This is a genomic window from Pseudomonas sp. RL_5y_Pfl2_69 (assembly GCF_963970465.1).
Lineage (GTDB): Bacteria > Pseudomonadota > Gammaproteobacteria > Pseudomonadales > Pseudomonadaceae > Aquipseudomonas.
Genome location: NZ_CAXAOU010000002.1, coordinates 453,366 through 509,172 on the forward strand (window position 1 = coordinate 453,366; position 55,807 = coordinate 509,172).

Sequence of the window (55,807 nt, forward strand, 5' to 3'; positions counted from 1 at the left end):
CACGGCAACGCTGGCAAAAAAAATCAGTGATCAGGCGATCAAGGACCGGATAAATGTCCAAGCCCTGTTGGGGTTGCAGCCACCTGCTCCGCCGCGCAAACCGCCGATGGACCTGGACAGGTCGTTCATCGCTTATCCACTGACAATCAGTATGGGTGGCTCGGACCACTCTCTGTATTTGATGCGTGAAGCACAATATCTGTACCCCACATGGAGCTATCACAAGATTGTCGACTATCTGGACGCGTTGGGCGGTACTGAATCTTCTCGGCGTGCCCATGTGGCGGTGAGCCGGGCGCAGTTCGAGACCATGCAGGTTGAGCTGGATGGGTGGGCGCAAATCCAGCTGTACCCTAGCGGTACTTCTCATATGGCGATGGCAATGCCGGGCCACAGGCTCCAGGTGTGTGAGCGAATCGTGCAGGCCTGGCGCAGGGAAACCCAGATAGCCCGGGACAATGATGGCAATGTTATTGGGCCCATACTCGACTTTTATGGCCTTGATGTGGGTGACCTGCCAGCACTGACAGGCAACTTGAGTCATATCCGGGTACTGCGAATGGACTGCATGAATTTGCGCAGTGGTTCTGGAGAGTTTCTGAATGGTTTTCCGCATTTACACACCCTGAGCTTGTCAGGTAACCGTCTGGGCGATATTCCTTCAGCGATTGCAGGCATGACTCAGTTGAGGTCACTCGACCTGTCGGGCAATCGCCTTGTACTGACCTCCGACAATGTTCAGCGGCTTGCGTCTTGCTCAATGCTTGAAGTATTGAGCCTGGAAAACAATCCGCTAGGAATTGCACCCGATGTGAGTCAGATGTCCGGCTTGCGCACCTTGAACCTGCAAAACACAGGGATTACTCAGTGGCCCAACGGGTTATGGGCACTGACTCAGGTTCGATGGGCCAACCTTCGCAATAACCTGATTCGCGACATTCCAGATGCCGTTTTCAGCGCCCCCCCGACAACTACGGCCAACAGCGTTACCAGTGTTTCCGGCAACCCGATTTCTGCACAAAGCCGTGACCGGATCATCGCTTACTGGGTTCGGGGCGGCAGTGACTTTGGCTATGGACCATCGATTGCCCATGCCATTGATCATGCTCAGGCACTGGCGTCGGTAAACGATGTTGCGCCGTGGCTACCCTTGGGCCTGACCGGTGCGCAAAAGCAGGCCAGGACGCAGCAGTGGGCGTTGTTGCGAGGATCCGGGGAGGCAGCCAAGGATTTTTTTGAAACCCTGGCTTTATTCGCCACCAGTCAAAACTTGATGGTGCCTGCCGTGTGGGAGCAACTGACAAATCGGGTGTGGGTACTCGTTGATCAGATGCTGGCGAACACGCAACTGCGTGATGCGCTGCTGACCCGGGTCTTTCGTGAAGAGCGAAGCTGCGGTGATGGTGCCATGGTGCTGTTTGAGAACATGGAAGTCGAAGTGCTGATTCATGAAGCTCTGACTAATACAGGTCAGGCCCAGCGCGAAGCGGAGCTTTTCAAACTGGCCAAACGGCTATTCCGTTTAAGGCAGGTCGACCAGGTTTCAGATGCCGAAGTCCGCAGGCGGGTCGCGGCAGGCGGTAATCCTGATGCCGCTGAAGTCATCCTGTTTTATCGGGTGAAACTGGCAGATGACCTGGATTTACCGACCCGTGCGCGCTCTATGTTGTACGAGTCCACAGCAGGGGTTTCTGATCAACAAGTCATCGAGGCCAGAGGCAGTATTTTGGCTATGGACGGTAGCCCGGCGTTTATGCATTCGATCATGTACGAATCGTTTTGGCGCCGTTTTCTGGAAAGCACATACGCAGACCGTTTCGCTGCCATCGAAGCGGATTATCAGCGGGACTACAAGCAACTGGCCGAAGAGCCGGGGCTTTCAGATCAGGTGGAGTTGCAAAGAGGAGCAGCGCTTACAACCGACCGGGATCAGAGAGTCAATGTGCTGATCGAGGAACTGACGCTTAAGGCCTATCAGTCCAGTGAGTAATTGAGCTGCAGTCAGGCGACAGGGGGCGTGCCCCCTCTGATGGCCACCACTGTCAGCAACTGCCCTTCAAACAGGCAAAATTGTGCGTCCAGCTCACGGCCCTGTTGCCATTCGGGTGACAAGTCGGTGAGCAGGCGCAGGCGCACCAGGCCCTCTGGTGTCCAATTCAGCACCTCAGCGTGTTCAAAGTAGAAGCGCTTTTGCACCAGCGGGTACAACGCCTTGAACAGGCTTTCCTTGACTGAAAACGTCAGCGTGATCAGCAGCGCAATCTGCTCTGCTGGCACGCTGGCCATGCGTAAAAGCTCATCGGGGGTAAGGATTTCCTTGGCCAGGCGCTGGGCGCGCTCGGTAGTGAGCAGTTTTTCCAGATCGATGCCCAGCCCCTGCCATTCACTTTTCAGGGCCACCAGTGCCCCGGCACGGCCATTGCTGTGGGTGATGGCGCCACTGATATGGGCCGGCCAAATGGGCGCGCGGTCTTCACCCATGCCGGGCGTGGCGCAGGTGCCATCCAGTTGCAACAGGGCTGCGCGGGCGCAAAGACGCCCGGCCAGAAATTCAGCTTGGCGTTTGGCCACTGAGCGTTGAATACTCGCAGGCATCTCAATGGCACTGCGGGCAAAATCGTCGTCTTCAAGCTGTGCAGGGATAAAGTCGGTGCTGAGCCACACACTGGCGGGCAGTATGTGCGGCAACGGCCAGTCAGCGCGCAGCGGCGTGCAGCAGGCAGGCAAGGCGGGGAGTCGGTTCATGGCAGGCATTGTGCGGGGCTTGGTACGGCTGTGCAATTGTTCAGAGTATGTTCAGGGCGCACGACATACTGTGTGTAGTCAGGGACACACGTCCTTCGAGACGCGGATTTTGCTTGGGAGAGCGCGATGAAATTGTTGGTGGTTGAAGATGAGGCGTTACTGCGCCATCACTTGCAAACCCGACTGAGCGAAAACGGCCATGTGGTCGAGGCCGTTGCCAATGCCGAAGAGGCGTTGTATCAGAGCGAACAGTTCAATCATGACTTGGCCATGATTGATCTGGGCTTGCCGGGAATGAGCGGGCTGGAGCTGATTCGCCAGTTGCGGGCACGGGGCAAGACGTTCCCGATCCTGATTCTGACGGCTCGCGGCAACTGGCAGGACAAGGTCGAAGGCCTGGCTGCCGGCGCCGACGATTATGTGGTCAAGCCGTTTCAGTTCGAAGAGCTGGAAGCACGGCTCAATGCTTTGCTGCGTCGCTCCTGTGGCTTTACCCAGTCGACTATCGTGGCAGGTGCGCTGGTGCTGGACATCAACCGCAAGCAGGCACTGCTCGATGATGAGCCGCTGGCGCTGACGGCCTATGAGTACCGCATTCTGGAGTACCTGATGCGCCATCACCAGCAAGTGGTGGCCAAGGACCGCTTGATGGAACAGTTGTACCCGGATGACGAGGAGCGTGATCCGAATGTGATCGAGGTGCTGGTAGGGCGCCTTCGTCGCAAGCTTGAGGGGGCAAATGGCTTTAAACCGATCGATACCGTGCGTGGCCTGGGATACCTGTTCACTGAGCGCTGTCGATGATTCGTTCGCTACGCGTTCGATTGATGTTGGCGGCCACGTTGTTGGCCGTGTTGTTTATGCTGGCGCTGTTACCGGCCATGCAGGGGGCGTTCAGTCTGGCCCTCAAGGACGCCATAGAGCAGCGTTTGGCGTCTGATGTCACCACGCTGATTTCGGCTGCCAAGGTCGAAAAAAACCATCTCAAAATGCCCGTCCTGTTACCGGATGAGCAGTTTGACCTGCCGGACAGTCGCGTTCTCGGCTATGTCTATGACCGCGAGGGGCACCTGGTGTGGCGCTCGCGGGCAACGCAAGAAGAAACCATCAACTACAAACCGCGCTATGACGGGCGAGGCAACGAATTTGCGAGCATTCGCGAAGACAATGGCGAAGAGTTTTTTGTCTACGACGCCGAGGTGAAGTTGCTCGGCGGCAAGAGTGCAGCCTTCAGCTTTGTTGCCTTGCAGCCGATGCGTGAATACAACCTGACGTTGGCAGGCTTGAGCGAAAACCTTTATCTGGGGTTTGGCGCAGCATTGATTGTTCTGCTGGCATTGCTATGGATTGGTCTGACGTGGGGGTTACGCGCCTTGCGACGTTTGAGTCAGGAACTGGATGAAATTGAAACCGGGGAACGGGAAAGCCTCAGCGAGCAGCACCCTCGGGAGTTGCTGCGTCTGACCGGCTCGTTGAACCGTTTGCTGCAAAGCGAGCGCGAGCAGCGTACGCGTTATCGCGACTCGCTCGATGACCTGGCCCACAGCCTGAAAACCCCCTTGGCGGTGCTGCAGGGTGTGAGTGAAAGCATGGCCCAGCGCCCTGCTGAGCGCGAGCAGGCCTGGGTGCTGCAAAGCCAGATCGAGCGCATGAACCAGCAAATTGGCTATCAGTTGCAGCGTGCCAGTTTGCGCAAAAGCGGCCTGGTCCGCCATCAGGTCGAACTGCTGCCGGTGGTGCGCAGCCTGTGTGACACGCTGGGCAAGGTGTATCGGGATAAAGGGGTGAAGGTCAGTTTCGACATTCCGGAGCTGAGCCATGTACCGATCGAGCAGAACGCCTTGCTGGAGTTGCTGGGCAATCTGCTGGAAAACGCCTACCGGCTGTGTCTGAGCCAGGTACGGATCAGCCTGCACCGCAATGTTCACGGTATTGAGGTCTGCGTTGAAGACGATGGCCCGGGGGTGCCGCCCGATCAACGCGCGCGGATCCTGCAACGTGGCGAGCGCCTGGACCGTCAACATGCGGGGCAGGGCATTGGGCTGGCAGTAGTCAAGGACATCATAGAAAGCTATGACGCCACCCTGACGCTCGAAGACTCGTCACTGGGTGGGGCGGCCTTCCGGATTCATTTTCCGACCGAGTGAAACCCATGTGGGTGCGAACTTGCTCGCAATGGCATCTCCACGGTCATTCAGACAAACCGGGTAGCCTGCATCGCGAGCAAGCCCGCTCCCACGAGATTTCGGATACAGACAATCAGGCGGATATCCGCCACCTCCTGCGCTTCAAGACGCCCAATGGGCGGAATCCCGCCAAGTCCTTTCCTTGAAAATCAAACCGCAATTTCCTGCAGGGGCAGGTGCTATGGGCCTTTGAGGGGCTTTTGCCCAATGTGGCCCACGGCTTGCAATAAGTGCGAGAGGTCTGCCGGTAGAGCAGCTCCAACAACAAATCCCTCCAAGAAGGAGGGTTCGCGCTTTGGGTATCGCCAGTCTCAGACGGAATGATGACTGAGTGATGCACTTGAGGAACTTTGCAATGACGACTCGTCAGCCACTGTACAAATCCCTGTATGTGCAAGTGATCTTAGCGATCGCTATCGGCATCTTGCTGGGCCATTTCTACCCTGAAACCGGTGTTGCACTTAAACCGCTGGGTGATGGTTTTATCAAACTGATCAAAATGGTCATCGCGCCCATTATTTTCTGTACGGTGGTGAGCGGTATTGCCGGCATGCAAAGCATGAAGTCGGTCGGCAAGACCGGCGGCTATGCGTTGCTCTACTTTGAAGTGGTGTCGACCATTGCCCTGCTGATTGGCCTGATTGTGGTCAACGTGGTTCAGCCTGGCGCGGGCATGCACATTGACGTGTCGACCCTGGACGCCAGCAAAATTGCCGGTTACGTGTCGGCAGGCGCAGACCAGAGCATCGTAGGCTTTATCCTCAACGTGATCCCGTCGACCATTGTTGGCGCCTTCGCCAATGGCGACATCCTGCAAGTGCTGATGTTCTCGGTGATCTTCGGTTTCGCCCTGCATCGCCTGGGTGCCTACGGCAAGCCGGTACTGGACTTCATCGACCGCTTCGCCCACGTAATGTTCAACATCATCAACATGATCATGAAGCTGGCGCCAATCGGTGCGCTGGGTGCGATGGCCTTCACCATCGGCGCTTACGGCGTAGGCTCGCTGGTTCAGCTGGGTCAGTTGATGATCTGCTTCTACATCACCTGCGTGCTGTTCGTGCTGATCGTGCTGGGCGGTATTGCCCGCGCTCACGGTTTCAGCGTTCTGAAGCTGATCCGCTACATCCGTGAAGAGCTGCTGATCGTACTGGGTACGTCCTCGTCGGAATCGGCCCTGCCACGCATGCTGGTGAAAATGGAGCGTCTGGGCGCGCAGAAGTCCGTGGTAGGTCTGGTGATCCCGACCGGCTACTCGTTCAACCTCGACGGCACTTCGATCTACCTGACCATGGCGGCCGTGTTTATCGCTCAAGCGACAGACACTCATATGGACATCACGCACCAGATCACGCTGCTGCTGGTGCTGTTGCTGTCGTCCAAAGGTGCTGCAGGTGTGACCGGTAGTGGCTTTATCGTACTGGCGGCAACCCTGTCGGCTGTAGGTCACTTGCCGGTTGCTGGTCTGGCGCTGATCCTGGGCATCGACCGCTTCATGTCCGAAGCCCGTGCCTTGACCAACCTGATCGGTAACGCGGTGGCAACCCTGGTTGTGGCCAAGTGGGTGAAAGAGCTGGACACTGACAAGCTGCAGGCAGAGCTGAACTCTGGCGGTCGCCCGCTGGACGACACGCGTCCGCAAGACGACCTGGGTGTGGCTGAAGGCCCGGCCCCGGTGTTGCTCAAGTAAGCTTGAGTGAATAAAAAACCCATCTTCGGATGGGTTTTTTTATGCCTGCTTATTCGACCCGGGTTTGGCCGCTGAAGACCAGTGTCTGGCGGCAGCGTCTGCACAGGTAACCGCGCCCTTGGTTGACCAGGGCATGGCGCTGGGCCGAGAACGCAAAGTCGCTCTGCGGACAAGGGCAGCGGTAGATGTAGCGTGTGGCGCTGCGCCGCTTGATGGCGTAGGTATGGCAGCGATTGGGCGGCAATTCGTACACCCCGCGCATGATCAATTGCCATTCTTCGCCATGGGGGGCGATGCGGTCGCCAAACAGTTGGTGGGCGATCAAGTGGGCGACTTCGTGGGGGACAGTTTGCTTGAGGAAATCTTCGCTGTTTTCGCGGTACAACTGTGGGTTGAAGCGCAGCAGGTTTTCGTGCAGATGGGCGACACCGGCTTTTTGTCCGCGCAGCTTGAAGCTGACGACGGGGCGTTTAAAGGGGCGTTTGAAAAATACTTCGGCCTGTTGGAAACAGTCTTCGACGCGGGTATTGAGTGACTCGGGCATGCGGTTCGGTTCTCCAGAGCAGGCGATTATGCCGCAAGCGGTGGGGGTTCCGAAGTGTCGAGGTGCCGAGTGGTCATGCGACAAACGGTGTAGTCGCTGCCGCAGGCTGCGATGGGCTGCATAGCGACCCGTTCTTAAAGGTCCTGCGGCCCTTATCGCAGCCTGCGTGCGCCATCTAGTTGGTGTAGACCGGCCCTACGCCCAGCCCCCAGACAATCACGGTAAACGCCATGATCGCCACCAGTACCACCAGGCCGACCGCCAGTACCGAACTTGAAAACAGAAAGCCTTCGTCGGGGTCAATGTTCATGAAGGTCGGCAGGCCCACGTAGAGTAAATACACGGTGTAGCAAATGGCTGCAGTGCCCACCATCATGCCCAGCCACATGTGCGGATAAAGTGCCGCCAGCCCCCCGATAAACAACGGTGTCGCCGTGTAGGTGGCAAAGGCCACGCAGCGCGGCAGGCTGGGTTGTGCATCGTAAGTGCGGGCCATCCAGTGAACAAACGCGCCCATCACACCCACGCCCGCAAGCATTGCGACGTAGGACATCAGGGTCATCCACAACGCGCTGTCCAGGGTCAGCATCACCGGCGCGCGAGCACCGATAACCCAGCCCACCTGAGTGGTACCAATAAATGCGGAAATGGCCGGGATCGCAGCCAGAATCAATGTATGAGTGAGGTACATATGGCCGATGCTTTCTTCTGCATCGCCACGGATTTCGCGCCACTCTTTATCGGGGTGGGTGAAAAGGCCCACAACGTGATGGATCATGGCTTTCGCTCCTGTATGAGACGCATCGCCCCCAGCGGGACGCGTGCCGGTCGCGCAGCCAATACGTATCTAAGCGGTGGGAGTGCGGCCTTAAGCACCAGTATAGGGAACCTGTCGTCCCACAGAACCGGCCCTTTAGAGCATATTGTGCTGTCAGACTCAGGCTTATCGCATTGGAGTCTTTAGGCGGGCAAAGGGGTTCGTCGGCCGGGTTTTTTTGGGTAAAATCCCCGGTTTTGGTCTCGACTCGCGGAATCAAAGCGCTATGAGCACTCTTTCGGTCTTTCAAAACAAACTCCAGAAACGTCTGCGTCGATTGACCGGTGAGGCTGTAGCCGACTTCAACATGATTGAGCACGGTGACAAGGTGATGGTCTGTCTCTCTGGGGGCAAAGACAGTTACACGCTGCTCGATGTGCTGCTGCACCTGCAAAAAGTCGCGCCCATCCAGTTCCAGATCGTGGCCGTGAACATGGACCAAAAGCAGCCCGGTTTCCCCGAAGACGTGCTTCCGGCCTATCTCAAGTCCCTGGGCGTGGAGTACCACATTGTTGAAAAAGACACGTACTCGCTGGTCAAGGAACTGATCCCCGAAGGCAAGACCACCTGTTCGCTGTGCTCGCGCTTGCGCCGTGGCACTCTGTACACCTTTGCCGATCAAATTGGTGCGACCAAGATGGCCTTGGGGCATCATCGTGATGACATCGTTGAAACCTTTTTCCTGAACATGTTCTTCAACGGCACCCTGAAGGCGATGCCGCCCAAGCTGCGCTCCGATGACGGGCGTAACGTGGTGATCCGGCCCCTGGCGTACTGCAACGAGAAGGACATCCAGGCCTACTCCGACTGGCAGAAGTTCCCGATCATTCCTTGTAACCTGTGCGGTTCCCAGGAAAACCTGCAACGCCAGGTCGTCAAGGACATGCTCCAGGAGTGGGACCGCAAGACGCCGGGGCGCACCGAGAGTATCTTTCGCAGCTTGCAGAACGTGAACCTGTCGCAGTTGGCAGATCGCAATCTCTTTGATTTCGCGAGTCTGAAGATCGACGACACGGCCGCGTCGCGATTCGTTAACCTGCTAAACCTGTAATTTGCCGAGGAGAGGGCATGCGCGACTACAAATGGCTGCACGAATATTGTTTGAACCGTTTTGGTTCGTCAGCCGCACTGGAATCCCAATTGCCCGTTCCGAGAACCCCGGAACAATTGCGCCAGATCAGCGATGATCGCTACCTGTCGACCCTGGCCCTGCGGGTTTTTCGTGCCGGGCTCAAGCACAGTGTGGTGGATGCCAAATGGCCGGTGTTTGAAGAAGTGTTCTTTGGTTTTGACCCGGAAAAAGTGGTGCTGATGGGCGCCGAACATCTGGAGCGGTTGATGCAGGATGCGCGGATCATTCGCCATCTGGGCAAGCTTAAAAGTGTGCCGCTCAATGCGCAGATGGTGCTCGATATCGCACACGAACACGGCAGTTTTGGCGCGTTTATCGCCCAGTGGCCAGTGACCGATATTGTCGGGTTGTGGAAGTACCTGGCCAAGCATGGGCATCAGTTGGGCGGTTTGTCGGCTCCACGCTTCTTGCGCATGGTTGGCAAGGACACATTTGTGCCCAGCTATGACGTGGTGGCTGCGCTGAACGCGCAGAAGCTGGTGGACAAGGCGCCTACCAGCCTGCGGGACCTGGCGATTGTGCAAAATGCATTCAACCAGTGGAATGCCGAAAGTGGCCGGCCGATGTGCCAGCTGTCACAAATGCTGGCGTTTACGGTGAATCATTAAGCAGGGTTTGCGAACGGCATAAAACCTCTGGGAGCGAGGCTTGCCCGCGATGGCAGCGCCTCGATTTGCCTGACAAACCGAGTCGACTGCATCGAGAGCAAGCCCGCTCCCACACGTTCTTACGCGCCTTCACCACTCAGTCGCCGGTCCAGCTGGTAACGCCAACGCACAAACAGCATCGCGCTGATGAACACGGCCACACTGGCGGCAATTTCCAGCAGGCCGAACACCTGGCGATTCGGATCGAACGCCGCCAACGCCCCCTTGATCAGGTACAGGTTGACCACGTAGCAGGTGAACGAATGCCCGCGCGGGCTGCCTTTGAGCATGCCCGGTACCAGAAACATCAGTGGCACCAGCTCGATCAGCAGAATCACCCAGGGACGCGCGCCATGCAGGTCAGCGAAGATCAGGTAGTAAGCGCAGAGCAAGCCGATCAGGCCAAAGAAACACACCAGGCTCAAGACGCGCATCAGCCGCACTCGCGGCTCCAGCCACTCGATGGGCGGCAGCACTTTTGGCTTTTTAGCCACGGGTGGTCTCCAGTTTCAGGGCGATAGTGGCCAAGCGCTGACCCAGTGCCCGGCACAGGGTGATTTCGTGTTCATCCAGCCCGCGCTTGCCGTCGGCGCCCGCATGGTGACTCGGGCCATAGGGCGTGCCGCCAGCCGTGGTGTGCAGCAAGGACGACTCGCTGTAGGGCAGGCCGGTGACCAGCATGCCGTGGTGCATCAGCGGCAGGAGCATCGACAGCAGGGTGCTTTCCTGGCCACCGTGCAGGCTGGCGGTGGAGGTGAACACGCCCGCCGGCTTGCCGACCAGTGCGCCGGTCAGCCACAGGTTGCTGGTGCCATCCAGAAAGTATTTCAGCGGTGCAGCCATGTTGCCGAAACGGGTCGGGCTGCCCAAGGCCAGTCCCGAGCAGTTTTTCAGGTCGTCGAGGCTGGCGTACAGGGCGCCTTCTTCCGGAATGCCCGGTGCCACGGCTTCACACTCTGTGGAGATGGCGGGTACGGTGCGCAAGCGCGCTTCAAGGCCGCCTTGTTCGATGCCGCGGGCGATTTGCCGGGCCATTTCGCCGGTCGAACCATTGCGGCTGTAATACAGAACCAGAATATAAGGCGCGCTCACGGCAGGATCTCCAGGACTTTTTCAGGAGGGCGGCCAATGACGGCCTTGTCGCCCACGACCAGGACCGGCCGTTCGATCAGCTTGGGATGGGCAGCCATCGCGTCGATCAACTGTGCTTCGCTGAGGCTGGCATCTGCCAGGTTGAGGGCCTTGTACTCGTCTTCGCCGCTGCGCAACAGTTGGCGTGCGCCGATGTTCAGCTTGGCCAGCAGGTCGCGAATTTGGGAGGCGTCCAGTGGCGTGTCGAGGTAGCGCACCACGGTGGGCGTCAGGCCTCGGGCTTCGAGGAGTTCGAGCGCACCGCGGGATTTCGAGCAGCGCGGGTTGTGATAAAGCGTCAGATCGGTCATGTGCGGGTCGCATCTTGCGTAAGGTGGCGGCTATTCTACCCGCCTGACGGGCGCGCCTGAACCGTATGCGGTAAATGGCCGCTCGCTGATGGCTTTTAGTATGTATTTAGCGAGAAGGATCAACACATGTTAAAGCGACTCATGGCAGTAGCTGCCGTCACGGCCACGTTATTGTTGGCCGGCTGCGGAAATGATTATGGGGTCGATCAGCACGGACAGAAGATCGCGTCGGAGCGTCTGGACAAACAATGGAAGGTCATCAACTACTGGGCTGAATGGTGCGGACCCTGCCGGATCGAGATTCCTGAGCTCAACACCCTGGAAAAACAGCTGCAGGGGCAATCCGTGGGGGTGTTCGGGGTCAACTTCGATGGTTTGCAGGGCAAGGAGCTGAGCGAAGCGAGTACCGCGCTGGGTATTACGTTTACCGTGCTGGCTCAGGATCCGGCAGAAGTGTTCAATCTGCCCCGCAGCGAGGCATTGCCGGTGACGTACATCATCGATGACAAGGGCAAGGTGCGTGCGACATTGATGGGCGAGCAGACGGCGGCCGGTGTGCTGGCCAAGATCAAGGAACTCAAGGGGGCTTGAGTCAAGGCCATCGTGAGCAAGCCCGCTCCCACAGGCAGGGTACAAATGCTGTGGGAGCGGGCTTGCTCGCGATTCAGGCGCCGCAGTTTTTCAGCCTTCTTCAGGCCACAACCGCAACGGTTTGCCTTCAGCTGGCCAGAACCGCACCTGTTCAATCGGTGAGATGTCCCAGCTCTGTACGGTTTGCAGGGCCTCGAAGAATCGCTGCTCCTGCTCCATCAGTGCCGGGGCACAGGCTTTGCGGGTGCTGCCCACGCCACCAAAGGTCAGCGTGTTGCCGTCCAGGGTGTAAGGCGCGAACCAATGATTGCAACCGCCACTGCCATAGGCCCGGCCAGCATCGTCCAGGGTTACGGTCAGGTGGCTGTTGTCGATCAACGGTCGTTCGCCGATCCACTCCAGCACGTAGGTGTGGTTCTGCTGCAACTTGACCGGATCACCTGCGCAGCCGACCAGGCTTGCGCCCAGCAATGCCAGCAGGGCCAGGTGTTTCATGGCGCAGCCTTTTGGCATTGCGGGCACACGTGCTTGCTGCCTTCAGTGCTCCAGCCCAGCTCGGCAATACGCGCCGAGGCAGCAGGTTTTTGCGCCTTGGTGCCGAGTTTGGCGTCGACCGCGAACTCGAACTTCAACTCTTTGGCGCACGTGTCGCAGTTGACCTGCCATTCATGAATCGCCAATTCGCCGAAAACCGGCCCTTTGGTGACGGCAACCCACTGGCCGCGGGGGTTGATCAGATGACGGACCTTGTCGACGGACAGGCGCATGGACAGGCTCTTGCTGCCCTTGAGGGACACAATCAGCACGTCACCGGCTTGAATCGAGCCACCGTTGCCGGTGACTTGATACAGGCCTGGCGCCAGGGCGCGGCATTCAATCAGGGTGTGCTGCGGGTTAAGCAGGCTGTAGCGAAAATCGTGTTCGACCATGGGTCCTCCAAATAAGTCGCTATGCTAGCACGCAGGCATCAAAGCCCAAGATCAACCTTCAATCAGGTTGTGCGGCGCACCGTTTTTCCAGGCCGCGATATTGCTCAATGTCGTGGACGCGATCGCACTCAGGGCTTCACGGGTCAAAAACGCCTGATGGGCGGTGATGATCACATTGGGAAAGGTCAGCAGCCGCGCCAGCACGTCATCCTGAAGGGGCAGGTCGGAGCGGTCTTCGAAGAACAGCTGGGCCTCTTCTTCATAGACATCCAGCCCTAAATAGCCCAGTTGGCCATTTTTCAGCGCTTCGATCAGTGCCGGAGTATCGACCAGTGCGCCGCGCCCGGTGTTGATCAGCATGGCGCCGTGTTTGAGGGTCGCAAGGCTGGCGCTGTTGATCAGGTGCTTGTTGTCCGAGGTCAGCGGGCAGTGCAGGGAGATGATGTGCGAGCCGGCCAGCAGCTCGGGGAGGCTTACATACTGTGCGCCCAGGGCCAGCAGCTCGGTGTTTGGGTACGGGTCGAAGCACAGCAGCTTGCAGCCGAAACCGGCCATGATTTTGCCGAACGTGGCGCCGATCTGACCGGTGCCCACCACGCCGACGGTTTTTCCTACCAGATCAAAACCGGTCAGCCCGTGCAGGGTGAAGTCGCCTTCGCGGGTGCGGTTGTAGGCGCGGTGCAAACGCCGATTGAGCGCCAGAATCAAGGCCACGGCATGTTCGGCGACGGCATGGGGGGAGTACGCAGGCACGCGCACCACGCTCAAGCCCAGGCGTTTGGCGGCTGGCAGGTCCACATGGTTGTAACCGGCCGAACGCAGGGCAATAAGCCGCGTGCGGCCGGCGGCCAGTTGCTCCAGGACCGGGGCGCTCAGGTCGTCATTGATAAACGGGCAGACCACTTCGTAGTCATGGGCCAGCGCTGCAGTGTCCAGGGTCAGGCGCGCTGGCTGGAAGTGCAGCTCGTTGCCGTCAGGTTGTTCGGCTGCGGTGAAACTGTCGCGGTCGTAGGTCTGGCTGCTGAAAAGAATCGTGCGCATGGGTCTTCCTTGGTGGGTGAGCCTGAACTGTGTAGTCGCTGACGAGGTACGAGGCTGCGATAAGGACCGCAGGGCCTTCAAAAGCCGGGGCCGCTTCGCAGCCCATCGCAGCCTCGTACCTCGTCAGCGGCTACAGTTTTCTTGGCGTTATGCAGCACTGCGTGCTTCTTTGGCCAGGCGGATGATGGCCCGGTCCAGTTCGTCGAGCGCTGCGTCGGCGTTGGGGCTTGTTTGCTTGAGCAGGGTTTCGCTGCGCTGGCAGGCGGCACGCAATTGCGGAACGCCGCAGTAACGCGTGGCCCCGTGCAAACGGTGGACTCGTTCGATCAACCCGTTGTTGTCCTTGGCGTTGCGCGCCTGCTGGATGGCTTCGCGATCAGACTCCAGCGAGGCCAGCAGCATGGCCAGCATGTCGACGGCCAGGTCAGCCTTGCCCGCCGCCAGACGCAGGCCTTCCTCATGGTCGAGTACGGGTAATTGTGCGTTTTGCCGAACGGGTTCGTGATGGTTGTCACTGATTTGATTGCGCAAGGCCAGCCCCGTCCACTTCAACACCACCTGCGCCAATTGACGCTCGCTGATCGGCTTGGTGAGGTAGTCGTCCATCCCGCTCTGTAGCAGGGCGCGTTTTTCGTTGGCCATTGCGTGGGCTGTGAGCGCCACAATCGGCAGCGCAGTGCAGTGGCGCTCGCTTTCCCACTGGCGCAGCACTTCGGTGGTTTCGCGCCCGTCCATGCCGGGCATCTGTACATCCATCAGCACCAGATCAAAGTCTTCGGTCTTGACCGCTTCAATGGCGGCATAGCCGCTGTCCACGGCGGTCACTTTGGCGCCCATGCCCTCCAGCAGGGTTTGCACCAGCAGCAGATTGGCCGGGTTGTCATCGACACACAGCAGTCGCGGTGCGCGGCTGGCCAGCGGCTCTCCGGGTTCGGCACGGGTTTGCCGCGGGCTGATCAGGTCAGCCAGGGCCCGGCGCAATTTACGGGTACAGGCAGGTTTGGCCTGCAACTGGCCGTGGGGGTTGGCCACCACGGTATTGAACAGCCCCTGCTCGGTGGTCGGGCACAGTACCAAGACCTTGCAGCCCATGTGCTCAAGGTCCCAGATGTGCTGGTTGAGGCGCTCGGGTGGCGTGTCGTTGGCCGTGACCCCGAGGACTGCCAGATCTATGGCCTGAGAGGTCTGATGGGCGCCGGTCACGCAGTTGGTGAGATTCTCAAGGGTGGTACACGGCGTGACATCCAGCCCGCAGTCTTCCAGCTGATGGTGCAGGGCCTGGCGGGCCAGGTCGTGTTTTTCCAGAATCGCTACGCGACGGCCCAGCAAAGGGGCGCAGGGCAGGTCCTCGACGTCATCGCGGGCTTTGGGCAGTTTGACACTGATCCAGAACACCGAGCCTTCGCCGGGGGTGCTTTCTACACCGATTTCGCCGCCCATCTGTTCCACCAGCCGTTTTGAAATCACCAGCCCCAGTCCGGTGCCCCCGGGTTGGCGTGACAACGAGTTGTCCGCCTGGCTGAAGGCCTGGAACAGGGCCCGGATATCCTGGGACGTCAGGCCGATGCCGGTGTCCTGCACGCTGATGCGCAGTTGTACGCTGCCATCGGTTTCGTTTTCATCCTGGTCTTCCAGCATGGCGCGCACGGCAATGGTGCCTTCGCGGGTGAACTTGATGGCGTTGTTGACCAGGTTGGTGAGGATTTGCTTGAGTCGCAGCGGGTCCCCAACCAGTGACAGCGGTGTGTCGCGGTACACCAGGCTGACCAGCTCCAGCCCTTTGTCATGGGCCGAAGGCCCGAGGATGGTCAGGGTGTCTTGCAACAGATCGCGCAGATTGAACGGGATATTGTCGAGCACCAGCTTGCCGGCCTCGATTTTCGAAAAGTCGAGAATCTCGTTGATGATGCCGAGCAGGTTGTCGGCCGATTTTTCGATGGTGTTCAGGTAGTCGAACTGGCGTGGGGTCAGCTCGCTTTTCTGAAGCAAGTGGGTAAAGCCGAGAATGCCATTGAGCGGGGTGCGGATTTCGTGGCTCATGTTGGCCAGAAACTCTGACTTTATCCGGCTGGCTTCCAGGGCTTCCTTGCGGGCCAGGTCGAGTTCCAGGTTCTGGATCTCAATGGTTTCGAGGTTTTGGCGCACATCTTCAGTGGCTTGATCGACGCTGTGCTGCAGCTCTTCCTGGGCATTGTGCAGGGTTTCGGCCATGCGATTGATGCCCGAGGCCAGTTCGTCCAGTTCGTGGCTGCCCAATGGCGGCAATCGGGTTTCCAGATGCCCGTCCTTGAGCTGCGCCACGGCCTGTTTGATTTGGCCCAGAGGGGCATTGATCGTACGGCTCATGCGCAGCGCCAGCAGGGTGGTCAGCACCAGACCGGTAACAATCAGCAGCAAGCTGGCAAACAGGTTGCGGTAGCTGCGCAGCAGCATGCCGTTGTGGGAGAGCTCAAGCTCGACCCAGCCCAGCAGGCGGTGGGCCTCGTTGGGAATCACATCACCGGCCAGATTGCGATGGCGGCCAAACACCGGCAGTAAATAACGGGTGGCATCGTTGTCAGTTCGTTGTTGCAGCTGGGTGCTGCTGCCCAGGGGAGCCTGGTTGAGCATGATCGGCCCGGCGTGGGCGAGGGGTTCGTGGTTGGCGTTGAGGAACGCTACGGCCCGCACATCCTGTTGCTCAAGGGATTCGGTGGCGATCCGCGCCAGCAGCGCGGTGTCATGGCGGCCCATTGCGGGGGCCACCAGCGGGGCGAGTTGTTCGGCGATCATTTCTCCGCGCTGCAATAGCTGCGATTGCAGCTCGGACTGTTGCAGCCAGGTGAAGTAGCCACCCAGTACGGTTGCCATCAAGCTGACGGGCAACAGCGTAAGCAGCAATACGCGGCCTTTGATACCGAGGTTTTTAAGCACGCAACTCTCCAGCCCTGCATTTTTAAGAGTGACCCGTGCATCCCGCCCAGGCCAGAACGCAGTGTAGCCACATGGTGCCTGGCAAATCTTTGAAAATTTGCCATCAATTTCCGTTTATCGGCGCCGCTAAAGCCCATGCCGGTTGCCCGTAGTGGCTCAATCTTGAATAATCAATGATTGAGAATTACTTGCAGACGCTAATGAATCCCGTAGCTGTTAGCCCTTCACGCCTTCTGACCATTGAAGATGACCCCGTCCTGGGTGCCTACCTGCACGAGCAGTTAGTGCGCTGCGGGTTTGACGTGATCTGGTGTCAGAACGGCCAGGAGGGTTTGGCCCGTGCCCGGCAAGAGCACTTTGATGTTGTCTTGATGGATATCCTGTTACCCGGCATGAATGGTTTGCAGGTGCTCACGCAATTGCGCCAGACCCACGCCTTGCCGGTGATCCTGATGTCCGCACTGGGCGCCGAGGCTGACCGAATCAGCGGGTTCCAGCTGGGGGCCGATGATTACTTGCCCAAGCCATTCAGCATGGCCGAGCTGCGGGTGCGGATCCAGGCCATCCTGCGCCGCGTGGCCCTGGACCGCATGCCGGATGCCCGCCTGGCGCAGGACCCCGCACCTGCCGAGAGCGGATTGCTGTTCGACGAAGACACGTGTGACGTGCGTCATGGCGAACAATGGGCGGGGTTGACCCGCAGCGAGTTCCGTTTGCTCGATACCCTGCAGCGCAATGCCGACGAGGTATTGAGTAAGGCCTTTCTCTATCAGCAGGTGCTGCAACGGGGCTATGCGGCCCATGACAGAAGCCTGGACATGCATATCAGCCAGATCCGGCGAAAACTCAAAACGGTCGGCTACCACCAGCGCGAAGTGCGCACGGTGTGGGGCAAGGGTTATGTCTTGAGTGCCAGCGATGCCCTGTAAAGTGCCCGGCAAGAACTCTGTCTTCTGGAAGCTGGCCTGTTTGCTGGTGGTGTTCTGTTTACTGATGATCTGGCTCAGTTGGTCCTGGGGCCGCTACATGGACAAACGCACCGGATTTCTCTCCGAGCAGGCCCACGGGACGCTGGTGCGCTACGCCGGTGAGGCCGAGCGCGCCTGGGAGACCGGGCAGCAAACGGCTGTCGACCAATGGCTGCAAGCAATGGGCAGCAGGGAGCCCGGCTGGGTCGGGGTGATCGGGCAGGATTTACAATCACTGAGCAGCTATCCGCTGAACGATCGCGAGACTGAGCGCCTGACCTTTCTGCGTGGCCTGGACTGGCCCATTAGCCATATCAAGACGGCGCGACCGTGGATCAAGGTGCCATTTCCCAAGGATCCTGCTGCGGGCAGCCTGGTGATCGAACTGCCGCAACGTTTTATGCCGGGGCGCTCGCAGGTGATCTGGCGCATTGTCACCAATGGCGTAATTCCGGGTTTGCTGACCTTGCTGTTGTGCGTGGGCCTGTACCGCGTGCTGATCGTGCCGTTGAATCATTTGCGCGAGCAGGCCAACGCCTGGCGTGCCGATCAACTGGGTGCCCGCCTGTCGAGACAGACTACCGGCCGTCAGGACGAACTGGGTGAACTGGCCCGGGCCTTCGACCAAATGTCCGAGCGCCTGCAAAGCACGGTCTTGCAACAACAGCAATTGCTCCGTGACTTGTCCCATGAACTGCGCACTCCCTTGAGCCGCCTGCGGGTAGCGTGCGACAGCGAACAGGGGGTCGAGGCCTTGCGCGAACGCTTGAGCCGGGAAGTGGATGGCATGCAGCGGCTGGTCGAGGACACCCTGCAGCTGGCCTGGCTGGATGCCGAGCGCGGGCCGTTGCCGGTGGAAGACATCCAGGTACAGGCGTTGTGGGAGATGCTCACCGAAAACGCCCGCTTTGAAAGCGGCTGGCCGCAATCACGGTTGCCTTGCCTGGTGGATGAGCATTGCTGGGTGCGCGGGCACCTCAATAGCCTGGCCCAGGCGCTGGAGAACATTCTGCGTAATGCCATTCGCCACTCGCCGCCCGATGGCGTTGTCAGCCTGAGCGGGCACCGTGAAGGCGACGAATGGCATCTATGGCTCGACGACCAAGGTGGGGGTGTGGCGCCTGAAGAGCTTGAACGGATTTTCGCGCCTTTTACCCGGCTGGACGGTTCAAGGCCTGGCGACGGGGGCTTCGGTCTGGGCCTGAGCATTGCGCGCAATGCCCTGCGGTTACAGGGCGGCAGCTTGTGGGCCGAGAACCACGGGGGTGGATTGCGGGTGCATGTCCGCTTACCAGCCAAATAGACTGCGCAACCGGACGCAGCCTCGCGCTGCTCGTCAGCTGCTACGGGTTCGAGTGTGCCTCAAACCCTGGCTTATAGCCTTTAGCCATAAGCACCGCACTTTGCGTGATATGGGCTATCGGTGTTTGTCGGTATGATGTGCGGCCCCGCGGTCTGGATTGCGAATACGCCATGACATTGCAGTACCCAACTATCGCCGATTGCGTCGGCAACACTCCTCTGGTGCGCTTGCAGCGCCTGGCTGGAAACTCCACCAACACCTTGTTGCTCAAGCTCGAAGGGAATAACCCTGCAGGCTCGGTCAAGGACCGTCCGGCTCTGTCGATGATTGCCCGTGCCGAAGCGCGCGGCCAGATCCAGGCTGGCGATACCCTGATCGAAGCCACCTCGGGCAATACCGGTATTGCACTGGCGATGGCCGCTGCGATCAAGGGCTACAAGATGATCCTGATCATGCCCGACAACTCCAGCGCCGAACGCAAGGCGGCCATGACTGCCTATGGCGCCGAGCTGATTCTGGTCTCTCAGGAAGAGGGCATGGAAGGCGCCCGCGACCTGGCTGACAAGATGCAGGCCCAGGGCCTGGGCAAGGTGCTCGATCAGTTCGCCAACGGTGACAATCCCGAGGCTCATTACACCGGCACCGGTCCTGAGATTTGGCGCCAGACCAACGGTACGATCACTCACTTCATCAGTTCGATGGGCACCACCGGTACCATCATGGGTGTGTCGCGCTACCTCAAGGAGCAGAACCCGGGCGTGCAGATCGTCGGTTTGCAGCCGATGGAAGGCGCCGCCATTCCGGGTATCCGTCGCTGGCCGACCGAGTACCTGCCGAAAATTTATCAGGCTGACCGCGTTGACCGCATTGTCGACATGGCCCAGCGCGAAGCCGAAGACGTCACCCGTCGCCTGGCCCGTGAAGAAGGCATTTTCTGTGGAGTGTCCTCGGGCGGGGCGGTAGCTGCCATGTTGCGCTTGAATCAGGAAGTCGAAAACGCGGTGATGGTCGCGATCATTTGTGACCGCGGCGACCGTTACTTGTCGACCGGCATTTACGATGCGCCCAACTGATGGCTAAGCAAGAGAGAGGCCTGCGCTTCCAGCCTGCTGGCGGCACCAAGGCCCCGCAAGTGCCTACGGGCAAGAAACAGCGTTTGAACATCGAGCGTTTGGCCAACGACGGCCGGGGTATTGCCTTTATTGAAGGGCGTACCTGGTTTGTGTCGGGAGCCCTGGCCGGTGAAGAAATTGAAGCCCGGGTGCTGGGCGCTCACGGCAAAATCGTTGAAGCCCGTACCGAGCGTGTGTTCAAGGCCAGCGACATCCGCCGCGTGGAGCCCTGTGCCCACGCGGGCAAGTGTGGCGGTTGCAGCGTGCAGCATTTGCCCCATGAGGAGCAGCTTGCACTGAAACAGCGCATGTTGACCGAGCAACTGTCCCGTGTGGCCGGTGTCGAACCTGAAGAGTGGGCGGCGCCCCTCACAGGTCCAGAATTTGGCTATCGCCGCCGTGCACGCATCGCCGTGCGCTGGGATGCGCGGGCCAAGCGTCTAGACGTAGGTTTTCGGGCGGCCGGTAGTCAGGATATCGTCGCCATTGATCACTGTTTGGTCCTGGTACAGGCTTTGCAACCTATCATGACGGGGCTGCCCGCCATGTTGCGTCAGTTGAGCAATCCCAAGGCCCTTGGCCATGTCGAGTTGTTCAGCGGTTCGGCAATTGCGGTGTTGCTGCGTCACATGGCGCCGCTCAACGATGGGGACATGAAAATCCTGCAGGATTTCTGCCTCACCCATGACGCCCAGTTGTGGCTGCATGGTGAAGGTGAACCTCAACCGGTCGATTTGACCCGGACCCTGGGCTACCGTTTGGAACAGTGGGACCTGGAGCTGGCGTATCGTCCCGGTGATTTTGTCCAGGTCAATGCTGGCGTCAATGAAGCCATGGTGGCTCAAGCAATAAAGTGGCTTGCTCCACAAGCTGACGAACGGATTCTTGACTTGTTCTGTGGGCTGGGTAACTTCGCGTTACCACTGGCGCAAAAAGTCCGCGAAGTGGTGGCAGTTGAAGGTGTTGCGACCATGGTCGAACGCGCAGCGCAAAACGCGGTCAGTAATAACCTGCAAAATGCAGTGTTTTTTCAGGCTGACTTGTCGCAGCCGCTGGTGGATGCAGCCTGGGCCAAGGATGGGTTTTGTGCCGTGCTGCTCGACCCGCCCCGTGACGGCGCCTATGAAGTGGTACGCAAGCTGTCTGGCCTGGGAGCCAGGCGTTTGGTGTATGTGTCGTGTAACCCGGCCACGCTGGCACGGGATACAGTTGAATTGATGAAACAGGGTTACCGGTTAAAACGTGCCGCAATCCTCGACATGTTTCCGCAAACAGCGCATGTCGAGGCGATGGCGTTATTTGAAGCAGACTAGGACGGTCTGTCTATTTCGACGGGCCCGCAACCCGCGCAGTGATGCCCTGTAGCGCGCGGTTGGGATTAGGGCCTGTGATTTCGGCGCATTGAATCTGCGCTGTAGGGAAGGTAAGCAAGATGGTACAGGTCAGAGCACACCAGCCGATCAACACCGACGGCAGTCTCAACCTCGAGGCATGGCTCGATCATGCGGTGAGTGTCGATGTGGCGCTGGACCGTGAAGCCTTGAAAGAAGCGTGCGAGTTTGCGCGCGAGGCCGAGCAGCAAGCCAACGCGGCGAAAAACCTGTGGACCGAGGGTACGTCGAGCTTTCGCACAGGGTTGGAAATCGCCGAAATACTGGCCGATCTGAAACTGGATCAAGACTCTCTGGTTGCCGCGATTCTCTATCGCTGCGTGCGCGAAGGGCAGGTCTTGTTGCCTGCTGTCAGCCAGCGCTTCGGTCCGGTGGTGGCCAAGCTGATTGATGGCGTGCTGCGCATGGCGGCCATCAGCGCCAGCCTCAGCCCCCGCCAATCCATGGTTCTGGGTACCCAGGGCCAGGTCGAAAACCTGCGCAAGATGCTGGTCGCGATGGTTGATGACGTGCGCGTTGCACTGATCAAACTGGCCGAACGTACCTGCGCGATTCGTGCTGTCAAAAATGCCCCGGACGAGAAGCGCAACCGCGTCGCCCGTGAGGTATTCGATATTTATGCGCCATTGGCGCACCGCCTGGGTATCGGTCATATCAAGTGGGAGCTGGAGGACTTGTCCTTCCGCTACCTGGAGCCCGAGCAGTACAAACAGATTGCCACCTTGCTGCATGAACGCCGCCTCGATCGCGAGCGCTTTATCAGTGATGTGATGAACCAGCTGCGAACCGAGCTGGTGGCCACTGGCGTTGATGCCGATATCAGCGGCCGGGCCAAGCACATCTATTCCATCTGGCGAAAAATGCAGCGCAAGGGCCTGGCCTTCAGCCAGATCTATGACGTGCGTGCGGTACGGGTACTGGTCCCGGAAATGCGCGACTGCTATACCGCGCTGGGGATTGTCCACACCCTGTGGCGGCACATTCCCAAAGAGTTCGACGATTACATCGCCAACCCCAAGGAAAACGGCTACCGCTCGCTGCACACTGCCGTGATCGGGCCTGAAGGCAAGGTGCTGGAGGTGCAGATCCGCACCCACGCCATGCACGAAGAGGCCGAGCTGGGGGTGTGTGCGCACTGGCGTTACAAGGGCACCGACGTCAAGGCAGGTTCCAACCAGTACGAAGAGAAAATCTCGTGGCTGCGCCAGGTACTGGAATGGCACGAAGAACTGGGTGATATCGGTGGTCTGGCCGATCAGCTGCGGGTCGATATCGAGCCGGACCGGGTGTACATCTTTACGCCGGACGGTCATGCCATCGACCTGCCCAAGGGCGCAACACCGCTGGACTTTGCGTACCGGGTGCACACCGAAATCGGCCATAACTGCCGCGGTGCCAAGATCAACGGGCGCATCGTGCCGCTCAACTACAGCCTGCAAACCGGTGAACAGGTCGAGATCATCACCAGCAAGCACGGCACGCCGAGCCGCGACTGGCTGAACCCGAACCTGGGCTACATCACCACCTCGCGGGCGCGGGCGAAGATCGTTCACTGGTTCAAGTTGCAGGCGCGCGATCAGAACGTGGCTGCCGGCAAAACCATGCTCGAACGTGAGCTGGGTCGCCTGGGCCTGCCAGCGGTGGACTACGAGAAGCTCGCCGACAAAGCCAACATGAGAACCGCCGAGGACATGTATGCGGCGCTCGGGGCCGGTGACTTGCGCCTGGCGCAGCTGATCAATCTGGCGCAGCAGCAGGTCGAGCCGGAGCGCGGCAGCGAACAGATGGAGCTGATTCCGCGCAAGGCCACGGGCTACAAGCCGGGCAAGCGCGGGGACATCCAGATCGAAGGCGTCGGCAACCTGCTGACCCAGATGGCCGGGTGCTGCCAGCCGCTGCCGGGGGATGCGATTGTCGGTTACATCACCCAGGGTCGCGGGGTGAGCATTCACCGTCAGGACTGCGCCTCGGTACTGCAACTGGGCAGCCGTGAGCCGGAGCGGATGATTCAGGTCAACTGGGGACCGATCCCGGTCTCGACATATCCTGTCGACATCGAGATTCGTGCCTACGACCGTTCGGGCCTGCTGCGTGACGTCTCCCAGGTTCTGCTCAACGAGCGGATCAACGTGCTGGCGGTCAATACTCGCTCGAACAAGGAAAACAACACCGCGTTGATGACCTTGACCATCGAGATCCCGGGTCTGGACGCGCTGGGACGTTTATTGGGACGCATCTCGCAACTGCCGAACATCATCGAAACCCGTCGGATCGGGCGTAGCGAAGCAAGATAACCTGTAGTCGCTGACGAGGTACGAGGCTGCGATAAGGGCCGAAGGACCTTCGCTTTGTAAAGCGGGGTCTCTACGCAACCCATCGCAGCCTGCGGCAGCGACTACAGGTTTCGGCCAAAGGATTACAGATGTACAACCTCGACGACCTGCTACACCTCATGACCCGTCTGCGTGACCCGCAGTACGGCTGTCCGTGGGACATCAAGCAAACCTGGGCCACCATCGTGCCCTACACCCTTGAGGAAGCCTACGAAGTCGCAGATGCCATTGAGCAAGGCGACTTTGAGCACCTGCAAGGTGAACTCGGCGACTTGCTGTTCCAGGTGGTTTATTACAGCCAGCTGGCCCGTGAAGAAGGCCGGTTTGAATTTGCCGGGGTGATCGACAGCATCACCCGCAAGCTGATCCGCCGACATCCCCACGTGTTCCCCACGGGCGACCTGTATGCGCCGCTGGATATACCGCGCCTGAGCGAAGAGCAGGTCAAGTTGCGCTGGGATGAAATCAAGGCGCAGGAGCGCGCAGAAAAGTCCGCTGTTCCCCAGCAGCTCTCCTTGCTGGATGACGTGCCAGTGGCGCTGCCAGCCCTGTCCCGTGCCGCCAAATTGCAAAAGCGTGCCGCTCAGGTCGGCTTTGACTGGCCAGCGGCATTGCCGGTGCTGGACAAGGTCCGAGAAGAACTGGACGAGGTGCTGGAAGCGATGGCCGACAATGACTCGGCGGCCATCCATGATGAAATCGGAGACCTGCTGTTTTCGGTGGTCAACCTGGCCCGCCATCTTAAAGTGGACCCTGAAACCGCCTTGCGTGGGGCCAATGCAAAATTTGATCGACGTTTCCGGTTTATTGAGCAGGCATTGCGCGATACCCTGCGTCCCATTGAAAGTTGCACCCTTGAAGACCTGGACGCCCTGTGGGGCGAAGCCAAGCGTCAGGAAAAGAATTTGCCCAGCTGCGGCTGAGTTTGCCTAAGTGAGTAAGTAGATGAGCATTTCCCTACGCGACCAGTTGCTCAAAGCCGGACTGGTCAACGAGAAGCAGGCCAAGCAGGCCGGCAAAGAAAAGCAGAAGCAGCAGCGTCTGGCCCACAAGGGTCAGATCGAGCTGGACGACACTCAGCAGCGTCTGGCTGCCGAAGCCAAGGCCGAGAAGGTCAAGCGCGACCAGGAGCTGAACCGTCAGCAACAGGAGAAAGTCGAGCAAAAGGCCCGCGCCGCCCAGATCAAGCAATTGATCGAAGTGTCGCGTCTGCCCAAGTTGACGACTGAGGATTACTACAACTTTGTTGACGACAAAAAGGTCAAGCGCCTGTCGGTCAACACGTTGATGCGCAACAAGCTGGCCAATGGCTCCTTGGCGATCGTGCAGCATCAGGGCGGCTACGAAGTCATCCCGCGAGAGGCTGCGCTGAAGATCCAGGAGCGGGATCCGCGCCGGATTGTGCAGTTGAACATTCTGGTCGAGCCGAAAACCCCGGAAGAAGATGATCCGTACGCGGCCTATCAGATCCCTGATGACCTGATGTGGTAACACCCGTACAACCAGTGGGAGCGGGCTTGGTGTGATTCAACTGCAAGACCGCAGCGTCTGCATCGCGAGTAAGCCCGCTCCCACAGGGTTTTGCAGCAGGGCATACACGACAAACCCCGCTTCGGCGGGGTTTGTGTTTTTCAAGTCTGTAGTCTCTGTCGTTCAGGCCTGGCGTTTCTGCGCTTCCAGCTTTTCCAGCTCAGCCTTGTAGCTGTGAGCGTCGCTTTCGCGGTGGAACATGCCAACCAGTATGTCTTCTTGATGCACATCCCACAGGTGAACACCGTGGGCTACCAGCTGGTGGAACATACGTGAATCGTCGCGCTCAGTTACTTTGATAGTCATCTGCTTGCTCCAAATTCTGATGAGGTCCTGCGGCAAGGCGTCGCAGGACTTCTTTATAGAATCTGTTAGCTTCCTAAGTAAATAGCTGATTGTCGCGCTGTCATGTTGTTATAAATCGCAAATCCCTGGAGCCCTTGTAATACGGGGTGTTTACGGTTTTGCTCATAAGTTTTATGAATAAAGTTTCATGTTTGTATCGTTCAGCGGGCCAAAAAAAACCTCGCCGAAGCGAGGTTTTTTGACGCTTACGGTTTAGTTGCCCTTGACCGTTTTGCCATTCACCGTGCCGTCCAGCAGCATGATGTTGTATTCCTTGCCGTCTTTTTCGACCTGACGCAGTTTGACCAGCAGCGAATCCCAGTTCTTGGCGAACCACATTTCCGTGATGCGCTTGTTCTGCGTTGGATCGCGTACGCGCTCAACCTTGATTGCGTCTACCTTGCCAGCCTTGGTTTCGACCACTTCAGGGCCGATCACGCGAAAGTCATAGGTATCGACGTCGTTACCATCAACTACCTGGTAGCTCATGGATTTTTTACCGGCTTCTACATCACGTTGAAGCGCGAGCTGATAGGTGGACTTGTCGAGCATGCCAGTCAGCAACGGCACTTTGACTGCGTCGCCCTGGTCGGTACCGGTGACCATTTTGGTCGCCCAGTCGAAATCCAGATCAATCTTTTTCGCTTTGCCCAGGCCGCCACGTTCAAAGTGGTAGGTCAGCGGGATCAGCGTGTTTTTATCGATCTTGAGGGTGCTTTCCTCGTTCAGGCTGGCCACCAGCATCGACGCCTTGAAGTTCAAGGTCCAGATACCGTTGTCGCTCTTGGTCAGGCTGCGCTCGGCGGAACCGCTCATGGGCAGCTGTTTCCAGTCTGCGGTGTAGCTGGCCTTGAAAGGCTGGAGTTCGGCCGCCTGCACTGCTGGGATAGCCAGCAGGCTGAGGGCGAGAAGCAGGGCACGACGCATATATTCTCCTAGGTTCGTATCAAGTGGCCGCTGGCCGCGAGTAATTGACCGTCCAATAATGCGCCTTGCTCGTCAAGAGACAAGCGACCTTCGGCAAACCAGCGCACTGCAAGCGGATAAATCCGGTGTTCCTGGGCGTGGACCCGTTGCGCCAGAGCGTGCGCAGAGTCGTCGGACTCTACCGGTATCACTGCCTGTACGACCAGAGGGCCGCCGTCGAGTTCCTCGGTCACAAAGTGAACGCTACAGCCGTGTTCGCGATCTCCTGCTTCCAGCGCGCGCTGATGCGTGTGCAAACCTTTGTATTTAGGCAGCAGCGAAGGGTGGATGTTGAGCAGACGACCCTGATAGTGACGCACGAAATCTGCGCTGAGAATGCGCATGAAGCCGGCCAGTACCACCAGTTGCGGTTTGAATTCGTCGATGATCTTGATCAGTGCAGCATCGAAGGCCTCGCGGCCCTCGAATGCTTTGTGATCCAGTACGCGGGTATCGATACCCGCGTCTTTGGCGCGTTGCAAGCCGTAGGCATCTGCGCGGTTGGAGATGACCGCGCGGATATTTGCCGGGCTGTCCTTGACGTCATTGCTGTCGATCAAGGCCTGCAAGTTGCTGCCGGTGCCGGAAAGCAGCACCACTACATCACAGGTATCAGGCATTAGTGCGCCTTGAGGTTTTGCAGCTCAACTTGTGGAGCGCCTTCGGCGGCCGTTGCGATCTGGCCGATGACCCACGGTTGCTCGCCTGCTTCACGCAGTACGTTCAGCGCGGTTTCAACGTCAGCCTGAGCCACGCAGATCACCATGCCAACGCCGCAGTTCAGCACGCGGTGCATTTCGTTTTCGTCCACGTTGCCTTTTTCTTGCAACCAGTCGAATACAGCAGGGCGCTGCCAGCTGGCAACGTCAACAACTGCCTGGGCGCCTTTTGGCAGAACGCGCGGGATGTTGTCGAGCAGGCCACCACCGGTGATGTGGGCCATGGCTTTGACAACGCCGGTTTCCTTGATCAGCTTGAGCAACGGCTTGACGTAGATGCGGGTTGGCGCCATCAGCAGGTCGGTCAGCGGCTTGCCGTCGAGCTGGATGTTTTCGATGTCGGCACCGGACACTTCGATGATCTTGCGGATCAGCGAGTAGCCGTTGGAGTGCGGGCCCGAGGACGGCAGGGCGAGCAGGGCGTCGCCGGCAGCAACCTTGGAGCCGTCGATGATTTCAGATTTTTCGACAACACCCACGCAGAAGCCGGCCAGGTCGTAGTCTTCGCCTTCGTACATGCCAGGCATTTCAGCGGTTTCGCCGCCTACCAGCGAGCAGCCCGACAGTTCGCAGCCAGCGCCGATACCGGTAACCACTTGGGTCGCGGTTTCAACGTTGAGTTTGCCGGTGGCGTAGTAGTCGAGGAAGAACAGAGGCTCGGCGCCGCATACGATCAGGTCGTTGACGCACATGGCAACCAGGTCGATACCGATGCTGTCGTGCTTGTTCAGGTTCAGTGCCAGGCGCAGCTTGGTGCCAACGCCGTCAGTGCCGGAAACCAGAACAGGCTGCTTGTAGCCAGCCGGGATTTCGCAGAGGGCGCCAAAACCGCCGAGGCCGCCCATCACTTCCGGGCGTGCAGTGCGCTTGGCCACGCTCTTGATGCGTTCGACCAATGCTTCACCGGCGTCGATGTCTACACCGGCGTCTTTGTAGCTCAGGGATGGTTGCTTGCTCATAATCCAGGCCTTTAGGGGGGATTCGGGGGTATCGACCGAGTTCAGGGGGCAGGCTTGCAAGTGCTCATCGAGTGCGTCAGAGCATTTGCAGGGTGCCCGGCTGTTGCCGGTCTGCGAAGGCGCGCGATTTTATCAGGCTTGAAGGGCAGCGGCCATCCTCGGGCCGACAGGCAGGGTTATATCTGTCGAAAAAAACCTTTTTTAGTCGTACTTGGGTCTGTGCGCGGGCCTGTATAAGGTATAGCGAATTACTTTTGAGTTTTTATGACCGAATGAAAACTGCGGTACAGACGTGAATGATTTGGCTGTCGCCGTGTCAGAAGTCTGTTCGAGTGTTTTTATGGCGTCCTTTTAGGCTGCTTTTTGTGATCGGGAATCTTTCATGCGTCTGAGCCAATTTTTAGCCGTGGGCTGTTTGTCATTTTTTAGCCTGGCGAGTCATGCCGAAATCCTGACCGGCCTTTATCAAGTGCGTGAGCCGGTGGCCAGCCAGTCACCCGATGAACGTACCCAGGCCACGCAAAAGGCACTGGAAACCCTGGTGCTGCGTTTGACCGGGGACCCCAAGGCGATCCAAAACCCCGGGCTTGAGGCGATTCGCAAGGATCCCCAGCAGATCATCAGCCGGTACGGTTATGACGCTGGCCCCCCGGAAAGCCTGCAGGTGGATTTCGATCCGGTGAGCACTGACCGGGCGTTGCGCCAGGCCGGTTTGTCGATGTGGGGCAGTAATCGTCCCGCCTTGCTCGGCTGGTGGCTGAACGATTCGGTTGATGGTTCAAGCCTGGTGGGCGACGGTCAATCCGTGGCAGAGCCCCTGCGCCGTGCCGCGCAGCACCGCGGGTTGCCATTGCGTTTGCCGCTGGCAGACCTGAGCGAACAGTTGGTAGGCACGGCTGAAAACCTTGAGGGCAGCAATCCTGCTCCTTTGAAGGATGCTTCCGAGCGTTACGGCGCCGATGCCTTGCTGGCCGTACATGCCCGTGAAGAGGATGGGCAGTGGAGCGCCAAGTGGCGGTTGTGGGTTGGCGATCAGCAGGAGCAGGGCAGTGCTCAGGCACCGGATCAGGCGGCGCTGGCCGATGCCGTGATGCTTGCAGTGAGCCAGCGTCTGGCGCCGCGTTATACGGTCAAACCCGGGGTCTCGACGGAGCAGTTGCTTGAAGTGCAGGGCATGACGCTACCGCGCTATGCGCAATTGTGGCATTTGCTCGAACCTTTCGGCGCGCAACTAAAGAGCGTCGACGGTGATCGTAGTGTGTATCAGGTAAATGGCAGCGCCGAGCAGCTGCGCTCGCAACTCGGGTTGGCGCAACTGCAGGAAGTACCGGCAGAACAGGTACCCGCAGTGACAAGTGCAGGCCAGGCGCCCGGTGTTGCTTCAGCGCCAGCGGCTCAGCTTCGGTTTCGCTGGTAGGTTGTTGTCTTCTTTATATAGGGATGGGGTGGCTCATGGCTGATTCGCGACGGTGGGTGTGGTGGGGCGTAGGGCTGGGGTTCGCCCTGTTTGTGTATTTTCTGCATCCGATACTTACGCCTTTTCTGGTCGCAATCGTCCTGGCCTATATGTTCGACCCTGTGGTTGATCGGCTGGAAAGAGCCGGGCTTTCAAGAACCTGGGGCACGGTCGCGGTCTTTGGACTGCTCACTGTCATTATGATGACGCTGCTATTGGTGTTGGTGCCGTTGCTGGCCAAGCAACTGTTGAAGCTGTACCAGTTGGCGCCGCTGGTGCTCGACTGGTTGCAGCACACGGCCATGCCGTGGGTGCAGGCCAAGCTCGGCTTGAGTGACAGCTTCTGGAAGTTTGACAAGATCAAGGTGGCAATCACCGAGCACATGGGGCAGGCCACTGACATTGTCGGCATCGTCCTGTCCCAGGCAACGGCATCCAGCCTGGCCCTGATCGGCTTTCTGGCCAATCTGGTGCTGATTCCCGTAGTGGCGTTTTACCTGCTTCGAGACTGGAACATCATGATGGCCAAGATTCGCGGCTTGTTGCCGCGGGCCCGGGCCGATCAGATTGTGTCGCTGGCCAAGGAGTGTCACGACGTGCTCGGCGCGTTTGTGCGTGGCCAGTTGCTGGTGATGCTGGCGCTGGGGGTGATCTACTCGGCGGGCCTGATGTTTGTCGGCCTCGAGTTGGGGCTGTTGATCGGCCTGATGGCCGGGGTGGCGGCCATCGTGCCGTATATGGGCTTTATTGTCGGCATTGGTGCGGCGTTGATCGCCGGCCTGTTCCAGTTTGGCGGGGATCTGTACCCGATGCTCGGGATCGTGGCGGTGTTTATGGTCGGTCAGGCGCTCGAGGGTACGGTCCTTACACCCTTGCTGGTGGGTGACAAGATCGGTATGCATCCGGTGGCGGTGATCTTCGCGATTCTTGCGGGTGGCGAGCTGTTTGGCTTTACCGGTGTGTTGCTGGCACTGCCGGTGGCGGCGGTGATCATGGTGCTGGTGCGTCACTTGCAGGATATGTACAAGGACTCCCACGCCTATAAAGGCAGCGAAGACCCGGAGCTGTAACGGCCAGGTACTGTGAAGGGCGGGCTCACCGGGCAGGTGGTCCCGCCTTTTTCATGTGCGTTCGCAGCACCTTAATCGTCAGGAAAAGATCAAACAATCCAAGACCTTAACGCAAACCTTTGATTTTGCTCGTGGTCTGTTACATTGTGTGCCCGGTTACACGGGTATAAACTTTTAGAACTTTACACAGAGGCCACTAACAGTTCGCTTGAACTGTTCAGTCAGCATGAAACCGATTCAGCTGCCCCTAGGTGTGCGTCTGCGTGATGACGCAACCTTCATAAATTACTATCCAGGCGCCAATGCCGCTGCACTCGGCTATGTCGAGCGACTGTGCGAAGCCGACGCCGGCTGGACTGAAAGCCTGATCTATCTCTGGGGCAAGCAGGGCGTAGGCCGCACACACCTGCTACAGGCTGCCTGCCTGCGCTTTGAGCAGATGGGTGAGCCCGCGGTGTATTTGCCTCTGGCCGAGTTGCTGGATCGCGGCATTGAAATCCTCGATAACCTTGAGCAGTACGAGCTGGTTTGTCTGGATGATCTCCAAGCGGTGGCCGGACGTGCCGACTGGGAAGAGGCACTGTTTCATCTTTTCAATCGCCTGCGTGACAGTGGGCGTCGCCTGCTGATTGCAGCGTCTACCTCGCCCCGTGAATTGCCCATCAAGCTGGCTGACCTCAAGTCCCGACTGACCCTTGCGCTGGTTTTTCAGATGCGTCCCTTGTCTGATGAAGACAAGTTGCGTGCCTTGCAATTGCGCGCATCACGTCGCGGTCTGCACCTGACCGACGAAGTCGGGCATTTTATTCTCACGCGAGGCACTCGCAGCATGAGTGCGTTGTTTGATTTGCTCGAACGGCTCGATCAGGCCTCCCTGCAAGCGCAACGCAAGTTGACGATCCCTTTCTTGAAAGAAACCCTGGGCTGGTAGCTCACCCCTTTAAAACTGCGGTCTGCAGCCGTTTTCGGCAGTTTTCAGGCGCCAGAAACCCTGCGCGGCTCAAGAGCTTTGTGCGCAAAATCTATTGTCAGGGGTGTAAAGCCTTAGATGTCACGACAAAACCATCAAGTCACATTTTGATCGATTGAATTTGCAAATGAGGATCATAGAGGGCATAGTCGCGGCTACTTTTCTTACAAGCCACGGTCGTGCCCATGCTAAAGCGCTTCGCACCCCTCGTGCCTCTCGCACTCGTTACCCTGTTGTTTGGCTGCGCTGCCCACACGCCAGTGTCGCAGCAAGTTGTCGATCATCAGGTTCAAAAGTCATCCTCGGTATCGCAATCTTCCGCTCTTTATCAGGAAGAACTGGCCACCGAAAAAGAACTGGCTGAATTTTCCGCCAACAGCAAGCCTTACCAGTTGCCGGCTCTGGCTGACAGCATCCTCGAGCGCGGTATGTCCCTGATCGGTACGCGTTACCGTTTTGGCGGCACCTCTGAGGCAGGCTTCGATTGCAGCGGCTTCATTGGTTATCTCTTCAAGGAAGAAGCCGGCATGCAATTGCCGCGCTCAACCCGCGAAATGATCAACGTAAAAGCACCGTTGGTCGCACGAAACAACCTCAAGCCCGGTGATTTGCTGTTCTTCAGCACCAATGGTCGTGGCCGTGTAAGCCATGCCGGGATTTACCTGGGTGATGACCAGTTTATCCACTCCAGCAGCCGCCGCAGCGGTGGTGTGCGGATCGATAACCTGGGTGACAGCTACTGGAGCAAGACCTTTATTGAGGCCAAGCGCGCCCTGGCGATGGCTCCTGCGAGCGTAGTAGCCCGCAAGTAAAGTTAATGTCTTACTTGAAGTTTGGCTGCTAAGGGCTAGAATTCAGTCGCATTGTTAAATCCTTGAAGCCGCGAAGGTGTCCCCTCTCGCGGCTTCAGGTTTCGCGGCCAGAGTTGCCGTATCCAGAATCAGGAACATTCTGTTTATGTCGACCATGGCCCGCGTTGCCCTCTTGACCTTAGCAGCACTGCTCAGTGCCTGCGCCAGCCACCCGCCACCTGTTGCGGTGGTCAAAAAACCTGTCGTGTTTGCCAACCCTTATGAAGAAACCTCGCCGATTGCCGCCGACGTGCTTTTTCGTGCCTTGGGTCTGGTCGGCACGCCTTATCGCTGGGGTGGCAATACTCCGGATTCAGGTTTTGATTGCAGTGGTCTGATCAAGTACGTGTACAACGACGCAGCGGGCATTTCGTTGCCGCGTACGACCCGTGAAATGATCGTGATGCAGGCGCAGAATGTTGGCCAGGACAAGCTGCAAACCGGTGACTTGCTGTTTTTCGCCACCAACGGTGGTTCCCAGGTCAGCCATGCCGGGATCTACGTCGGTGAAGGCCGTTTTGTGCATGCACCGGCCACTGGCGGTACGGTCAAGCTGGACAGTCTCAATAAAGCCTATTGGCAAAAAGCCTATCTGAATGCCAAGCGCGTTTTGCCGACCGAGCAGCATCTGGCGCGTCTGCCGTAAACCCGAACCTGCACGCTGGGTGGGAGCGGGCTTGCTCACGATGGATGCAACGCGGTGTAACTACCACGCCGCGGTGATCCAGTCGCGGGCAAGCCCGCTCCCACTGTTTCATTTGCTGGTTGGCTTTGCCGACACCCGCCAAATCTTGTTGCCGACATCATCGGCCACCAATAAATCTCCCTGTTTATCGATCACCACGCCCACGGGTCTGCCCATGGCTTTCTCGTCAGCGTTGAGAAAACCGGTCAGTACATCAACCGGCATACCGGCGGGTTTTCCGTCGGCAAAGGGTACAAAAATCACTTTGTAGCCACTGTGCGGCTTGCGGTTCCAGGAACCGTGCTGGCCAATAAACGCGCCTTGGGTAAAGTCGGGCAGTTTGCTGCCTTCGGCAAAGCTCAGCCCCAGGGATGCAGTGTGCGGGCCGACGGCATAGTCCGGTGCAATGGCTTTGGCGACCAGTTCCGGATTTTGCGGGTTGACCCGTACATCCACGTGCTGGCCGTAATAGCTGTAGGGCCAGCCATAGAAGCCGCCATCCTGAACTGAAGTGATGTAGTCGGGCACCAGGTCGCTGCCGATTTCGTCGCGCTCGTTTACCGCTGTCCAGAGCTTGCCGGTTTTGGGTTCCCAGTCCATGCCATTGGGGTTGCGCAGGCCCGAGGCGAAAATACGGTGGTTGCCGGTGGCGCGATCAACCTCCCAGATCGCGGCGCGGCCTTCTTCCTTGTCCATGCCGTTCTCGCCCACGTTGCTGTTGGAACCGACGGTGACATACAGCTTAGTGCCGTCAGGGCTGGCGATGACGTTTTTGGTCCAGTGATGGTTCAGTGGGCCGCCAGGCAAGTCGAGCACCTTGACCGGATTGGCTTTGATGCTGTTTTCGCCCGCCTGATAGGGGACGCGCAACAGCTTGTCGGCGTCAGCGATATACAACTCTTCGCCTACCAGGGTCATGCCAAAAGGCGAGTTCAGATTGTCGAGAAAGACCGTGCGGGTTTCGGCCACGCCATCGTGGTCTGCATCGCGCAACAGGGTGATCCGGTTCGCACTTGGCACTGCGGCCCCGGCGCGGGCCATCACCTTGTCTGCGATCCAGCCTTTGATCCCCTTGCTGTCATCCGGTTTGGGCGGTGCGTTGGTTTCTGCGACCAGCACATCGCCGTTGGGCAAGACATAGAGCCAGCGCGGATGATCCAGGCCTTCGGCGAAGGCGGCGACCTCCAGGCCTTGGGCGGCAATGGGCGTGGCGCCATCAGCCCAACCGACCGCCGGGGCGATATTGACGGTGGGTATCAGGGTTTTGTTCGGTTCAGGTAATTTGGGCGAGGGGCCGGTGCCATCACTCACTTGCAGGGTCGACGACTCGCCGCAGGCAGCCAATCCTGCCGCAAGTACGATGACAATAGCGTGCTGGCGCTTGAGCATGTGAATCTCCATGAGGTTTTGGTCTTGTAAGTCATAGAGAAGCTTAGCCCTTCAAAGGTTCAGGTCGTAGCTTTGTATAGCCCTATTGGTGCCACCTTTAATTGACGCTCCACCCCCAACCCTCTAACCTTCGCGGCTTGTTTCAGGTGCTCGGCAACGTAACGTTGGTCGAGTGAAACAGGGAAGCCGGTGAGGGCGTGTTTGTCCTGCACAACCGCCATGATCCCGGCGCTGCCCCCGCAACGGTAAACGAGTCAATGCCACGCCAACTGCCACTGTGATTGCTCACGGGAAGGCGCGTGGACAAGGGCGCTCTGTACAGGGCCGTCCGCTTGTGAGCCCGGAGACCGGCCTGATCCATCCACCACTCTCGCGGCGGGCGATGCAGTGTGTTTTTTATGAGTTCCCCCCCGCCTCCCGTTTGCATCATTGAGCCCCAACGGAGAGCTGCCATGAACGAATCCCCCGAACGCGACGAACGTCATCAGGCGCGCATGCTGCGCAAAAAAGCCGTCATGGATGAGCGCATTGCCAGCTCGCCCAATGAGTGCGGGCTACTGCTGGTGTTGACCGGCAATGGCAAAGGCAAGAGCAGTTCCGCTTTTGGCATGCTGGCACGGGCCATGGGCCACGGCATGCAGTGCGGCGTGGTGCAATTCATCAAGGGTCGCAACAGCACCGGCGAGGAGATCTTCTTCCGCCGCTTCCCCGAGCAGGTGCGTTATCACGTGATGGGTGAAGGCTTTACCTGGGAAACCCAGGATCGCCAACGCGATATCGCGGCCGCCGAAGCCGCCTGGGAAGTATCCCGCGAGATGCTGCGTGACCCGTCCATCGGGCTGGTTGTACTGGATGAGCTGAACATCGCGCTCAAACACGGCTACCTCGACCTTGAGCAGGTGCTCGCCGACCTGCAAGCCCGTCCGCCAATGCAGCATGTGCTGGTCACCGGGCGTGGCGCCAAACCTGAACTGATAGACCTGGCCGACACCGTGACTGAAATGGGTGTGGTCAAACACGCATTCCAGGCCGGGATCAAAGCCCAGAAAGGCATCGAATTGTGAGTGTTCAAGCATGAGAGAGTCGCGTCATTGCCCGGCGGTGTTGATCGCCGCACCGGCCTCCGGTCAGGGCAAGACCACCGTTACCGCCGCCTTGGCCCGATTGCATCGCAATCAGGGGCGCAAGGTGCGGGTGTTTAAATGTGGACCGGATTTTCTGGACCCGATGATTCTGGAGCGCGCCAGCGGTGCGCCGGTTTATCAGGTGGATTTGTGGATGGTGGGCGCGGATGAAAGTCGCCGCCTGCTGTGGGAAGCCGCTGGTGAAGCGGACCTGATCCTGATCGAAGGCGTGATGGGGCTGTTCGACGGTACACCTTCCAGCGCAGACCTGGCGCGCCATTTTGGGGTACCGGTGCTGGGTGTGATTGATGGCACCGCAATGGCCCAGACCTTTGGTGCGCTGGCCCTGGGCCTGGCCCGCTATCAACCGGACCTCCCGTTTGCCGGGGTGCTGGCCAACCGGGTTGGCACAGTGCGTCATGCACAGTTGCTCGAAGGCAGCCTGACCGAAGGCCTGCGCTGGTACGGCGCGTTGTCTCGCGAGACCGGGATCGAGTTGCCGAGTCGACACTTGGGGCTGGTTCAGGCGAGTGAGTTGAACGACCTGGATGCGCGTCTCGACGCGGCAGCCAATGCCCTGGCCAGCACCTGTGAGGTAGCGCTGCCACCCGCCGTTGAATTTGCAGCGCCCGAGCCTGTGCTGGTCGAGCCATTGTTGGCCGGGGTTCGGATTGCCGTAGCCCGGGATGAAGCCTTTGCCTTCACCTATGGCGCGAGTCTGGATCTGCTGCGGGCGATGGGAGCCGAGCTGGTGTTTTTCTCGCCGATTCGCGATGTCCGCCTGCCAGAAGCTGACAGCCTTTATTTGCCGGGCGGTTATCCCGAGTTGCATCACCTTGAGCTGTCGCGCAATACACCGATGCTGGAGGCGATTCGCGCCCATCACGCAGCCGGTAAACCGTTGCTGGCCGAATGTGGCGGCATGCTTTATTTGCTCGACGCCTTGACCGATGTCGACGGTCAGCGTGCCGAGCTGGTGGGTTTGCTGACGGGGGAGGCGACGATGCAAAAGCGTCTGGCCGCGTTGGCATTGCAATCGGTGGACATGCCCGAGGGGCTGCTGCGTGGTCACACTTACCATCACTCGCTGACCAGCACAGAGCTTGAACCTGTTGCCCGTGGCCTGAGCCCCAATGGCGGGCGTGGTGCCGAAGCGGTGTATCGCGAAGGGCGGATGACCGCCTCTTACGTGCACTTCTACTTTCCGTCCAATCCTCAGGCGATTGCTGCGCTGTTTGCGCCGTGCGCTGTGACGGCGCCATGACCGATAACGCCTTTAGTCCTGAAGAACGCGCAGCGGTGTACCGCGCCATCGCCGAGCGCCGCGATATGCGGCACTTCAGCGGTGGCAGTGTGGCACCTGAACTGTTGTCGCGTTTGCTTGAGGCGGCGCATCAGGCCCCGAGTGTGGGGCTGATGCAGCCGTGGCGGTTTATCCGCATCACTGACCGGGAACTGCGAGGCAGGATTCAGGGCCTGGTCGAGGCCGAGCGGGTACGGACCGCCGAGGCGCTGGGCCAGCGCTCCGATGAATTCATGACGCTCAAGGTTGAAGGCATCCAGGACTGTGCCGAGGTGCTGGTGGCGGCGTTGATGGATGACCGTGAAAAGCATATTTTTGGTCGACGTACCCTGCCGGAAATGGACATGGCGTCGTTGTCGTGTGCCATTCAAAACCTGTGGCTGGCAGCACGTGTAGAAGGCTTGGGCATGGGGTGGGTGTCGTTGTTCGAGCCTGAGGCGCTGGCGAGCTTGCTGGGGTTGCCCCCGGGAGCCAAACCCCTGGCAGTGTTGTGCCTGGGCCCGGTCGAGGCTTTTTATCCCGCGCCCATGCTGGTGCTGGAAGGGTGGGCGCAAGCACGCCCACTGAGTGAACTGGTGTATGAGAATTATTGGGGAGTGAGTCCATGAGTGTGGCGTTGTTGTGCGTCGCCGGAGTGGCGCTGGATGCGCTGTTTGGCGAGCCCAGGCGCTGGCATCCGCTGGTTGCGTTTGGCCGAATGGCCGAGCGTATCGAACAGCGGTTCAATTCCGGCGGACGTGGCTGGCGCAGTCATGGTGTGACGGCCTGGGTGCTGGCAGTGTTGCCGCTGACGATCCTTGCAACGGCGCTTTCATGGCTGCCGTATATCGGCTGGCTGGTGGAAATTCTGGCGCTGTATTGTGCGCTGGGCATGCGCAGTCTCGGTGAGCACGTGCAGCCGGTTGCCGAGGCATTGCGTGCCAACGATCTGGAGGAGGCACGGACCCGGGTCGGCTATCTGGTCAGTCGCCAAACCAGCGAGCTTGACCCCACTGAAGTTGCCCGTGCGGCCACTGAATCTGTGCTGGAAAACGGCAGTGATGCTGTCTTTGCCACTATTTTCTGGTTTGTCGTGGCGGGAGCGCCGGGCGTGGTGCTCTATCGTTTGAGCAATACGCTGGACGCGATGTGGGGCTATCGCAACGAACGCTTTGAGCGCTTTGGCTGGGCTGCTGCCCGTATCGACGATGTTCTTAACTATATTCCTGCAAGGCTGGTTGCGTTGACTTACGCCGTATTGGGTAAAACCCGACTGGCCTTGAAGTGCTGGCGCAAGCAGGCACCTCAGTGGGACAGTCCCAATGCAGGCCCGGTCATGGCCGCAGGCGCAGGCGCCCTGGGTGTCGAACTGGGTGGGCCGGCGATTTATCACGGCGAACTGCATGAGCGTCCGCAATTGGGCGAAGGCGTGCCAGCGGATGCGGACTCGATTGGTCGTGGCTGGCAACTGGTGCAACGTGGCGTATGGCTGTGGCTATTGATTCTGTGTGCGTGGAGTGAGTTCTATGCTTGAGCACGGCGGGCGTTTACGCAAAGCGGCGTTGCACTACGGCATTGACGAGGCTGACTGGCTGGATTTGTCCACTGGCCTTGCGCCCTGGCCTTTTGATATCCCGCAGATACCCGAGCGTGCCTGGGCGCGTTTGCCTGAAACCGACGATGGTCTTGAGCAAGCTGCCTGCGCTTATTACGGCGCACTGAATGTGTTGCCGGTCCCGGGCTCGCAGTGCGCAATCCAGTTGCTGCCGCGCCTGCGCCGCAGTGGCAAGGTGGGTGTGCTGTCGCCGTGTTACGCCGAGCATGCGCATGCCTGGAGGCAAAGCGGGCACATCGTGCGGGAAATCATGGAGCAGGAAGTCGATTTCTACCTCGACACCCTGGATGTGCTGGTGGTGGTCAACCCCAACAACCCTACCGGGGTGAGGCACACGCCAGAGCGTCTGCTTGAATGGCATGCGCGGCTTGTGCAACGCGGTGGCTGGCTGGTGGTGGACGAAGCCTTCATGGACAACACACCAGAATTCGGCCTGGCCGGGCATACCCAGCGTACCGGGTTGATCGTGTTGCGTTCATTCGGCAAGTTTTTTGGTCTGGCCGGGGTGCGGCTGGGTTTTGTGCTGGCCGAGCAAAAATTGCTCAAGTTGCTGGCCGAACAAGTCGGGCCCTGGGCGGTGAGCGGACCGACACGCATTGTCGGCCAGGTCTGCCTGCTGGACACCGAAGGCCATGCTCGCCAGCGCGAGCGCAGTGAGCTCGCCAGCGGGCGGCTGGAGCGATTGCTGGGGCTGCATGATTTGCCGCCTCAGGGCGGCTGCGCGTTGTTCCAGTGGTTGATCACGCCCCACGCCGACCGCCTTTACGAATTCATGGCGCACCGCGGCATTTTGCTGCGCCTGTTTGCCCACAACAGCAGCGTGCGTTTTGGCCTGCCCGCCGATGAGGCTGACTGGCAGCGGCTCGAGCTGGCGCTGGCGGCGTACACCAAGGAAACCACATGAGTACGTTGATGGTGCAGGGCACCACTTCCGATGCTGGCAAAAGCACGCTGGTGACGGCCCTGTGTCGCTGGTTGACCCGCCAGGGTGTAGCGGTGGTGCCGTTCAAGCCACAGAACATGGCGCTCAACAGTGCGGTGACTGCCGAGGGTGGCGAGATTGGCCGCGCTCAGGCGGTGCAGGCCCAGGCCGCCGGATTGGCGCCGCACACGGACATGAATCCGGTGCTGCTCAAGCCCAATAGCGACACCGGCGCCCAAGTGATCATTCATGGTCGTGCCGTCACCAGCATGAATGCGGTGGCGTATCACGACTACAAGGCCATTGCCATGCAAGCGGTATTGGCCTCCCATCAGCGTTTGAGTGCCGCGTATCCGGTGGTGATGGTCGAGGGTGCGGGCTCGCCTGCCGAGATCAATCTGCGGGCCGGTGATATCGCCAACATGGGCTTTGCCGAAGCGGTTGACTGCCCGGTGGTGTTGATTGCCGATATCAATCGCGGCGGGGTGTTTGCCCATCTGGTCGGTACCCTGGAGTTGCTGTCCGAGACCGAGCAGGCACGGGTCAAGGGTTTCATCATCAACCGCTTTCGCGGTGATATCGCCTTGCTACAGCCTGGCCTCGACTGGCTGGAGCAGCGCACCGGCAAACCGGTGATCGGCGTGTTGCCCTATGTGATGGACCTGCATCTTGAGGCCGAGGACGGCATCGATCAGCGTCAGACCGACAAGGTCGAGCAAGTGCTCAAAGTGGTGGTGCCGGTACTGCCGCGTATCAGTAATCACACCGACTTCGACCCGCTGCGCCTGCATCCGCAAGTTGACCTGCAATTTGTAGGGCCGGGGCAACCGATTCCTCCTGCAGACTTGATCATCCTGCCGGGCTCCAAGAGTGTGCGCAGCGACCTGGCCTACTTGCGTGCCAATGGCTGGGAAGGGGCCATCAGCCGACATCTGCGTTACGGCGGAAAGCTGCTGGGGATTTGTGGCGGCTTGCAGATGCTCGGCGAGCAGGTTCACGACCCGCTGGGCCTTGAAGGCGCAGCGGGTTCCAGTGCCGGATTGGGCTTGCTGGCGTTTAGCACCGAGCTTACAGCCGAAAAACAGCTGCGCAATGTGCGCGGGCATCTGGTCCTGGAAAACGCGCCAGTCAGCGGCTACGAAATCCACGCGGGCGTAACCACGGGGGCGGCTCTGGAGCAGCCTGTGGTGCACCTGGATGACGGGCGCTGTGATGGCGCGCAAAGTGCGGACGGGCAAATTCTCGGCACCTACCTGCATGGTGTGTTCGAGTCGCCTGCGGCTTGCAGCGCGTTGCTGCGTTGGGCCGGTTTGCAGGATGTGCAAGAAGTGGACTACCACGCCCTTCGCGAACGGGATATCGAGCGGCTGGCGGATCTGGTGGAAAACCATCTGGATACCGCCTACCTGCGCGCGTTGTGCGGGATTTGAGATTCATGTCGTCTGATCCGGCCCCATCGCGGGCAAGTCCGGCTCCCATCAGGGTTGCACTCATTCTGTGGGAGCCGGGCTTGCCCGCGATGGCGTCAATGGCCGCTAGAGGTTTAACACCATGCTGCAACTGATTCTGGGCGGTGCCCGCTCGGGTAAAAGTCGTCTGGCTGAAAAGCTGGCGGCCGAGTCCGGCTGTGCCGTCACCTACATAGCCACCAGTCAGCCGCTGGACGGTGAGATGAACGAGCGCGTGCGCCATCATCGCGAGCGCCGTCCAGAACATTGGGCGCTTATCGAAGAGCCGATTGAACTGGCCCGCGTGCTGCGTGACAACGCTCGCGCCGATACTTGCCTGTTGGTGGACTGCCTGACCCTGTGGCTGACCAACCTGCTGATGCTTGAAGACCTGCAGCGCCTGAATGCCGAGCGCGATGCGCTGCTGGAATGCCTGGCTGATTTGCCGGGCGAAATTGTGTTTGTCAGCAACGAAACCGGAATGGGTGTCGTGCCGCTGGGCGAATTGACTCGCCGCTATGTCGATGAAGCCGGTTGGTTGCATCAAGCCCTGGCCGAGCGCTGTCAGCGAGTCGTGCTGACAGTGGCGGGCCTGCCCCTGACGTTGAAAGGAACTGCACTATGAGCACCCCTTGGTGGCTGAACCCCTGCAAGCCCGTTGACCGTGACATGCAAGCGGCCGCGGCCGAGCGTCAGCAGCAACTGACCAAACCCGCAGGCTCCCTGGGCCAGCTTGAGGCCCTGGCGGTGCAGCTGGCCGGTTTGCAAGGGCGGCTCAAACCCCGTGTCGATCAGTTGTGGATCGGGATTTTTGCAGGTGATCACGGGGTGGTCGCCGAAGGTGTGTCGGCTTATCCGCAAGCGGTCACCGGGCAAATGCTGCACAACTTTGTCAGTGGGGGGGCGGCGATCAGCGTGTTGGCCCGCCAATTGGGCGCGCAACTGGATGTGGTGGACCTGGGTACGGTGACGCCGATGCTGGATCTGGCGGGGGTACGGCACTTGCAGTTGGGTGCGGGGACAGCCAATTTTGCGACGGGCCCTGCGATGTCCGACGCTCAGGGTCTGAAAGCCCTGCAGGCCGGGCGCGACAGCGTGTTGCGGGCGCAGGCGGCGGGCAGCGAGGTGTTTATCGGCGGTGAAATGGGCATTGGCAACACGGCGTCTGCCAGTGCCGTGGCCAGTGCGCTGCTGGATTGCCCTGCCTCGCAATTGACCGGGCCAGGCACTGGTCTGGATGCCGCCGGTGTCAGCCACAAGGCGCAGGTGATTGACCGTGCACTGGCGTTGCATGCCGGTCACCTCGACGATCCGCTGCAGACACTGTTTCGCCTGGGTGGCTTTGAAATTGCCGCCTTGGTCGGCGCCTATGTGGCCTGCGCGCAGGAAGGCGTGGTGGCGGTGGTGGATGGCTTTATCTGCACCGTGGCGGCCATGGTCGCGGTGCGCATGAATCCTGACTGCCGCGAGTGGCTGATCTTCAGTCATCGCGGAGCTGAGCAGGGTCATCGCCATGTGTTGGAAAGCTTGCAGGCCGAGCCGTTGCTGGACCTGGGCCTGCGTCTGGGCGAGGGCAGCGGTGCTGCGTTGGCGGTGCCGTTGATGCGTCTGGCGTGTGATCTGCACGGGCAGATGGCGACCTTTGCCGAAGCCGCCGTGGCAGATCGTCCGGCATGACCGTGCAGCTCGATTTGCTGCGTCATGGCGAGACTGAGCTGGGTGGCGGTTTGCGCGGCAGCATCGACGATGCCTTGACGGCGATGGGCTGGGCGCAAATGCGTGATGCCGTGAAAGGCCAGGGGCCGTGGGATCGTATCGTCAGCTCACCGTTGCAACGTTGCGCATTGTTTGCCCGAGAACTGAGTGAGCAGCTCGATCTTCCGGTGTCTTTGGACAAGGATCTGCAGGAACTTCATTTTGGTGCGTGGGAAGGGCAGAGCGCGGCAGCGCTGATGGAGGTTGATGAGCAGGCCTTGGGCTTGTTCTGGGCCGACCCCTACGCCTTTACCCCACCCGACGGTGAGCCAGTGCTTGAGTTCTCGGCGCGGGTGCTGTCAGCCGTCAGCCGTTTGCAGCAGGACTTCGTAGGGCAGCGGGTGCTGGTGGTATGCCATGGCGGGGTGATGAAATTGCTGCTGGCTCAGGCCCGTGGCTTGCCTCGCGAGCAGTTGCTGCAAGTGCCGGTGATCCACGGCGCACTGTTCGGGCTGCAGGTCGACGCCGATGGGCAGCTCACCGAGGCCAACAGGTGATGCTGCCTTTCTGGATTGCATTGCAGTTTTTAAGCAGCTTGCCGATTCGCTTGCCGGGTATGCCGCAGCCTCAGGAGCTGGGGCGCTCCCTGCTGTTTTATCCGCTGGTGGGTTTATTGTTTGGCGGGCTGTTGTGGGGCCTGAGTGTGCTGCTGGCCGGTGCACCGCTGATGTTGCACGCGGCGTTGCTGCTGACGGTATGGGTGTTGCTCAGTGGCGGGCTGCATCTGGACGGCCTGGCTGACAGTGCAGATGCCTGGCTGGGGGGCTTTGGCGACCGCGAACGCACCCTGACCATCATGAAAGACCCCCGCAGCGGACCGATCGCGGTGGTGACGCTGGTATTGGTGTTGTTGCTCAAGTTCTGCGCGCTGCTCGCACTGATTGAGCAGCAAAACAGCGCGGTGCTTCTGGTCGCGCCGTTGATCGGGCGCAGCGCCTTGCTGGCCGTATTCCTGACGACCCCGTACGTGCGGGCCGGTGGATTGGGTCAGGCGCTGGCCGATCATTTGCCACGCAGGGCGGGATGGTGGGTGTTGGGGCTCAGTGCCCTGGGGTGTGTGGTGTTGGCCGGGTATGCCGGGTTATGGGCCCTGGTGCTGGCAACAGTGGGGTTTGTATGGCTGCGCCGGGTGGTGATGCGCCGTCTGGGGGGCATCACGGGCGATACCGCCGGTGCGCTGCTGGAGTTGCTGGAAGTGCTGGTGCTGGTGGGTCTGGCGTTGATCGTTGCCTGACCTGCTGCCAGATTCACCAAGGTTGATCGCTCCGAGATAAATCTTGATTCTGTTTTATTGCGGGTATATACATACAAAATGTTACCAACTCAGTGTTTATGCACCAATCTGCGACGTGCTGCGCGTGGCGTGAGCAGGCATTACGACGGCGCTCTCGACGGCTTCGGGATCAACGTCGCCCAGTATTCTTTGCTGTGTAATCTCAAGCGGCTCGATCAACCCAGCATTTCCAGCTTGGCAGAAGCCATGGGGCTGGATCGCAGTACGTTGGGGCGTAACGTGCGGGTGCTTGAGGGCGCTGGTCTGTTGAAACTGATGGAGGGGGCTGATCAGCGTAATCGTCTGGTTTGCCTGACTCCGGCAGGGGACGAGTGCCTGAAGGCTGCCTTGCCTGCCTGGGAGGATGCTCAGCAGCGCTTGATGGATCGTTTGGGTGAAGCCAAGCGCGCACAACTGTTACAGCTATTGGATGAGTTGGCAGGCACTGACTAGAGTTCAGTCGCTCGATTATAAAAGGGTATATACCCGCTCCCGGAGAACAACAATGACATCGGTGTGGCGCAACAGTGGATGGGTCCTTCTTGGCAGTGCGCTTATCCTGGCCCTGTCTTTGGGCGTAAGGCATGGGTTCGGGCTGTTTCTGCCTCCCATGAGCGCGCAATTTGGCTGGGGGCGTGAGGTGTTTGCCTTTGCTATTGCCTTGCAGAACCTGATCTGGGGCCTGGCTCAGCCTTTTACCGGGGCACTGGCAGACCGCTTTGGCGCGGCCAGGGTGGTGATGGTCGGTGGTGTGTTGTATGCGGTGGGGCTACTGCTGATGGGGCTGTCGGATTCGCCGCTGTCACTGTCATTGAGCGCGGGGCTGTTGATCGGGATCGGTCTGTCCGGTACTTCGTTCTCGGTAATCCTGGGTGTTGTCGGGCGCGCCTTGCCCGCAGAAAAACGCAGCATGGGCATGGGGATTGCCAGTGCGGCGGGGTCTTTTGGCCAGTTCGCGATGCTGCCAGGTACTTTGGGGCTGATTGGCTGGCTCGGTTGGTCGACCGCGCTGTTGGTGTTGGGTGTGCTGGTGGCGCTGATTGTGCCGTTGGTCAGCATGCTCAAGGATCGGCCGCTACCCAATCTGGGTGGGGAGCAAACCCTCAAGGAGGCATTGCGTGAGGCGTGTTCGCACTCGGGCTTCTGGCTATTGGCGTTCGGGTTTTTTGTCTGCGGCTTTCAGGTGGTCTTCATTGGCATCCACTTGCCGGCATATCTGGTGGATCAGCATCTCCCCGCGACAGTGGGTACGACGGTGCTGGCGCTGATTGGCCTGTTCAATATTTTTGGTACCTACACCGCCGGTTGGCTCGGCGGGCGCATGTCCAAGCCCCGTTTATTGACGGCTTTGTACCTGGCCCGGGCGGTGGTGATCGGGTTGTTCCTGTGGGCGCCAGTGACGCAGTTCAGTGCGTATCTGTTTGGCATGGTCATGGGCTTTTTGTGGCTGTCGACCGTGCCGCTGACCAATGGCACGGTGGCAACCATGTTTGGTGTGCGTAACTTGTCGATGCTGGGCGGGATCGTATTTCTGTTCCATCAGCTCGGAGCATTCCTGGGCGGCTGGATGGGAGGTGTGGTCTATGATCAGACAGGTAGTTACGATCTGATCTGGCAGGTCTCAATCTTGTTAAGTCTGTTGGCGGCGGCCTTGAACTGGCCGGTGCGCGAGCGCCCGGTTGCCCGTTTGCAGGCGCAGGGGAGTATGGGGTGAATTCGACCTGGATATGGCTCGGCGCAGCCAGTACTGGAGTGTTGTTGCTGGCCCTGATCTGGTGGGGCTGGCATCAAGGCGGATTGGCGTTAATGCAGTTGGGCATGGGCGCTTGCTAGTGTGGCCTCGGGTGAGTAAGTTCTGAGCCTGCCTCTTTTTCAAGGACACCGATGATGCTTAAGCGCTGGATTGCGATGCCTGTACTGCTGTTAGCCTGCGCCGGTACGGTTTGGGCGGCGGACTGTCCACCCTTGCTGGAAGGCACGCTGCCTAAATTGCGGGCCAAGGAGTCGATTGATCTGTGCCAGCGCTTTGCCGGTAAACCACTGTTGATCGTCAATACGGCGAGCTTTTGCGGCTTCGCGCCACAGTTCAAGGGGCTTGAGGCGCTGAACCAGCGCTACAAGGGCCAGGGGCTGGAGTTGATCGGTGTGCCGTCGGATGACTTCAAGCAGGAATCCAAAGATGGCGAAGAGACGGCCAAGGTGTGTTACGTCAATTACGGTGTGACTTTCACCATGATCGATCCGCAGCATGTGCGTGGGCCTGATGCGACACACTTGTTCAAGGTGCTGGCAGAACAGAGCAGCGCGCCAAAATGGAACTTCTATAAATACGTAGTTGATCGTCAGGGCAATGTGATTGCCAGCTTCTCCAGCCTGACCAAGCCCGATAGCCCTGAATTGATAGAGGCGATCGATAAGGCCATTGCTTCAAAGCCCTGAAACGCACCCATTAAAAATCCCCGCCTCGGTAACGAGAGCGGGGATTTTTTTGATTCAGCGGGCGAGGCGGTTGGCCTCGCAGTGAATCAGAACTTGTAGGTTGCGCCTACTGCAAAGCCGTTTGCGCTGTTTTCATATTTCGCGCTGTATTCGTTAAGTGCGTTCTTGTCGTGAACCTTGACCGACTCTTCCTTCAGGTAGGAGTAAGCCGCATCAATGGTCAGGTTCTCGTTGACGGCATAACCGGCACCCAGGCTGAAGATCGTCCGGTCACCGGTAGGAATACGTGGCGAGCGATTTTCGTTGTTGGTAGGCGACTGGTCCCACGTCAGGCCAGTACGAACTACCCACTGCTTGTTCAACTGGTAGGAAGTACCAATGGCGTATGCCCAGGTATCGTGCCAGTTCTGTTCTTCCTTGATGGTGCCGAACAGTTGCGAGCCGACTGCACCCGAAGCTCCAGGACTAACACCGTCGTTATTGATGGTGATGTCTTTCAGGCGGCTCCAGCGGGTCCAGGTCGAACCGGCGTAGACTTTCCAGGCATCAGACAGGTCTTGAGTGACGGACAGGTCGTAGGACTCAGGAGTGTCGATAGACAGTGACGCGTCATAACGATTGCTTTTCATCAAAGTAGAAGGGGTATTGGCCCCTGCCGTCACATTAGTGTGGCCTTCAAGCTTGTAGCTAACTTTGGAGTGATACGTAAGACCAATACGGGTGGTGTCTGTTGCTTGCACCAGAACACCGATGTTGAAACCCAAGGCAGTATCGGTACCTTTGACTTTTACATTGGTGTCGCCGAACGCGGGGTTAAGTACGGTCAGGTCGGACTCCAGCGTACCGCCAATGCGGTTGATGGTTGGACCGAAGCCCACCGAAACCCTGTCGTTAAATGCATAGCTGACGGTAGGTTGCAGGGTGACAACCTTGACTTCACTTTTCTTGCCGAAGGCACGACCCTGGAAGCCGCCTTCATAGTCGGTTACCAGGCCGAAGGGTGCGTAAACACCAAAGCCGACAGCCCACTGGTCATTCAACTTATTGGTATAGAAACCCATAGGAACGCCAGTGAACGGAACCATGTCACCTTTGTTGGTGCCAGGATATCTGCCGCTTGTATCCTTGATATCGGTCGAAGCGTCGATCACGGCGATACCGCCAGTCACTTGCTGGCCGCTCAGGCGGGACATACCGGCAGGGTTACCAAAAACGGTGCTTGCATCGTCGGCAGAAGATGAACGACCTGCGAAACCGGTCCCCATACCGCTTACGCTTTGTTCGTTAAGTGCGAAGCCACTAGCGAAAATCTGGCTGGAAGCCAAAGTGACAGCGAGGCCAAGTGTGGTCTTGAGCATTACTTTTTTCATTATTAGAACTCCTTATGATCACCGGACGAAAACTACCAACATTTTTGTTGAAGCGCTATAGGCTAAATCGCAGAAGATAGCGATGTTTTGTAGGACAATCCGACCGGTTTCAGGCTTTTTGCAGATTATTGCAAGTGATGGAAATCTCAAGCCACTTGGTTGAGAGGTGAAACGCAGGTACGCCAAGCATGGGCGAAATCTCGCAAACGTCCATGTGGTTCAAAGGCTTGGCGCCAAATTCTTGCCATGCCCAGCAGGTCATCGGCTGGGGGAATGGCTATTTTTTGCTGTTCGATCAGTAGCCAGGCAATGGCTGTGGCATACCGCAAATTAACCGTGAGCTCCAGGTGAGGGCTGCACAGGAATGCATGCTGACTGGCCAGTCCACGCACCAGGCTCGCCAGGTCCGGGTCGTGGGCCAGGTACTGATCCCACAAAGCGGCATGGCGAGGTTCGCGTATGCAGTAGAGCCCGTGACCATGACGATCATGCAGGGCCGAGCCTAAATTTGACTGGCTGGCTGCAATACCCAGCAACAAAGCTTCTGCATCCGGGTTGTCCTGCCTCAGATACAGAAGCGTTGGTCGAATCACGTAATGGCTCAATTCCCTGGCGGCGATACCCATAAAGTCCTCGAGGCCCGAAATGACCAGCGATACCCCATGGCTTGGCAGCTGTGAATCGAAAGGGTTCGCTGGAAGCGGAACGTACCGCTCAAGTTGAAGTGTAGTGTCATATCTTTGCTGTAACGGCCTGTTTTTAAAACATTTAAAGCTTCGGGTCGTTGGCTATATATCCGCAAGGACTTAAGCGATGCCGAATGTTTCTTAAATAGAAGGCAACAAAAAGCCCTGCGGATCAGGCAGGGCTTGTTGTGTAACGCTCAAGCTTTCAGGCGATAAGGGCCTGACGAGTACGCTCGATCACAGCTTGCAGGGGTTCTGCGCTGGAGTATTGGTCAGGGTACAGGCGCTCGCTGTGACGCGCGATGCCGTGTTCGTTGACCAGGGTGAAGCTGAAGCATCCTTTGCGAGCGGCCATAATCAGGCAGTTCATTGGAGCAAAGGCGTTGGTTAGGGTGCGAATGGCATCCTGAGTATGGATTTGAGTAGACATAGTTATTAGGTGTTCCTACAAATGACACGGATTCAGATCCGTGCTGCGTTAAAACGTTCCAGTGACGTCGAGCCATTCTTTGGCTGGACGAAGAACCTGACTGGAACAAAGCCGCCAGTTGGAGCGCATTAATTATGTGGCGCTTGGGCTGGCAGGTAGGTACTTAGGAGGGCAGGCAATCACAACTGGAGCTAAGGTTCCGTGCTCCGGGTGAAGATCCTGATCAATTTGCAGGTTGGTTCGGTCAGAGTAAAAGAACTTCGCGATACCCTGTGCGTTTGTGCAAAGGCCGTATCGTCGCAAGTTTTACCTGGAAACCATCTAGGGGGTCGATCCCGTTTTGTCAGCGCTGCTTTGCTTTACGCAAGGTGGCTGGGAGGATTTGTTCGGCCCGAATTGACTTTCAGCTTGGTACTAACGCTGCGGATACTAACGGCTTGAAATGTTAAACGCAAGTGTGCTAGAAAAAATACTTTCTGTAGCCTTGATTCAAGGTGGGATAAATCATCTGGCCGCAGCGTGATCAGGTAGCGTTTTTGTTTGGTAGTAGTACATTTCTGGGCGTTTTCCTGGGGGCGTAAAGCTTGGATATTTGCCCAAATATCTGCACAACATGGCTCTGTCGCGGTGCGCTGGCCTACAGGTTGTGCTCTTAAAAGGCCCGAATTCCTGCTCTGAATGTGAACTTGTGCACATTTGCAGTGCTGCGGGCAAAATCAGCGCAGATACCCGTGTGTTCGTCCTCCTAGCCTGTCTGGTAAATTTAAGTCAATGAAAAACATCGTTTTTTTTAATTGGTGAAAAAATCGACAGTTTGACCCGAGGCCCCGTAGGGTGGGCCTTTGCGGGGGTTAAACTTGGGTTGTCCACTGACTTATCCACAGGATCTGTGGATTGTCCCGAGCGCTTGCTCTAGATCAAGGGTGTAGACCTTTTTCGACTTTACCCAAAGAAAAAAAGGAGTAGAGTGGCGCGCCTTCTGTTCTGCCCACAGTGTCGTATGAAGTTCCGCACAGCTACTTCCTCTGTTACTCGCTCAAATACCTCCAATGATGCCCCCAAGCGCTTTTCTTTGCGTGTGGCTATCTGGTTGCTGGATAACCCGCGTCTGGGTGCCAACCCTAGCATCCAGCACGTTGCCGGACATTTGCTCAAACAACCTGCGCGCCAGGGTGTCGTGCTGGCGCAGAGCCGATTGGGGCAATTGATGTGCCGTGAATGCGGCAGCGCCCGTGATCAGCGTATCGGCCATGAATTGTTGCGTCAGGCCGCCCGTGCTGGCGATCGTCTGGCACAGCAGGAATTGAACAAGACCGAAGACTGAACTGTCTTCGGTGCCGTCTGTTGAGTACCCTTGCTCTTTTACCTCGCGTGGAGGGGTTATGGCCCTGGATCTGAGCAGTCTGTTGCTTGGCTTGGCAGTAGCAGGTGTGCCATTGCTGGCGCTTGTCTGGCAGTTGCAACGCCGCGCCAGCGGTCATCATGCTGAGCTTGCGTTGCTCGGTGAGCGCTTGAGTACGGCTCAGCTGGCACAGGAAGGCCTGAGTGCCCAACTGGATGCCTGTCGCGATGAGGTCAGTGATCTTGGGCAGGCCAATGCAGCCAAGCAGGCAGAGCTGGCCGCGCTGCGTCGAGAGGTCGAGTTGTTGCAAGTTGAGCGCGATAACGGGCGCGATGCAGCCCACGCCTGGAACCTGGAGCGCAATCAAAAAGAAGTCGAGCTGCGTCGCCTGGATGCCCATGCGTCTGCGCTGGCTGCCGAGTTGCGCGAGCAGCAAGACAGCCATCAGCAGCGACTCAATGACCTGCAGGGTTCACGCGATGAGCTGCGGGCTCAATTTGCCGAACTGGCGGGCAAGATCTTCGATGAGCGCGAGCAGCGTTTTGCGGAAACGAGTAATGAACGCCTTGGACAACTGCTCGATCCGCTGAAAGAGCGCATCCAGTCGTTTGAAAAGCGCGTTGAAGAGAGTTATCAGCAGGAGTCGCGAGAGCGTTTCTCCCTCGGCAAAGAGCTGGAGCGCTTGCAGCAACTGAATCTGCGATTGAGTGATGAGGCGACCAACCTGACTCGCGCCCTGAAAGGCCAGAAAACCCAGGGTAACTGGGGTGAGTTGATTCTGGAGCGGGTGCTGGAGCACGCAGGGCTTGAGAAAGGCCGTGAATATCAGACTCAGGTGAGCCTCAAAGGCCCCGACGGCGAGCGTTTCCAGCCAGATGTGCTGATCATGTTGCCGGGTGACAAACAGGTTGTAGTCGACTCCAAGGTCAGCCTGACGGCGTATCAACAATATGTAGCTGCAGATGACGACGTGATTGGGCAGGCAGCACTCAAGCAGCACGTGATGTCGCTGCGCAATCATGTAAAGGGGCTGGCCGGCAAAGACTACAAGCGCCTGGAAGGGCTCCACAGTCTGGATTTCGTCTTGTTGTTCGTACCGATCGAGGCGGCATTTTCGGCGGCGTTGCAAGCCGAGCCGAACCTATTCCAGGAAGCTTTTGATCGTCATATCGTGATCGTCAGCCCCACCACGCTGCTTGCCACCTTGCGAGTGATCGACAGCCTCTGGAAGCAGGAGCGTCAAGGCCAGAATGCCCGTGAAATTGCCGAGCGCGCCGGTTGGCTGTACGACAAATTCGTATTGTTTATTCAGGATCTGGATGAGGTAGGCAATCGCCTTCAGCAGTTGGACAAAGCCTACAGTTCAGCACGAAACAAGCTGACTGAAGGGCGAGGCAATCTCGTCAGTCGCAGCGAGCAGCTCAGGCTGCTGGGCGCACGGGCCAGTAAAAGCTTGCCTGCCGACTTGCTGGAGCGAGCCATGACCGACGCTGATGGCGTGGCGCATCCTGCGGAGTAAGGCAAGCGCCCTTTCTGTCAAAGCGGCACATGCCTGCTCAGCAATGCTCTCAGAACCGCAGGCTTTACCGGCTTGGGCAGGTATTCAAGGCCTGCTGCATGCACCTCGGCAATCATCTCAGGGCGGCCATCGGCACTGATCACCACGCCGGGCACTGGTTCGCCCAATTGTGCCCGCAGCCAGCCCATCAGTTCTGTACCGACCTCGCCGTCATCCAGGTGGTAGTCAACCAACACCAGTTGCGGGCGCACGCCCTCGTTAAGCAGTGCCGCGCACTCTTCGCGGTTGCGTGCCGTCCAGACACGGCAGCCCCATCGAGTAAGCAGGCTCTGCATGCCGATCAGGATGCTGTCTTCATTATCGATACACAGCACCTGGGCGCCTGTCAGAGGTTGGCCATTCTGCTCAACGACGACGGGCTGCGGTGAGGCCTGGCTCTTCGCCATCGGTACGCGGACGCTGAACACGCTGCCAAAACCGGGCCATGAGCGAACTTGCAGGGTGTGGCCGAGCACCTGGCACAAGCCGTCGGCAATCGCCAGGCCCAGGCCCAGGCCTTTTTCGGCACGGGTCTGGTGGCTGTCGAGGCGTTTGAACTCTTCAAAAATGACCTGCAGTTTGTCTTCCGGGATGCCCGGTCCTCGGTCCCACACCTCAAGGCACAGTTCGCCGCCGCGTCGCCGTACGCCCAGCAACACAGGACCTTTGGCGTAGCGAAAGGCGTTTGTCAGAAAGTTCTGCAAGATGCGGCGCAGTAATTTGATGTCGCTGTTGATCCGTACACGGCTGCCGCGAACTCTGAAGTTCAAGCCCTGTTCCTGTGCCTGGGCGGTGAACTCATTGCCCAGGGTTTCAAACAGATCGTTAATGGCGAAAGGCTTGATGTCGGGGGTGATCTTGCCGTTTTCCAGGCGCGAAATGTCCAGCAGGTCGCTGATCAGGTCTTCTGCGGAGCGCAATGAACTGTCCAGATGCTGCACCAGCTTCTGGGCATCCGCGCTCAAGCCATCTTCCTGATGAGAGAGGGCGGCCGAGAACAGTCGTGCGGCGTTCATCGGCTGCATCAGGTCATGGCTGACGGCAGCCAGGAACCGGGTTTTGGACTGGCTGGCAGTTTCGGCCACGCCTTTGGCTTCGGTCAGCGCCTGATTCAACTGCGACAGTTCAAATGTTCGCTCGGCCACCCTTTGCTCCAGGCCCTCATTGGCCTCGGTCAGGGCCTGTTCGGCTTCGCGGAACGCGGTGATGTCGGTAAAACTCATCACGAAACCGCCGCCCGGCATGGGGTTGCCGATCAGTTCAATCACACGGCCATTGGGAAACAGGCGTTCAGACGTGTGCGCCCGACCCTGACGCATCCAGTGCAGGCGACGGGCCACATGAACTTCCGCTTCGCCGGGGCCGCACAGGCCCCGTTCTGCATTGTGACGAATGATGTCTGCAATCGGGCGGCCTACGCTGATTAACCCGTCGGGGTAGTCGAACAGCTCAAGATAGCGGCGATTCCAGGCCACCAGTTTGAGTGACTGGTCGACCACGCTGATGCCCTGAGTAATGTTTTCAATCGCGCCCTGAAGCAGCGCTCGGTTGAACTGCAGCACTTCCGAAGCTTCATCGGCAATGCGTACCACGTCCTCCAGTTGCATTTCCCGGCCTTCAATGGCCGCTTTTACGACCGCGCGAGTAGATGACGCGCCAAGTACCCCGGCCAGCAGTCGTTCAGTGTGAGCGATCCACTCGCCGTTGGCGTTTTGGTTGGGGTTGAAGCCCTTGCCCTGACGGTACGCGAAGCGAATAAAGCTCTGGTGGGCGCGTTCTTCGCCGACAAAACGTGCCGCGAGGGCGAGCAAGTCGTTGACCTGTACCGAGAGCATGGAGCGGCCACTGGGGTGGCTGCTCAACTCCTGGCCGATAAAACGCCCGGCCTGCCAGTGCTCTGACACCCGGGTGCGCGACAGCACCGAGACCCAGGCGAACAGGGTGAAGTTGCCGGCCAGCGACAGCACCACGCCTTGGGTCAGCGGGGTGATGGACAGGCCCAGCGGGTTGCTGTGCAGCCACGCCAGCCCCGGGAAGTGGCTCAGGTGCCAGCCAAAGCTGTGGGCGATGATCGGCAGCACCAGGGTGTAAAACCAGATAAAGGTGCCTGTGGCCAGTCCGGCAAAAACGCCCCGGCGGTTGGCTTGCTTCCAGTACAGGGCGCCGAGCATGGCCGGGGCCAGTTGAGTGACGGCAGCGAAAGCGATCTGGCCAATGGTGGCAAGGCTGGCGGTCGAACCCAGCAAGCGGTAGCTGACATAGGCCAGCAGTAGAATCACCACAATCGATACGCGCCGGACCGAGAGCATCCAGTGGCGGAACACTTCGAACGGGCGCTCGGCGTTTTTGTGTCGCAGTAGCCACGGCAGGAGCATGTCGTTGGAGACCATGGTCGACAGCGCGACACTGGCAACGATCACCATGCCGGTAGCAGCCGATGCCCCGCCAATAAATGCCAGCAATGCCAGTGCCGGGTGAGCCTGGGCCAGCGGCAGGCTGATCACGAACGAGTCAGGCAATACTGAGCTGGGCAGCAACATTTGCCCGGCCAGGGCAATCGGCACCACGAACAGGCCTGCGAGAATCAGATAGGCCGGAAACACCCATTTGGCCAGTTGCAGGTCTTGGGGCTCGATGTTTTCAACCACCGTGACGTGGAACTGTCGGGGCAGGCAAATGATCGCCATCATGGCCACGCCGGTCTGGACCACCATCGAAGGCCAATTGATGGTTTCCTTCCAGTACTGCTCAAGTCGCGGCGCTAGCATGGCCTGGTTGAACAGGTCGTCAAAACCGTCATACAGGCCATAAGTCACAAAGGCGCCTACCGCGAGAAAGGCGAACAGTTTGACCAGCGACTCAAAGGCAATGGCCAGCACCATGCCCCGGTGGTGTTCTGTGGCGTCGAGGTTGCGCGTGCCAAACAAGATAGTGAACAGCGCCAGCACCAGCGTCACGATCAGTGCCGTGTCCTCGACCCGGGAGCCGGTGGCGTCGGCGCCAGCCCCGATCAGCAGGTTAACCCCGAGCACAATACCTTTGAGTTGCAGGGCGATATAAGGCAGCACTCCCACCAGGCAGATCAGTGCCACCACAATCGCCAGCGACTGGGATTTGCCGTAGCGGGCGGCGATAAAGTCGGCAATGGAAGTGATGTTCTCCTGCTTGCTGATCATCACCATCTTTTGCAGTACCCAGGGCGCGCATACCAGTAGCAGCACAGGTCCCAGGTAAATCGGCAAGAACGCCCAGAGCTGTTCGGCAGCCTGACCAACGGCGCCGAAGAAGGTCCAGCTGGTGCAGTACACGGCCAGCGACAGGCTATACACCCACGCGCGAACCCGCGGCGGCAGCGGTTTGCTGCGCCGGTCACCGTAAAAGGCAATGGCGAACATGATGGCCATATAGGCGAGGGCGACGGCGGCGATAAGCCCGCTGGACAACGACATGAACACTCCTGAACGTGTAAGACCCGAGCAATCCGGCTGCGGGAACCTAGTCTCGCATGATGTTCGGAGCGCGTCAGTGTCGACCATGGTCTGAGCGTGGTCAGGTGTCGCAGGAGGCAGTGTCTGACGTATGGCCGCTGTGAAGGTTTGATGGCAATTGGCCGCTAACCTAAAATGCCCAGCATCCAGGAAGCTCCCTGCGGTGTGCAGGGAGGGCCAATAAAAGGAAGTGCGTGTGAGAGCTGTTGGGCGTTCATTGAGTGATTTTGAGCCGCTATTCAAACTGGAGCAGGCGTTGTTGACCGCGTGCAGGAAAGGGGGGGTTGCTCAGGGACAGACGGAGTGCCCTGAAGAGGCGAGCGATGATAATAAAGTGCGTGCTGAATTTAT

At 58.9% G+C, this 55,807-nt stretch carries 55 protein-coding genes and 1 riboswitch (2 of these 56 only partly in view); of the genes, 36 read left to right on the plus strand and 19 right to left on the minus strand.

The genetic code is table 11. The features are described from left to right. Positions 1-1,990 carry the 3' portion of an NEL-type E3 ubiquitin ligase domain-containing protein gene (locus AACY07_RS05350; RefSeq protein ID WP_339473767.1) on the plus strand. It extends 4,628 nt beyond the left edge of the window, so 1,990 of the gene's 6,618 nt are visible here — the last part of the coding sequence; its start codon lies beyond the left edge, outside the window; it ends in the stop codon at positions 1,988-1,990. 11 nt (positions 1,991-2,001) lie between these two features. Here AACY07_RS05350 and AACY07_RS05355 read toward each other — a convergent pair whose 3' ends face one another. Then, positions 2,002-2,745, minus strand: a complete 744-nt coding sequence (locus AACY07_RS05355; protein WP_339473768.1) for a 4'-phosphopantetheinyl transferase family protein — start codon at positions 2,743-2,745, stop codon at positions 2,002-2,004. A gap of 126 nt (positions 2,746-2,871) precedes the next feature. On the opposite strand from AACY07_RS05355, the gene AACY07_RS05360 reads away from it, so the two are divergent. The 3 genes from AACY07_RS05360 to AACY07_RS05370 all read left to right on the plus strand — a co-directional run bounded on the left by AACY07_RS05360 (position 2,872) and on the right by AACY07_RS05370 (position 6,621). Further along, positions 2,872-3,549: a response regulator gene (locus AACY07_RS05360; RefSeq protein ID WP_019827760.1), complete on the plus strand. Its 678-nt coding sequence runs from the start codon at positions 2,872-2,874 to the stop codon at positions 3,547-3,549. Next, positions 3,546-4,892, plus strand: a complete 1,347-nt coding sequence (locus tag AACY07_RS05365; protein WP_339473770.1) for an ATP-binding protein — start codon at positions 3,546-3,548, stop codon at positions 4,890-4,892. Before AACY07_RS05360 ends, AACY07_RS05365 begins: the two co-directional genes overlap by 4 nt. A 394-nt stretch (positions 4,893-5,286) precedes the next feature. Further along, entirely contained in the window at positions 5,287-6,621 is a 1,335-nt protein-coding gene (locus tag AACY07_RS05370) for a dicarboxylate/amino acid:cation symporter (RefSeq protein WP_019827758.1), read from the plus strand. Positions 6,622-6,670: 49 nt separating this feature from the next. On the opposite strand, the gene AACY07_RS05375 is transcribed toward AACY07_RS05370, so the two are convergent. Beyond that, a complete protein-coding gene (locus AACY07_RS05375; protein WP_339473772.1) occupies positions 6,671-7,165 on the minus strand; it encodes a SprT family zinc-dependent metalloprotease in 495 nt (164 codons plus the stop codon). Between the two features lie 175 nt (positions 7,166-7,340). Further along, positions 7,341-7,943, minus strand: a complete 603-nt coding sequence (locus AACY07_RS05380; RefSeq protein ID WP_019827754.1) for a Yip1 family protein — start codon at positions 7,941-7,943, stop codon at positions 7,341-7,343. A 265-nt stretch (positions 7,944-8,208) separates the two neighbouring features. On the opposite strand from AACY07_RS05380, the gene ttcA reads away from it, so the two are divergent. Both ttcA and AACY07_RS05390 read left to right on the plus strand, forming a co-directional pair. Then, complete coding sequence (ttcA, locus tag AACY07_RS05385; RefSeq protein WP_133075766.1) at positions 8,209-9,033, plus strand: tRNA 2-thiocytidine(32) synthetase TtcA; 825 nt, start codon at positions 8,209-8,211, stop codon at positions 9,031-9,033. A 17-nt stretch (positions 9,034-9,050) separates the two neighbouring features. After that, positions 9,051-9,722: a DNA-3-methyladenine glycosylase I gene (locus AACY07_RS05390; RefSeq protein WP_339473775.1), complete on the plus strand. Its 672-nt coding sequence runs from the start codon at positions 9,051-9,053 to the stop codon at positions 9,720-9,722. A 119-nt stretch (positions 9,723-9,841) separates the two neighbouring features. Here the strand turns inward: AACY07_RS05390 and AACY07_RS05395 are convergent, their stop codons facing one another. Genes AACY07_RS05395 through arsC form a run of 3 tightly spaced genes read right to left on the minus strand, consistent with a single transcriptional unit; the run spans position 9,842 to position 11,203 of the window. After that, complete coding sequence (locus AACY07_RS05395; protein ID WP_326425603.1) at positions 9,842-10,255, minus strand: DUF2069 domain-containing protein; 414 nt, start codon at positions 10,253-10,255, stop codon at positions 9,842-9,844. Then, a complete protein-coding gene (gene wrbA, locus AACY07_RS05400) occupies positions 10,248-10,853 on the minus strand; it encodes an NAD(P)H:quinone oxidoreductase (protein ID WP_339473777.1) in 606 nt (201 codons plus the stop codon). The genes AACY07_RS05395 and wrbA overlap by 8 nt, the downstream gene beginning before the upstream one ends. Beyond that, positions 10,850-11,203 carry an arsenate reductase (glutaredoxin) gene (gene arsC, locus AACY07_RS05405; protein ID WP_326425607.1) on the minus strand — a complete coding sequence of 118 codons (354 nt, stop codon included), beginning with the start codon at positions 11,201-11,203 and terminating at the stop codon, positions 10,850-10,852. The genes wrbA and arsC overlap by 4 nt, the downstream gene beginning before the upstream one ends. 126 nt (positions 11,204-11,329) lie before the next feature. On the opposite strand from arsC, the gene AACY07_RS05410 reads away from it, so the two are divergent. Then, positions 11,330-11,794 (plus strand): TlpA disulfide reductase family protein, encoded by a 465-nt coding sequence (locus AACY07_RS05410; protein ID WP_339473778.1) that lies wholly within the window; start codon positions 11,330-11,332, stop codon positions 11,792-11,794. 90 nt (positions 11,795-11,884) lie between these two features. Here the strand turns inward: AACY07_RS05410 and AACY07_RS05415 are convergent, their stop codons facing one another. The 4 genes from AACY07_RS05415 to AACY07_RS05430 form a co-directional block, all read right to left on the minus strand. Then, on the minus strand, positions 11,885-12,289 hold the full coding sequence (locus AACY07_RS05415) for an META domain-containing protein (RefSeq protein ID WP_133075760.1): 405 nt from the start codon (positions 12,287-12,289) through the stop codon (positions 11,885-11,887). After that, the gene (locus AACY07_RS05420) at positions 12,286-12,723 is read right to left on the minus strand and encodes a hypothetical protein (RefSeq protein WP_133075759.1); all 438 of its coding nucleotides are present in this window, start codon (positions 12,721-12,723) and stop codon (positions 12,286-12,288) included. The genes AACY07_RS05415 and AACY07_RS05420 overlap by 4 nt, the downstream gene beginning before the upstream one ends. Before the next feature lie 51 nt (positions 12,724-12,774). Continuing rightward, on the minus strand, positions 12,775-13,764 hold the full coding sequence (locus AACY07_RS05425; protein WP_339473779.1) for a 2-hydroxyacid dehydrogenase: 990 nt from the start codon (positions 13,762-13,764) through the stop codon (positions 12,775-12,777). 147 nt (positions 13,765-13,911) lie between these two features. Then, a complete protein-coding gene (locus tag AACY07_RS05430) occupies positions 13,912-16,677 on the minus strand; it encodes a response regulator (protein ID WP_339473781.1) in 2,766 nt (921 codons plus the stop codon). A gap of 200 nt (positions 16,678-16,877) precedes the next feature. Between AACY07_RS05430 and AACY07_RS05435 the strand changes: the two genes are divergently transcribed. The 7 genes from AACY07_RS05435 (at position 16,878) to AACY07_RS05465 (ending at position 25,275) form a co-directional block, all read left to right on the plus strand. Further along, positions 16,878-17,606, plus strand: a complete 729-nt coding sequence (locus AACY07_RS05435) for a response regulator transcription factor (RefSeq protein WP_133075756.1) — start codon at positions 16,878-16,880, stop codon at positions 17,604-17,606. After that, positions 17,596-18,948 carry a sensor histidine kinase gene (locus AACY07_RS05440; protein ID WP_339473782.1) on the plus strand — a complete coding sequence of 451 codons (1,353 nt, stop codon included), beginning with the start codon at positions 17,596-17,598 and terminating at the stop codon, positions 18,946-18,948. Before AACY07_RS05435 ends, AACY07_RS05440 begins: the two co-directional genes overlap by 11 nt. 170 nt (positions 18,949-19,118) lie before the next feature. Further along, a complete protein-coding gene (gene cysM / locus AACY07_RS05445) occupies positions 19,119-20,021 on the plus strand; it encodes a cysteine synthase CysM (RefSeq protein ID WP_133075754.1) in 903 nt (300 codons plus the stop codon). After that, on the plus strand, positions 20,021-21,373 hold the full coding sequence (gene rlmD / locus AACY07_RS05450) for a 23S rRNA (uracil(1939)-C(5))-methyltransferase RlmD (RefSeq protein ID WP_339473784.1): 1,353 nt from the start codon (positions 20,021-20,023) through the stop codon (positions 21,371-21,373). The genes cysM and rlmD overlap by 1 nt, the downstream gene beginning before the upstream one ends. A gap of 119 nt (positions 21,374-21,492) precedes the next feature. Continuing rightward, positions 21,493-23,745 (plus strand): GTP diphosphokinase, encoded by a 2,253-nt coding sequence (relA, locus tag AACY07_RS05455; protein WP_339473786.1) that lies wholly within the window; start codon positions 21,493-21,495, stop codon positions 23,743-23,745. A 128-nt stretch (positions 23,746-23,873) separates the two neighbouring features. Then, entirely contained in the window at positions 23,874-24,707 is an 834-nt protein-coding gene (mazG, locus tag AACY07_RS05460) for a nucleoside triphosphate pyrophosphohydrolase (protein WP_339473787.1), read from the plus strand. Between the two features lie 22 nt (positions 24,708-24,729). After that, positions 24,730-25,275, plus strand: a complete 546-nt coding sequence (locus AACY07_RS05465) for a DUF2058 domain-containing protein (RefSeq protein WP_019827734.1) — start codon at positions 24,730-24,732, stop codon at positions 25,273-25,275. Positions 25,276-25,437: 162 nt separating this feature from the next. Here the strand turns inward: AACY07_RS05465 and AACY07_RS05470 are convergent, their stop codons facing one another. The 4 genes from AACY07_RS05470 to purM all read right to left on the minus strand — a co-directional run bounded on the left by AACY07_RS05470 (position 25,438) and on the right by purM (position 28,303). Next, positions 25,438-25,620: a hypothetical protein gene (locus AACY07_RS05470; RefSeq protein ID WP_016779856.1), complete on the minus strand. Its 183-nt coding sequence runs from the start codon at positions 25,618-25,620 to the stop codon at positions 25,438-25,440. A 252-nt stretch (positions 25,621-25,872) separates the two neighbouring features. Next, a complete protein-coding gene (locus tag AACY07_RS05475; RefSeq protein WP_133075750.1) occupies positions 25,873-26,586 on the minus strand; it encodes a DUF3108 domain-containing protein in 714 nt (237 codons plus the stop codon). An 8-nt stretch (positions 26,587-26,594) separates the two neighbouring features. After that, positions 26,595-27,245, minus strand: coding sequence for a phosphoribosylglycinamide formyltransferase (gene purN, locus AACY07_RS05480; RefSeq protein WP_339473789.1), 651 nt, complete (start codon positions 27,243-27,245; stop codon positions 26,595-26,597). Then, positions 27,245-28,303, minus strand: a complete 1,059-nt coding sequence (gene purM / locus AACY07_RS05485; protein ID WP_019827729.1) for a phosphoribosylformylglycinamidine cyclo-ligase — start codon at positions 28,301-28,303, stop codon at positions 27,245-27,247. Before purM ends, purN begins: the two co-directional genes overlap by 1 nt. 382 nt (positions 28,304-28,685) lie before the next feature. On the opposite strand from purM, the gene AACY07_RS05490 reads away from it, so the two are divergent. The 5 genes from AACY07_RS05490 (at position 28,686) to AACY07_RS05510 (ending at position 33,296) form a co-directional block, all read left to right on the plus strand. Continuing rightward, positions 28,686-29,720, plus strand: a complete 1,035-nt coding sequence (locus tag AACY07_RS05490) for a DUF2066 domain-containing protein (RefSeq protein ID WP_326425616.1) — start codon at positions 28,686-28,688, stop codon at positions 29,718-29,720. A gap of 35 nt (positions 29,721-29,755) precedes the next feature. Continuing rightward, positions 29,756-30,829 carry an AI-2E family transporter gene (locus AACY07_RS05495; protein ID WP_339473790.1) on the plus strand — a complete coding sequence of 358 codons (1,074 nt, stop codon included), beginning with the start codon at positions 29,756-29,758 and terminating at the stop codon, positions 30,827-30,829. 226 nt (positions 30,830-31,055) lie between these two features. Beyond that, a complete protein-coding gene (gene hda / locus AACY07_RS05500) occupies positions 31,056-31,760 on the plus strand; it encodes a DnaA regulatory inactivator Hda (RefSeq protein ID WP_019827725.1) in 705 nt (234 codons plus the stop codon). Between the two features lie 224 nt (positions 31,761-31,984). Continuing rightward, positions 31,985-32,611 (plus strand): C40 family peptidase, encoded by a 627-nt coding sequence (locus AACY07_RS05505; protein WP_133075745.1) that lies wholly within the window; start codon positions 31,985-31,987, stop codon positions 32,609-32,611. 145 nt (positions 32,612-32,756) lie between these two features. Continuing rightward, positions 32,757-33,296, plus strand: coding sequence for a C40 family peptidase (locus tag AACY07_RS05510; RefSeq protein ID WP_133075744.1), 540 nt, complete (start codon positions 32,757-32,759; stop codon positions 33,294-33,296). A gap of 108 nt (positions 33,297-33,404) precedes the next feature. Here the strand turns inward: AACY07_RS05510 and AACY07_RS05515 are convergent, their stop codons facing one another. Further along, entirely contained in the window at positions 33,405-34,724 is a 1,320-nt protein-coding gene (locus AACY07_RS05515; RefSeq protein ID WP_339473792.1) for a PQQ-dependent sugar dehydrogenase, read from the minus strand. Positions 34,725-34,851: 127 nt separating this feature from the next. Next, a riboswitch (cobalamin riboswitch) is annotated at positions 34,852-35,094 on the plus strand. An 82-nt stretch (positions 35,095-35,176) separates the two neighbouring features. Between AACY07_RS05515 and cobO the strand changes: the two genes are divergently transcribed. From cobO to AACY07_RS05585, 14 genes are all read left to right on the plus strand, one after another. Further along, the gene (cobO, locus tag AACY07_RS05520; protein WP_016779866.1) at positions 35,177-35,788 is read left to right on the plus strand and encodes a cob(I)yrinic acid a,c-diamide adenosyltransferase; all 612 of its coding nucleotides are present in this window, start codon (positions 35,177-35,179) and stop codon (positions 35,786-35,788) included. A 10-nt stretch (positions 35,789-35,798) separates the two neighbouring features. After that, positions 35,799-37,112 carry a cobyrinate a,c-diamide synthase gene (locus tag AACY07_RS05525; RefSeq protein ID WP_133075742.1) on the plus strand — a complete coding sequence of 438 codons (1,314 nt, stop codon included), beginning with the start codon at positions 35,799-35,801 and terminating at the stop codon, positions 37,110-37,112. Next, on the plus strand, positions 37,109-37,759 hold the full coding sequence (bluB, locus tag AACY07_RS05530; protein WP_133075741.1) for a 5,6-dimethylbenzimidazole synthase: 651 nt from the start codon (positions 37,109-37,111) through the stop codon (positions 37,757-37,759). Before AACY07_RS05525 ends, bluB begins: the two co-directional genes overlap by 4 nt. Continuing rightward, positions 37,756-38,664, plus strand: a complete 909-nt coding sequence (cbiB, locus tag AACY07_RS05535; RefSeq protein ID WP_339473794.1) for an adenosylcobinamide-phosphate synthase CbiB — start codon at positions 37,756-37,758, stop codon at positions 38,662-38,664. Before bluB ends, cbiB begins: the two co-directional genes overlap by 4 nt. Then, the gene (gene cobD / locus AACY07_RS05540; protein WP_339473795.1) at positions 38,657-39,649 is read left to right on the plus strand and encodes a threonine-phosphate decarboxylase CobD; all 993 of its coding nucleotides are present in this window, start codon (positions 38,657-38,659) and stop codon (positions 39,647-39,649) included. Before cbiB ends, cobD begins: the two co-directional genes overlap by 8 nt. Beyond that, entirely contained in the window at positions 39,646-41,097 is a 1,452-nt protein-coding gene (locus AACY07_RS05545) for a cobyric acid synthase (protein WP_339473797.1), read from the plus strand. The genes cobD and AACY07_RS05545 overlap by 4 nt, the downstream gene beginning before the upstream one ends. A gap of 121 nt (positions 41,098-41,218) precedes the next feature. Then, complete coding sequence (cobU, locus tag AACY07_RS05550) at positions 41,219-41,740, plus strand: bifunctional adenosylcobinamide kinase/adenosylcobinamide-phosphate guanylyltransferase (protein WP_133075737.1); 522 nt, start codon at positions 41,219-41,221, stop codon at positions 41,738-41,740. Then, on the plus strand, positions 41,737-42,792 hold the full coding sequence (gene cobT, locus AACY07_RS05555) for a nicotinate-nucleotide--dimethylbenzimidazole phosphoribosyltransferase (protein ID WP_339473802.1): 1,056 nt from the start codon (positions 41,737-41,739) through the stop codon (positions 42,790-42,792). The genes cobU and cobT overlap by 4 nt, the downstream gene beginning before the upstream one ends. Next, positions 42,789-43,367 (plus strand): alpha-ribazole phosphatase family protein, encoded by a 579-nt coding sequence (gene cobC, locus AACY07_RS05560; protein ID WP_339473804.1) that lies wholly within the window; start codon positions 42,789-42,791, stop codon positions 43,365-43,367. Before cobT ends, cobC begins: the two co-directional genes overlap by 4 nt. Then, entirely contained in the window at positions 43,367-44,104 is a 738-nt protein-coding gene (locus tag AACY07_RS05565) for an adenosylcobinamide-GDP ribazoletransferase (protein WP_339473806.1), read from the plus strand. The genes cobC and AACY07_RS05565 overlap by 1 nt, the downstream gene beginning before the upstream one ends. Before the next feature lie 78 nt (positions 44,105-44,182). Then, a complete protein-coding gene (locus AACY07_RS05570) occupies positions 44,183-44,596 on the plus strand; it encodes a MarR family winged helix-turn-helix transcriptional regulator (RefSeq protein ID WP_133075733.1) in 414 nt (137 codons plus the stop codon). Between the two features lie 52 nt (positions 44,597-44,648). Beyond that, positions 44,649-45,857 (plus strand): MFS transporter, encoded by a 1,209-nt coding sequence (locus AACY07_RS05575; RefSeq protein WP_445261353.1) that lies wholly within the window; start codon positions 44,649-44,651, stop codon positions 45,855-45,857. Then, positions 45,854-45,976 (plus strand): hypothetical protein, encoded by a 123-nt coding sequence (locus AACY07_RS05580; RefSeq protein ID WP_257622754.1) that lies wholly within the window; start codon positions 45,854-45,856, stop codon positions 45,974-45,976. Before AACY07_RS05575 ends, AACY07_RS05580 begins: the two co-directional genes overlap by 4 nt. Positions 45,977-46,030: 54 nt before the next feature. Further along, positions 46,031-46,582: a glutathione peroxidase gene (locus AACY07_RS05585; protein ID WP_219260710.1), complete on the plus strand. Its 552-nt coding sequence runs from the start codon at positions 46,031-46,033 to the stop codon at positions 46,580-46,582. Between the two features lie 86 nt (positions 46,583-46,668). On the opposite strand, the gene AACY07_RS05590 is transcribed toward AACY07_RS05585, so the two are convergent. The 3 genes from AACY07_RS05590 to AACY07_RS05600 all read right to left on the minus strand — a co-directional run bounded on the left by AACY07_RS05590 (position 46,669) and on the right by AACY07_RS05600 (position 49,068). Next, positions 46,669-47,952, minus strand: coding sequence for an OmpP1/FadL family transporter (locus AACY07_RS05590; protein ID WP_339473809.1), 1,284 nt, complete (start codon positions 47,950-47,952; stop codon positions 46,669-46,671). Positions 47,953-48,098: 146 nt separating this feature from the next. After that, the gene (locus AACY07_RS05595; protein ID WP_339473811.1) at positions 48,099-48,578 is read right to left on the minus strand and encodes a hypothetical protein; all 480 of its coding nucleotides are present in this window, start codon (positions 48,576-48,578) and stop codon (positions 48,099-48,101) included. A gap of 265 nt (positions 48,579-48,843) precedes the next feature. Then, a complete protein-coding gene (locus AACY07_RS05600) occupies positions 48,844-49,068 on the minus strand; it encodes a hypothetical protein (RefSeq protein WP_019407963.1) in 225 nt (74 codons plus the stop codon). Positions 49,069-50,068: 1,000 nt separating this feature from the next. Between AACY07_RS05600 and AACY07_RS05605 the strand changes: the two genes are divergently transcribed. Both AACY07_RS05605 and rmuC read left to right on the plus strand, forming a co-directional pair. Further along, on the plus strand, positions 50,069-50,392 hold the full coding sequence (locus AACY07_RS05605; RefSeq protein ID WP_133075728.1) for a sel1 repeat family protein: 324 nt from the start codon (positions 50,069-50,071) through the stop codon (positions 50,390-50,392). Between the two features lie 172 nt (positions 50,393-50,564). Next, positions 50,565-51,929: a DNA recombination protein RmuC gene (rmuC, locus tag AACY07_RS05610; protein ID WP_339473931.1), complete on the plus strand. Its 1,365-nt coding sequence runs from the start codon at positions 50,565-50,567 to the stop codon at positions 51,927-51,929. A gap of 17 nt (positions 51,930-51,946) precedes the next feature. Here rmuC and AACY07_RS05615 read toward each other — a convergent pair whose 3' ends face one another. Continuing rightward, positions 51,947-55,417, minus strand: a complete 3,471-nt coding sequence (locus AACY07_RS05615; protein WP_339473813.1) for a hybrid sensor histidine kinase/response regulator — start codon at positions 55,415-55,417, stop codon at positions 51,947-51,949. Positions 55,418-55,652: 235 nt separating this feature from the next. On the opposite strand from AACY07_RS05615, the gene AACY07_RS05620 reads away from it, so the two are divergent. Beyond that, on the plus strand, positions 55,653-55,807 hold the beginning of the coding sequence (locus tag AACY07_RS05620) for a hypothetical protein (protein WP_339473814.1). Its footprint extends 1,885 nt past the window's final position; 155 of the gene's 2,040 nt are visible here — the first part of the coding sequence; it begins with the start codon at positions 55,653-55,655; its stop codon lies off the right edge, out of view.

Bases quoted from the DNA above. Each gene is read 5' to 3' on its own strand.
- hda (WP_019827725.1), top strand. From the start codon at position 31,056: ATGAAACCGATTCAGCTGCCCCTAGGTGTGCGTCTGCGTGATGACGCA.
- AACY07_RS05575 (WP_445261353.1), top strand. From the start codon at position 44,649: ATGACATCGGTGTGGCGCAACAGTGGATGGGTCCTTCTTGGCAGTGCG.
- AACY07_RS05420 (WP_133075759.1), bottom strand. From the start codon at position 12,723: ATGGTCGAACACGATTTTCGCTACAGCCTGCTTAACCCGCAGCACACC.
- AACY07_RS05605 (WP_133075728.1), top strand. From the start codon at position 50,069: ATGAAGTTCCGCACAGCTACTTCCTCTGTTACTCGCTCAAATACCTCC.
- AACY07_RS05490 (WP_326425616.1), top strand. From the start codon at position 28,686: ATGCGTCTGAGCCAATTTTTAGCCGTGGGCTGTTTGTCATTTTTTAGC.
- ttcA (WP_133075766.1), top strand. From the start codon at position 8,209: ATGAGCACTCTTTCGGTCTTTCAAAACAAACTCCAGAAACGTCTGCGT.
- AACY07_RS05510 (WP_133075744.1), top strand. From the start codon at position 32,757: ATGTCGACCATGGCCCGCGTTGCCCTCTTGACCTTAGCAGCACTGCTC.
- cobO (WP_016779866.1), top strand. From the start codon at position 35,177: ATGAACGAATCCCCCGAACGCGACGAACGTCATCAGGCGCGCATGCTG.
- AACY07_RS05360 (WP_019827760.1), top strand. From the start codon at position 2,872: ATGAAATTGTTGGTGGTTGAAGATGAGGCGTTACTGCGCCATCACTTG.
- AACY07_RS05380 (WP_019827754.1), bottom strand. From the start codon at position 7,943: ATGATCCATCACGTTGTGGGCCTTTTCACCCACCCCGATAAAGAGTGG.
- AACY07_RS05525 (WP_133075742.1), top strand. From the start codon at position 35,799: ATGAGAGAGTCGCGTCATTGCCCGGCGGTGTTGATCGCCGCACCGGCC.
- AACY07_RS05515 (WP_339473792.1), bottom strand. From the start codon at position 34,724: ATGCTCAAGCGCCAGCACGCTATTGTCATCGTACTTGCGGCAGGATTG.
- AACY07_RS05370 (WP_019827758.1), top strand. From the start codon at position 5,287: ATGACGACTCGTCAGCCACTGTACAAATCCCTGTATGTGCAAGTGATC.
- cobU (WP_133075737.1), top strand. From the start codon at position 41,219: ATGCTGCAACTGATTCTGGGCGGTGCCCGCTCGGGTAAAAGTCGTCTG.
- cobD (WP_339473795.1), top strand. From the start codon at position 38,657: ATGCTTGAGCACGGCGGGCGTTTACGCAAAGCGGCGTTGCACTACGGC.
- AACY07_RS05415 (WP_133075760.1), bottom strand. From the start codon at position 12,289: ATGAAACACCTGGCCCTGCTGGCATTGCTGGGCGCAAGCCTGGTCGGC.
- bluB (WP_133075741.1), top strand. From the start codon at position 37,109: ATGACCGATAACGCCTTTAGTCCTGAAGAACGCGCAGCGGTGTACCGC.
- AACY07_RS05495 (WP_339473790.1), top strand. From the start codon at position 29,756: ATGGCTGATTCGCGACGGTGGGTGTGGTGGGGCGTAGGGCTGGGGTTC.
- AACY07_RS05590 (WP_339473809.1), bottom strand. From the start codon at position 47,952: ATGAAAAAAGTAATGCTCAAGACCACACTTGGCCTCGCTGTCACTTTG.
- AACY07_RS05425 (WP_339473779.1), bottom strand. From the start codon at position 13,764: ATGCGCACGATTCTTTTCAGCAGCCAGACCTACGACCGCGACAGTTTC.
- purM (WP_019827729.1), bottom strand. From the start codon at position 28,303: ATGAGCAAGCAACCATCCCTGAGCTACAAAGACGCCGGTGTAGACATC.
- purN (WP_339473789.1), bottom strand. From the start codon at position 27,245: ATGCCTGATACCTGTGATGTAGTGGTGCTGCTTTCCGGCACCGGCAGC.
- AACY07_RS05435 (WP_133075756.1), top strand. From the start codon at position 16,878: ATGAATCCCGTAGCTGTTAGCCCTTCACGCCTTCTGACCATTGAAGAT.
- AACY07_RS05585 (WP_219260710.1), top strand. From the start codon at position 46,031: ATGCTTAAGCGCTGGATTGCGATGCCTGTACTGCTGTTAGCCTGCGCC.
- AACY07_RS05615 (WP_339473813.1), bottom strand. From the start codon at position 55,417: ATGTCGTTGTCCAGCGGGCTTATCGCCGCCGTCGCCCTCGCCTATATG.
- AACY07_RS05470 (WP_016779856.1), bottom strand. From the start codon at position 25,620: ATGACTATCAAAGTAACTGAGCGCGACGATTCACGTATGTTCCACCAG.
- mazG (WP_339473787.1), top strand. From the start codon at position 23,874: ATGTACAACCTCGACGACCTGCTACACCTCATGACCCGTCTGCGTGAC.
- cobT (WP_339473802.1), top strand. From the start codon at position 41,737: ATGAGCACCCCTTGGTGGCTGAACCCCTGCAAGCCCGTTGACCGTGAC.
- AACY07_RS05505 (WP_133075745.1), top strand. From the start codon at position 31,985: ATGCTAAAGCGCTTCGCACCCCTCGTGCCTCTCGCACTCGTTACCCTG.
- AACY07_RS05545 (WP_339473797.1), top strand. From the start codon at position 39,646: ATGAGTACGTTGATGGTGCAGGGCACCACTTCCGATGCTGGCAAAAGC.
- AACY07_RS05570 (WP_133075733.1), top strand. From the start codon at position 44,183: ATGTTACCAACTCAGTGTTTATGCACCAATCTGCGACGTGCTGCGCGT.
- AACY07_RS05440 (WP_339473782.1), top strand. From the start codon at position 17,596: ATGCCCTGTAAAGTGCCCGGCAAGAACTCTGTCTTCTGGAAGCTGGCC.
- cobC (WP_339473804.1), top strand. From the start codon at position 42,789: ATGACCGTGCAGCTCGATTTGCTGCGTCATGGCGAGACTGAGCTGGGT.
- cbiB (WP_339473794.1), top strand. From the start codon at position 37,756: ATGAGTGTGGCGTTGTTGTGCGTCGCCGGAGTGGCGCTGGATGCGCTG.
- arsC (WP_326425607.1), bottom strand. From the start codon at position 11,203: ATGACCGATCTGACGCTTTATCACAACCCGCGCTGCTCGAAATCCCGC.
- AACY07_RS05390 (WP_339473775.1), top strand. From the start codon at position 9,051: ATGCGCGACTACAAATGGCTGCACGAATATTGTTTGAACCGTTTTGGT.
- AACY07_RS05375 (WP_339473772.1), bottom strand. From the start codon at position 7,165: ATGCCCGAGTCACTCAATACCCGCGTCGAAGACTGTTTCCAACAGGCC.
- AACY07_RS05465 (WP_019827734.1), top strand. From the start codon at position 24,730: ATGAGCATTTCCCTACGCGACCAGTTGCTCAAAGCCGGACTGGTCAAC.
- AACY07_RS05355 (WP_339473768.1), bottom strand. From the start codon at position 2,745: ATGAACCGACTCCCCGCCTTGCCTGCCTGCTGCACGCCGCTGCGCGCT.
- AACY07_RS05565 (WP_339473806.1), top strand. From the start codon at position 43,367: ATGCTGCCTTTCTGGATTGCATTGCAGTTTTTAAGCAGCTTGCCGATT.
- AACY07_RS05365 (WP_339473770.1), top strand. From the start codon at position 3,546: ATGATTCGTTCGCTACGCGTTCGATTGATGTTGGCGGCCACGTTGTTG.
- relA (WP_339473786.1), top strand. From the start codon at position 21,493: ATGGTACAGGTCAGAGCACACCAGCCGATCAACACCGACGGCAGTCTC.
- rlmD (WP_339473784.1), top strand. From the start codon at position 20,021: ATGGCTAAGCAAGAGAGAGGCCTGCGCTTCCAGCCTGCTGGCGGCACC.
- AACY07_RS05475 (WP_133075750.1), bottom strand. From the start codon at position 26,586: ATGCGTCGTGCCCTGCTTCTCGCCCTCAGCCTGCTGGCTATCCCAGCA.
- AACY07_RS05595 (WP_339473811.1), bottom strand. From the start codon at position 48,578: ATGGGTATCGCCGCCAGGGAATTGAGCCATTACGTGATTCGACCAACG.
- cysM (WP_133075754.1), top strand. From the start codon at position 19,119: ATGACATTGCAGTACCCAACTATCGCCGATTGCGTCGGCAACACTCCT.
- AACY07_RS05410 (WP_339473778.1), top strand. From the start codon at position 11,330: ATGTTAAAGCGACTCATGGCAGTAGCTGCCGTCACGGCCACGTTATTG.
- AACY07_RS05600 (WP_019407963.1), bottom strand. From the start codon at position 49,068: ATGTCTACTCAAATCCATACTCAGGATGCCATTCGCACCCTAACCAAC.